The following is a 56085-nucleotide window of genomic DNA, read 5'->3' on the forward strand; positions in this document are numbered from 1 at the left end:
CGCACGGATGTGATCGGGATGCCCGTAGCCGCCGTTCGGGTCATAGCTGACGACGACGTGCGGGCGCAGGTCCCGGATGATCGCCACCAGGGCGGCGACGGGCCCGTCGATATCGGCGTCGACGAACCGCTCCCGATGCCGGGGCGGGGTGCCGGGCATCCCGGAGTCCCGCCAGCGCCCGGCCCCGCCCAGGAAGATGGGCTCACCGGCGCCCAGCGCCGCCAGCGCGGACCTCAGTTCGGCGATCCGGTAGCCGCCCAGTTGATCGGCGGCGTCGACGGCGAGGTGTTGCCATCGGTCGCCGATGATCTCGCCCTCCTCACCGAGCGTGCAGGTGACCACGCGGACCGTGGCGCCCTGCGCCGCGTAGTGCGCGATGGTCGCGCCGGTGCCGAGTGATTCATCGTCGGGGTGGGCATGCACGAAGAGCAGCCGAGGTGTTTCCACTCCCCTAGATTTACCCTGTGCCGGCTGCCCACGCGAAGAGCCCCGATGAACGGCACCTTCTCGAGTTCGGTTGCGCGGTCCTCGCGGTGGGCCTGCTCGCCGGAGTGGCGGGCGCGGCCACCACCCTGCTGCTGCACTGGGTGGAGCATCTGACGTACCACTACCACCTGGGCACGCTGCTCACCGGCGTCGGCGCCGCGGGCCACATCCGCAGGGCGACCGGCCCGATGCTGGGCGGTGCGCTCGCGGGCCTCGGCTGGTGGCTGCTGCGCCGGCACGCTCCAGTGCCGTCGCTCACCGGGTCCATTGCCGAGCACCGCCCGCTGGCCCGGCTGCCGCTGGCCATCGACGCCGTCCTGCAGGTGCTCGTCGTCGGGTCCGGCGCCTCCCTCGGTCGCGAAGGGGCCCCCCGCCAACTCGCGGCGGTCTTCGGCGACGCCGCCACCCGCCGCTGGCACCTCACCCCACGGGACCGCGAGATCCTCCTCGCGTCGGCGGCCGGCGCCGGACTCGGGGCGGTGTACTCGGTGCCGCTGGGTGGGGCCGTCTTCACCGTCACCATCCTGATGCGCAGCTGGCATCCGCGCGTCGTCGGCACGGCGCTGATCACGTCCAGCCTGGCGGTGGCCGTCGCGTCGCCGGTGACCCACTTCGAGCATTCGCTGACCTGGCCGTCGGCCGACGTGTCGTACCGGTTCGTGCTGCTGGCGCTGGCCGTCACGCCGGTCGCCGTCGCGATCGGCATCGGGTTCGACCGGCTGATGCGGGCGGCGAAGCCGAAGGTGGCATCGGCGTCATGGGTGCTGATCCCCGGCATCGCGGCGGCCGGCCTGCTGACCGGTGTCTGCTCGATCTGGTATCCCGAACTGCCCGGCAACGGCCGCAGCATCCTCAGCGTCAGCGTCGACAGTTCACTGACGGTGTCGGCGGCCGCGGTGATCCTGTTGCTCAAACCGGTACTGACCGCGCTGTTCCTGCGCGCCGGCGCCGTCGGCGGCCTGATCACCCCCGCGCTGGCCACCGGCGCGGCCGCGGGATCCCTTGTCGCACTTGTCCTCAACGAATTCGCGGGTACCGATCTGAACGTCCCGGCGGTGGCGCTGACGTGCGCCGCGGGCGTGCTGGCGATCACCCAGCGGGCGCCGTTGTTCGCGGCCCTGTTCGTGTGGGAGTTGGCCCGTCCACCGGAATGGCTGTTCCTGGTGTTCGTGCTGTCCGCCTTTGCGGCGCACGCGATGTGGAAGCGCGTCCACCCCGAGCGTTAAGGCTGCTTGACCCATTTCCCGGCGTCGCCGACGATCCCGACCGGGACCGCGCCGGACAAGCTGACGCCGCGCACGCGCGGGCCTGCGGCCACGATGGTGGTGTCCTGCAGGATCGGGAGCACGGTCGCCAGATTCCACAGTCTCGGCTCGACGGCGTCGATCACCTTGGCGATCTCCTCGGTGCCGGCCAGCGCGGCTTCGATGCGCGGCTGAACACTGCGGTCGCAGACTCCGGTCAGGTTGCTGGGCACCGTCACCAGTTCACCGGTGCTGCTGGGCGCCGGGGCGGTGGCCGTCGGTGTCGGGGTCGGGGTGGGCGGGGCCAGACTGGCCGACGTCGTGGGCTGCGACGGCGACGTGCTGGCGGTGACGCTCGGCGACGGCGTCGCGGTGGACACGGGCGTCGCCTGCAGAGCGGGGCAGCCATACCGGGACGCGAGCGCGGTGGCCAGGTCGCCACCGGCCTGATGCCACCCGACGAGAGCGTCGACCTTGTTGTTGGCCAACGCATCTCCGTACAGGACGACGGGATCGAGCGCCGACACCGACGCCGCGATGCCCACGCTGCGCAACTGGTCGGCGGCGGTGTTCGCCACGGCCACCGAGGTCGGGTCATTGGCCGCCACACCGATGACGAACGTCAGCGGCTGACCGTCCTTGGTGATCTGGCCACGCGAATCGTCGGGCGGTGGGGTGCCCGGCGTCGGTGGGGGCGTCGAGGACACCGGCTCGACCTGATATCCGGCGTCGGCAAGCAGTTGCAGGGCCGCCTCGCGGGTGATCGCCGGCGGCGCGGTCGGGACGTAGCCGGGGTCCGACGGGGAGCGCACCTGGGCCTGGGCGAGGGTGACGGTGTTGTCCGAACCGGCGCCCACGGCGGCCAGCAGGTCGACGTCCAGCAGACCGAACAGGGCCTTGCGCACGTGGGGATCGGCGAGTGCGGGTTGTTGTGCACGCAGCGTCAACTGCATCACCCGGGGCGTCACGATGCGTGCCGTCCGTACGTCCGGGATGGCCGAAAGTTGCGCGAACGCCGCCTGACCGCCGTGCACCTGCGCCACCTGGGTGTCACCGTTGCGGATCGAATCGGCAAGGGCCGCAGGCGCTCCCCCGCGGCGGAACAGAATCTGGTCGGGTGCGGCGGGCGGACCCCAGTAGCGGTCGTTGCGGGCCAGCAGGATCTCGTCGCGCTGCGGGTCGATGCTGTCCACCCGGAACTGGCCGCCGGTGACCGGCATGGTGCGCACCAATCCTGCGCCGAATCCGCCGGGTACGTCCTTCACGATGTGGGCGGGCAGCAGGTCGTTGAACAACTCCCGCCACGCCGGGTACGGCTGGGAGAAGGTGACGACGGCGGTCTTGCCGCCTTCGACCGACTGCACCCCGGTGATCAGGTCATAGCCGGCGGGGTCGACCACACCGGGCTGACTGACCATCTGCCGCCACAGGTACCAGTAGTCGTCCGCGGCGATGGGCGCATTGTCGGTCCACGACGCCTCCGGCTTGATCCGGTACGTGACGGTGAACGGCGCCTCACTGGTCACCTGTGCCGACACCAGCAGGGTGGGGTCCAACTCCCAGCGAGAGCCGGTGGAGGCCGCCGGATCCGGGATGGGCCGGAACGAACTGGGCAGCACCAGCGCCGAGATGGCCGCGTTCACCGGCGACTGATCGGAGAGCAGATGCGGGTTGAATCCCGCGCCGATCGAATCGATGGCCATGATGATCTGCATCGACTTGGGCGGCGGCGGAGGCGTCGACTGACTGGTCTCGGTGCTCTGTGGGGCCGGCGGCGGACTCACCGTGCAGCCGGCCAACACCAGCGACGTTCCGACCAGGGCACCGGCGATGGCGCGGAATCGTCGGGGTGTCGGCACGGCACCCACAGTAACGGGCGTTGTCAGCCCTGCTGCTTCGCGCGCGACTTGGCCCGCGCCCGCAGGCTAGCGGTCAGCTCGAGCTTGCGCACCCGCACGATCTCGGGGGTGACCTCCACACACTCGTCCTCGGCGCAGAACTCCATGGCCTGCTCCAGGCCCAGTTCCAGCGGCCGGGCCAACGTCTCGAAGACGTCTGCCGTCGAGGACCGCATGTTGGTCAGCTTCTTCTCGCGGGTGGCGTTGATGTCGAGGTCCTCGGCGCGCGGGTTGATGCCCACGACCTGACCCTCGTAGGTGTCCTGACCGGGTTCGACGAAGAACTGGCCGCGGTCGGACAACTGGGTCATCGCGAACGGCGTGATCTTGCCGGTCCGATCCGACACCAGCGAGCCGGTGTGGCGGGCCCGGATTTCGCCGGCCCACGGCCGGTAACCGTCGAACACGGCATTGGCGATGCCGGTGCCGCGGGTCAGGGTCAGGAAGTCGGTGCGGAAACCGATCAGACCACGGCTGGGCACGATGAAGTCCATCCGCACCCATCCCGCGGCGTGGTTGGCCATCTCTTCCATGCGGCCCTTACGGGCGGCCATCAGCTGGGTGACGGCGCCGAGGAACTCGTCCGGACAGTCGATGGTCATCGCCTCGAACGGCTCGTGCACCTTGCCGTCGACCATCCGGGTGACCACCTGCGGCTTGCCGACGGTCATCTCGAAACCTTCGCGGCGCATCTGCTCGACGAGGATGGCCAACGCCAACTCGCCACGGCCCTGGACCTCCCAGGCGTCGGGCCGGTCGATGTCGACGACCTTGATGGACACGTTGCCGATCAGTTCGGAATCCAAGCGGCTCTTGACCATTCGTGCGGTCAGCTTGTGCCCGGACACCTTGCCGGCCAGCGGCGAGGTGTTGGTGCCGATGGTGACCGAGATGGCGGGTTCGTCGACGGTGATGCGCGGCAGCGCGTGCGCATGGTCGACGTCGGCCAGCGTGTCGCCGATCATGATCTCCGGCATGCCGGCCACGGCCACGATGTCGCCGGCGACGGCTTCGTCGGTACTGGTGCGTTCGACGCCCTCGGTGGCAAGCAGCTCGGTGATCTTGGCGTTGGTGATGACGGGGTGACCGTCCACTTCACGCATCCACGCGACCTGCTGGCCCTTCTTGATGCGGCCCTTGTAGATACGGATGAGGGCAAGACGACCGAGGAAGGCCGAGGCGTCCAGGTTGGTCACCAGCGCCTGCAGCGGGGCTTCCGGGTCGCCCTGCGGCGGCGGAATGTGCTCGAGGAGCACGTCGAACAACACGTCGAGGTTCTCGCCGTCCGGGTTCTCACCGTTGGCGGGTTCGGTGGTGCTGGCGATACCGGCGCGGCCCGACGCGTACAGAACGGGCAGCCCGAGCGCCTCTTCGGCGGCCTTCTGGGCTTCGTCGTCCAGATCAGAGGCGACGTCGAGCAGCAGGTCGTGGCTCTCGGAGACGACCTCGGCGATGCGGGCGTCGGGACGGTCGGTCTTGTTGACGCACAGGATCACCGGCAGATGCGCGGACAGCGCCTTGCGCAGCACGAAGCGGGTCTGCGGCAGCGGGCCCTCGGAGGCGTCGACGAGCAGCAGCACACCGTCGACCATGGACAGCCCGCGCTCCACCTCGCCACCGAAGTCGGCGTGGCCCGGGGTGTCGATCACGTTGATGACCGTCATCGACCCATCCGGGTTCGTGCGGTGCACCGCGGTGTTCTTGGCCAGGATGGTGATGCCCTTTTCCTTCTCCAGGTCACCGGAGTCCATCAGCCGCTCGACGGCGTCGTCGCCGCGATGGCTCAGAGCACCGGACTGCCGCAGCATGGCGTCGACCAGGGTTGTCTTACCGTGATCAACGTGCGCGACGATGGCAACGTTGCGAAAGTTCGGGCGAGAATCCACGACGTTGATTGTCGCAGTGTGAGTACCCGATCACGAAAACGGCCGCCAACGCGGTGGTAATGGGAAGGCGAGCGTGAAGAACCTGACTTCGGTCAAGGCCAAGAAGAAGTGCTGTCGCAGCAAACCGCGGTGCAAGAAGTGCCCGCTGGTACTGCACAAGGTACGCAGGGCCGCGGATGCCGGGGTCGCCGGCAAGGACCTGGAGAAAGTCTTCAAACATGCCAGAAAGTCGTATTGACCAGCGCTTTCCAGCGTCCACGGGCGTACCGTTGAAGTATCCGTCACCGATGGTAGGAGGTGTCGATCATGACGGTTTACGAGGCTCTCACCGTGGCGCTGATCGTGGTGCTGGGACTGGCTACGACGGCGGCCATCTACCTCGGTTTGATCAATTGGATCGGCGGCGCGTTCGTCGTCCGGTGTGCGGCATGTCACCATCTGACGTTCTCGTCGGCCAACGCTCCACAGGGGTCGTGCACGCAGTGCCGGCACCAGGCGCTGATCCATCCGATCTACTCCGCGCAGCATCGCGGGGGTGAGGTCCGCGTCGTCGGCGACCGGCTGAGGTACTAGGTCAGGAGCGACACAGGGCGGCCGCCAGGTCGGGCACCCAGGCCCGGTCGGCGGGCACCCACGCCACGTCGTCGAGGTCGGCGGCCGACACCCAGCGCAATGAGCGGTGGTCGTGCGGTTGCGGGTCGCCGTCGATCAGCACCACCCGGTAGGCCCGCAGCGTCATGCCGTTGGGCAGGTCCACGTCGGGCCCGATCCGCGCCCCGACGCGCACCCGGATCCCGAGCTCCTCCTGCAGTTCGCGCTCCAGCGCCTCGGCATCGGACTCGCCGGGAGCCACCTTGCCGCCGGGCAGTTCCCACAGGCCGGCCAGTTCGGCGGGTCGGGCACGTTGCGCGACCAAGAGGCCAACTTCTGAAATCAGTGCCCCCGCAACGACAATCTGCTCATGCATCGCCGATGACGGTATACCGTCGGTGCCATGGCTGTGTTGACGAACGAGCAAGTTGACGCTGCGCTGGCCGACCTGCCCGGCTGGGAACGGGCATCAGGCGCGCTGCACCGGTCGGTCAAGTTCCCGGCGTTTCTGGAGGGGGTCGACGCGGTGCGCCGCGTCGCCGAGTTCGCCGAGCAGGAGGACCATCACCCCGATATCGATATCCGTTGGCGGACAGTCACTTTCGCCCTGGTGACACATTCCGCCGGCGGCATCACCGAGAAGGATCTGGCGATGGCGGCCGATATCGACCGGATTCTCGGCCAGTAGCCGCCGTCCACGCGAGCGTGGCCACGGTGGCCACGGTATAGATCAGGCCCGCCCAGGCCAGGTACCACGGCCTGCTGATCGTCCAGATGGTCGGCTGCGCGAAGCTCAGCAGCCAGGGCAGCCCGACCAGTGTCAGCGCCAGCCACCCCCMCCCCAGTACCCGCGCCCCCAGCCGCTCCCGCAGCGGACCGTGCAACAGCCAGATCATCAGCGGGATCAGCCACACCCAATGGTGGGTCCACGAAATCGGTGACAGCAACAGTCCGAACAGCTGCACGATCACGATGCCCGCAAGCCGATCGGTACCGCCGTCGACCGCTCGCCACGCCAGCACCGCGAGCACCGCGGCCACCAGCAGGATGGCGACCACCACCGGTCCGTACCCGGCGTCGTGGCCGAGGATCCGCGAGATCGCGCCCCGCACCGACTGGTTGAACGAGGTGCCGATCGGACCGACGCGGTCGGCGTCGCCGATCAGGTCGGTGAAGTAGTAGCGGCCTTGCTGGCCGACCACCAGAATCGAGCCCCCGACGGTCGCGGCGAACACCACCGCCGAGAAGATGACGACACGCCAGCGCCGCACCCCCAGGAAGTACAGCCCGGACACCGCAGGGGTCAGTTTCACCCCGGCGGCCAGACCGACCAGCAGCCCCGACAGCCACCAGCGGGTGCTGTACACCGCGTACAGAACGGCCAGCACCAACAGGACATTCACCTGTCCGTAGTCGAACGTGCTGCGCAGGGGCTCGGTCCAGATCCCGACCGCGGTCCACAACATCGCCGTCCTGGCATCGGCGCGCCCCAACAACCGCAGGCTCAGCGACACCACGCCGTAGAGCGCACCGACGATGCCGACCTGCCAAAAGAAGGCCACCAGACCGAACGGCAGCAGATGCAGGGGGTAGAACACCACCGCGGCGAACGGCGGATATGTGAAGGGCAGCGGGAAGTCCGGGGTCTGGTCGGCGTAGACGTAGTCATAGAGGGTGCCGGGCTGGTCGAGTGCGCCCGCGCCGCCCACATAGACGTGCAAGTCGACGAAGTTCGCGCCATTGGGCACCAGGTAGGTCCACGCGAGTCGCGCCGCGATGCTGAGCACGAACAGGACCGGCGCCAGGCGGGTCAGCGCGCCCGGAGCGCGCGAAGCGGTGGTGTCTACCGGCATGACTGTAGCCGCGAGGGTTGCGGTCACCATCGGCGCACATACCCGTAACGGTTGAATAAACGCCACACGTGTCACTTGAGTCCCACCAGTAACTGGCTACCTTCGGTCTCAGGCCTGCCGTCAACGAAATGGGGAGAACCATGTCAGCTACCAGAAAAACGTTTGTTACCACCATGATTGCGGGCGCAGGAGCGGTTGCCGCCCTCGCGCTCAGCCCGGCGGCCAGCGCCGACCCGGTGCCGGCCCCGGCGCCGCCGGCCCTGCCGTTCGCCAATCAGATCGCCATGGCCCCGCAGCTGCTCCAGGGTCTGGCGTCGGCGTTGACCGGCGGCGGAGCTGCCTCCGCCGTCCCCGCCGCAGCAGCCGCGCCCGTGGCACCGGCCCCCGCGGCCAGCGCCAACCTGACACTGCCGCAGCTGCCCGCGGTCAGCCCGGCGTCGGCAGCCACCGCCGCCGCGGCGCCCCTGGCGGGGGCACCCGCGCCGACCGGGAACGTGCTGTTGCCCCAGGCCGACGTGAACCTGCCGCAGGTCGGCGGGCTGGAACTGCCCAAGCAGCTGGCCTTCCCCGGCGACCTGTCGTCGCTGATGCCCGCCGGCTCGCCGCTGGCCGGCCTGCTGCCCAAGGCCGCAACGGCCGCCACCGCGGCACCCGCCGCACTCGGTGCGCCGGCTGCCGCTGCGGCACCGGCCGCAGCGTCCGCCCTGCCGGGTGCCGCCAGCCTCGTGCCGATGCTGCTGCCGACGAACGCGCTGTCCGCACTGCCGTGACCCGGCACTGATCAGCCCGTCACCACACATATCCAGGGGGAGTCATGACATCGATCCGGACGCTGCTGACCAGTACCGCCGCAACCATGCTGGTGGTGCTGGGCAGCGGGGTCGCCAGCGCTGAGCCCGCGGTTCCCGCGCCCTTGCCGATCAACAATCTGCAAGCGCCGGGGCTGCCCGCGATGGAGACGCTCGGACCGGCGATCCAGCAGGCGGCGGCCGATCCGCAAGGCGCCGCATCGATGCTCATGGCCGCGGCCGCCGCGTTCGCGGGAAACGCGGCGGCACCTGACGATTCGAAGAACATGGCGAGCGCGGTGAACCAGTTCGCCGCCGACCCGCTGGTGCATGTGCCCGCGGCCGGCGCCGGACCCGAGGCGCATCTGCCTGCCGGGGTGGACCCGGCACATGCCGTGGGCCCGTTGCCCGAAGGCGCGGCACCCGCCGCACCCGTGCCCGCCCCCGACGCCGCTGCGCTGGCGGCGCCCGCACCGGCTCCCGACGCGGCGCCGGTTCCTGCGCCCGCGCCGATCCCGGCTCCGGGTGGTGTGCTCAGCCCGGACGCCGCCACCAAGCAGGACTTCATGTATCCGTCGATCAGCAACGGCTGCCTCTCAGACGGCGGCAACGTGCTCGCGACCGCGATCTCGGTGGCGGGGCCCGCCGCGATCCCGACCCCCGGTCCCGGCCCCGGTCAGACCGCCTACGTGTTCACCGCGGTCGGCACCCCGGCGCCCGGAGCCGAGCAGAAGCTGCCGCTCAATGTCACGTGGGTGAACCTGTCCACCGGGAAGTCCGGCACCGCGACGCTCAAGCCGCGCCCGGACATGAACCCGCAGGGACCGACCACGCTGACCGTCGTCGCCGATACGGGTTCAGGCAGCATCATGTCGACGATCTTCGGTCAGGTCACGACGACCGAGAAGCAGTGCCAGTTCATGCCCACCATCGGTTCGACGGTGGTGCCGTAAGCCCCAGACCGCGACGGTGCATCTAGATCGCAAATCCGGCCCGATAAGCGATCTGGGTGCACCGTCGTCGTATAAGCGGCGTGCTCAGTAAGCCATGAACAGGATCATGTCCCGGTCGTATTCGCGACCGGGGTGTGCCTGAGCCAGGTGCTCCTGCGCCTTATCCACGAGATCGTTCTCGTCGGTGCCGGTGATCGCCTCGCCGCAGGGGCAATTCAGATGCGTCTTCGCCATGTGATCACCATCTCACACCCCCACATGCAGGATGGTGGTGTGGACATCTATGACGTGATGCGCACGACCGGGGCGGCGCGACAATTCACCGGCGAGCCGCTGCCCGACGACGTGCTGACCCGCATCCTGGACAACGCCCGCTTCTCCCCCAGCGGCGGCAACCGGCAGGGCAACCGGGTCATCGTGATCCGTGATGCGCAGACCAAAGAGGCGCTGGCCGACCTCACCGAGACCGGCTCGCGCCGCTACATCGCCCAGCAACGCAACGGCGAGAGTCCATGGAATCCGTTGCACCCCATGGGGGTGTCGGCCGACGACCTGGCCGCCGTCAAGGTGCCGCGGGCCACCCAGTTGATCGACGCCGACGTCGTGCTCGTGGTCTGCGTGGACCTGGGGGTGGTGGCGGCGTTCGATCAGGACCTGGACCGCATCGGACTGGTCGCCGGCGCGTCGGTGTATCCGTTCGTCTGGAACATCCTGCTGGCCGCCCGCAACGAGGGGTTCGGAGGTGTGCTCACCACCATGGTCGTGCCCGAGGAACCGCGGGTGAAGGAACTGCTGGGGATCCCCGACGACTACGCGGTCGCCGCGGTGCTGCCGTTGGGCAAGCCCGTCAAGCAGTTCACCAAGCTGACCCGTAAACCGGTCAGCGAGATCGCGTCGCGGGAACGGTTCGACGGAACGGCACTTTGATCCTCGCCGGCCCTGCAACCGGAGCGTCGGCGCTGCGCTGAGAGCGCCGTCCAGCGCGATTCAAGGTTCTGAACGCAGTGTCGACGTCGCGGGGCTTATGCCTTCGCAGCCTTCGCGGCCGCTTTCATCTTCTTCTTGTAGCTCCGGACCTCTTGCAGGGAACCGGGATCCACCACGTCGGCCACCGACATATGCGTGCCCGCCTTGCCGTAGTCGCCCGCCGCGGCACGCCAGCCGGCCGGCGTCACGCCGTACTGCTTGCCCAGCAGCGCGAGGAAGATCTTGGCCTTCTGCTCACCGAAGCCGGGCAGCCGCTTGAGCCGGCGCAGCACCTCGGCACCGTCGGGATCGCCGGCGGTCCACAGCGCCGTGACGTCACCGTCGTAGTCCTCGACGATCGCCTGGGCCAGCGCCTGCACCCGCTTGGACATCGAACCCGGAAAGCGGTGGATGGCCGGGGTTTCGGAGCACAGCGCGACGAACTCGTCGGGGTCGTACTCGGCGATCTGATGCGCGTCCACGCCCCCGATCCGGTCCGCGATCTTCTTCGGCCCGGCGAACGCCGTTTCCATCGGGATCTGCTGGTCCAGCAACATGCCGACCAGCAGGGCGAACGGGTTGGACTCCAGGAGAGCGTCTGCCTCGGGATCTTGGACCAGTTGAAGGGTGGGCATCTGGTCAGTTTAGGGCGAGCTCGGTGCACATTTCCGAAGTCTGTGGCGGTGCTGTGTGCGAACGTGTACTACGACAAACCGGCGATGCCCCCGTGGGAGATGGAAATGAAGCGTGTGGTTGCACCTCTTCTTGCCGCACTGGGCGCCGCGCTCGCCTTGGCCGCCCCCGCCAACGCGATCCCAGACCAGGGCACGCCGGCGTTCGACGACTACCTGCAAGGCCTGCAACGCAACGGCTACAACCTCAATCCCGACACCGCGTGGCGCGTCGCTCACCAGGCGTGCGAGGGCGGCCTGCCCGGATACATCGGTTTGGAGATGGCCGCCCAGGGGGTCATCGGCCCCGGGGCCCAGGAGCGTGTGATGGACGTGGCCAGGAAGTACGCCTGCCCGGTGCAGTAGCTTCGCTGCACATGTCCGGCCAGGTCGCTCTCGCGCTGGCCGCCGCCGTGGCGCTGGCGGCGGTGGCTGCCGTGCTGATCGTGCGGACCCGCCGCGTCGTGGCCACCCCCACCGAACGGGCCGTGCACACCGCGCTGCACACCGCGTCGCTGGCCGCGCATGCCCTGCGTCGGGGCCTGGACACCGAATCGGCGCAGACCGCAGCCCCGTTCCTGCGCGATCTCACCGGCACCGCCGGGGTGGCCCTGTTCGACAGTGCCGGCGGACTGCTCGGCCGCGATCCCGACGACGGCGCTGTCTTCGCACCCGAGATCGTCGACGCGTGCGCCTCGACGGCCCGGGACTCCGTCGCTGCCGCCCGCCGGGTCCTGACCAACAACGGGACCACCGCCGTGGTGGCCCAGCCGTTGGCGGCCGAGGGCGGTGACGTGCTCGGCGCGCTCGTGGTGGTCGCGGCCGGAAACCCCGGGCCGGGCATGCTGGGCGCCATCGGCGAGGTGGCCCGCTACGCGGCCAGTCAGCTCGAGCTGGCCGAGCTCGATGCCTCCCGAGCCCGGTTGGACCGAGCCGAGGTGTTGGCGTTACGCGCCCAGATCAGTCCGCATTTCATCTACAACGCGCTCAACACCATCGCGTCGTTCGTGCGCACCGATCCCGACCGGGCCCGCGAACTGATTCTGGAATTCGCCGATTTCACCCGCTACTCGTTCCGCGCGGCCGGCCAGTACACCACGCTGTCCGACGAACTACGCAACATCGATCGCTACCTCACCTTGGAGCGGGCCCGGTTCGGCGCGACGCTTACGGTGCGGTTGCAGGTGGCCCCCGAGGTGCTCAACGTCGTGGTGCCGTTCCTGGCGCTGCAACCGTTGGTGGAGAACGCCGTCCGGCACGGACTGGCCGGCCGGGGCGGTGGCTCGGTGGAGATCATCGCGCGCGACGCCGGAACCGACTGCGTCATCACCGTGGAGGACGACGGGGCCGGGATGGACCCCGACACGTTGCGTGCCGGGCACGGTGACGCGCTGCCCGACCAGTCCGCCCACGTCGGCCTGACCAATGTCGACCATCGGCTGCGCGCGGCATTCGGCAACGATTACGGTCTGGTGGTCGAAACCGCTCTCGGGGCGGGCACCAAGGTCATCATGCGGGTGCCGAAATTCCGCTCTGGGGTGCGGGCCAGCGGAGGTGGGTTCAGGTGACCGAGAAGCTGACGGTACTCGCCGTCGACGACGAGGCCCCCGCACTCGACGAGCTGGCCTACCTGCTGGGCCGCCACCCGTGCGTCGAGCAGGTGTTCACCGCACGTGACGCCACCTCAGCGCTACGGGAACTCAACCGGCACACCATCGATACCGTCTTCCTGGACATCAACATGCCCGGGCTGTCCGGCATCGAACTTGCCGGTGTCCTCACCAATTTCGCGCACCGGCCCGCCGTGGTGTTCGTGACCGCGCACGACGACAAGGCCGTGGCTGCCTTTGACGTCGGCGCCACCGACTATCTGCTCAAACCGATCCGGCAGGACCGGCTCGACGAGGCCGTCCGCCGTGCGGCGACGGTGCAGACCAGTTCGGCACCCGGCGAACAGGACTCCGACGTGGTGCCCGCCGAACTCGGCGGGGTCACCCAACTGATCCCCCGCGACAGCATCGGCTGGGTGGAGGCCGAGGGCGATTATGCCCGCCTGCATTCGGCCACCGGAGCGCATCTGGTCCGAATCCCGTTGAGCGTGTTGGAAACCCGCTGGGCCGATCACGGATTCCAGCGTATCCACCGGTCCTATCTAGTGTCGCTGCGGCTGGTGACCGGGCTGCGCACGCATGACGGCGCGGTGCTGGTGCGGCTGCGCGCCAACGGCACCTCCCCCGCCGTCGAGTTGCCGGTGAGCCGGCGCCAGGCCCGCGAACTGCGCGACCGGTTGGTCCGCGACCCGATGCGCAACCTGAAACCCGCCGATGAGTGAGCCACCGCAGGGGTCCAATCCGCGGCCCGCCGCGGGGCGGCAACGAGTTGTCCTCGCGCACCGGCGCGGCGCCCGGATGGTGCGCACCCGGGTGGAGGTGCAGGAGCAGACCCAGGTGGGCGACGCGCTGGTACGTGGCTTGGTGCGAGCACAACTCGGCCTGGCCCTGCGACTGAGCCTGGTGGTCATCGCCGCGGTGGCCGCGACGGTGCTGCTGGCCCCGCATCTGAGCACGCTGACCGTCCTGGGAATGCGGCTGAACTGGCTGATCCTCGCGGTCCTGTTCTATCCGCTGCTCTACGGCGTCGGCCGGCTCTACGTCCGGCTGGCCGAACAGGCCGAGCGGGATTTCGTCCGCGTCGTCGACAGCGAACCATGACCGGTTCCCCGCTCACCGCGGCCGCGCTCCTGGTGGCGGCGGTGGCCACCGTGGCGATCGGCGCCTACGGAGTCCGGTTGTCGCGCACCACCTCCGACTTCCTGGTCGCCTCCCGCAGTGTCGGACCACGGTGGAACGCCGCCGCGATCTCGGGTGAATATCTCTCGGCGGCTTCATTTCTCGGCGTCGCCGGGCTGATCGCGAAGTACGGTGCCGACGCGCTGTGGTATCCGGTGGGCTTCACCGCGGGCTACCTCGGGCTGCTGTTGTTCGTCGCTGCCCCGCTACGCCGCTCCGGCGCCTACACCGTTCCCGACTTCGCCGAATTCCGGCTGGGTTCGGCGCGACTGCGCAAGGTCGCGATGCTCGTCGTCGTGGTGATCTGTGTGTTCTACCTGGCCCCGCAATATCAGGGCGCCGGCCTGACGCTGAAGACCCTTCTGGGCCTTCCGGTGTGGACCGGTCCACTGATCGTGGGCGCCATCGTCATCAGCAATGTGGTCGGCGGCGGAATGCGGTCGATCACCTTTGTGCAGGCGTTCCAATACTGGCTGAAACTGACCGCCATCGCCATTCCCGCCCTGGCGCTGCTCGGGTTGTTCCTCAGCGACCGTACCGAATTGGGCGGACCGCTGCCGCCGAGCGTGCAGCACCAGACCACCGTCGCCATCGACACCGACGTGGTGGTGCAGGTGGTCGACCCGGCAGGTATTACCATCACCGGCACCCTCGACGGCCGCCACGTCGCAGCCACCACCCTCGGCGCTCCCGGCGACCACACACTGGGCGCGGGCAGCACGCTGACGCTGGCCGCCGGTGCGGCCACGCCGGTGGTGGCCGGCACCCCGAGCACCGGAAGCGTGTGGATCGCCTCCGGCGGTGGCCTGGGTGGCGGGCACCCGCTGTATCAGGTGCTGTCCATCATCGTGGCGACCTTCCTGGGCACCATGGGCCTGCCGCACGTGCTAGTGCGCTTCTACACCAACCCAGACGGTCGTGCCGCCCGGCGCACCGCACTGGCCGTCATCGCCATGGTGTCGGTGTTCTACCTGTTCCCTGTGTTGCTCGGGGTCTTCTCCCGGCTGTATGTGCCGCAGCTGTTGATCACCGGAACCGCCGACGCCGCAGTGCTTCTGGCGCCGGGATCCACCATCGGCGGGGTGGCCGGGCAACTGTTGGCCGCACTGGTCGCGGCCGGCGCCATCGCGGCGTTCCTGGCCACCTCGTCGGGACTGTTGGTCAGCATCGCCGGGGCCCTGGCCACCGACGTGCTGCGCGGCCGGGTCCGGGATTTCCGGGTGGCCGCCGTGATCGGCGGGCTGATCCCGATTCCACTGTCCCTGGTGGTGTCCGGTCTGGAGTTGTCCCGCAGCGTCGGACTGGCTTTCGCGGTGGCGGCATCGACGCTGTGTCCGCTTCTGGTGCTTGGCATCTGGTGGCGCGGCCTCACCGCGGCCGGTGCGGCGTGCGGGCTGATCATCGGCGGCGGCGTCTGCGGCAGCGCGGTCGCGGTGGCCATCGCCGGCGGTATCGACGACGACGTGCTCGGCGGCTGGCCGGCGGTGATGGTGGGCTATCCCGCCGCGATCAGCGTGCCGCTGGCCTTCGCGACGATGATCGTCGTCAGCCGGTTCACCCGCACCACCACCGACGTCGCACAGATCTTCGCGCGCATGCATGTACCGGAGCGGCTCGGGATGGGCGTGGAGCGGGTGCCCGGGGATTGACGACCCTCGGCGGGCCTCAATGGCCTGGACACATTCGGCGAAGGCAACCTGCAGCAGCCCCCTGCCGAAAAGGGCCAGCCCCCAAGACAGGAGGTTGCCTAGGAGAGTCTTGCCCTCGCGCACAATGTCGACGCAAACCTCGGTCGTTCCATCGACGCACCGGGTCCACGTGTACATATATCCCGAGTTTCCGCCGTAGACATTGGAGTCGACGGTGGTCACCAGAACCCGATCCGGATGGAACCAGTCGTAATGCAGACATTCCCATACCAGCCTCGATCCCTCGGTGACGTCGGCTGATGTTGCGCCTATCGCGCCGTGCCCGAACGCCGTCAATCCGGCGACGATCTGGTCCGGGGTCAGTGTCGTTCGCCGGCGGAGACGAACAGTCGGCACCTCAAATATCCTCTCCAGAAATGGATCTCGACCAATCTGCGCATGCTGCACGCCCACCGCCACACCCAGCCGTTCAGGCCAGAGTGAGCACGGTCTTTCCGATGGCAGTGCGCAACGAATGGGCCTCGCTTGCCTGCTCGAGGGGAAAGGTGGCAGCGATGGTGGGTGCCAGCACCCCGCGGATGGCCAGTTCGGCGAGCGCGGTGAGTCCGAGTCGGTCGGCTTCCACGAACAGACCGGCCAACCGGATTCCCCGCGTCGTTGCGGCTCCGGCGACCGCGGGCAACGATTGCGGCAGTGTCGAGACCAGCACTCCGCCTGCTTTGAGAATCCGCATGGCCTTCTCCGGATAGTCGTGACCGATCATATCGAAAACGACGTCCACATCGGAGACGGCTTGACTGAAATCGGTTGTGGTGTAGTCGATCAGTTCGTCAGTACCCAGCGACGCCACATATTCCGTGGCGTCGGGGTCGGCCAGGCCGATGACGTACGCGCCGCGGGCCTTGGCTATCTGCACCGCCAGGTGCCCGACGCCGCCGGCGGGGGCGGTGATCAGCACTCGGGTGCCGTGGCCGATCTGGGCGGTGTCGACCAGGGCTTGCCAAGCGGTGAGGCCGGCCAGCGGCAGCGCGGCGGCGTGCACATGATCCAGGCTGGCGGGCTTGGGTACGAGTATCCGAGTCGGCGCGACGACATATTCGGCATAGGCGCCGTGACCTTTCGGGAACGGAAGCAGTCCGAACACCTCGTCACCGGGCTTGTAGAGGGTGACGCCGACGCCGACGGCCTCGACAGTTCCAGAGACATCCCAGCCGAGCACGAATGGAGGCTGGCCGACGAACACACCGGTCTGCCTGTTCATCGCGTCCACCGGGTTCACCCCGGCAGCGAGCACGCGGACCAGGATCTCCCCCATTCCGGGCTCCGGGCGGTCGATCTCGACGATGTGCAGCACCTCAGGGCCACCGAGCTCGGTCTGACTGACGGCCTTCATCGAGTGGCTCCCAGGAATCGGTTGACATCCTGGGCGAAGTCGTCGACGTGCTGGAAGAGGAAACCATGGCCCGCATCGCTGTAGAGCACCACCTTGGCGTCCGGCAGCTTCTGAGACATCACGTAGCTGGCGTAGGAGTTGATCATCACGTCGTGGGCGCCGTTGGCCACCAGCACAGGTAGTTTGAGCTCTCCGAGGCGGTCGTAATAGCCGCCGAAGGTGGCGATGGCACCCAGCTGGGCGTGATACGCCGAGTCCTGCACCGCAGCACGGGATTGCCCGAGGCGCACATCGAGCCGGCGCAGCGATTCCAGCCCGGCGGTGCGCCCTTGATCGGACTCGGGGAAGAACAGGTACAGGTAGTCCTCGTCATCGTTGACGGCATGCCCGAGAATACTGCCGACCCGCGCGGGTGGCGGTGGCTGGTCGGGCACCCCGGCCGGCGTACTGCCGGCAATCACGAGGCGACGCACCAGTTCTGGTGCGTGTAGGGCGATTCCCTGTGCCACGATGCCGCCGAGGGACCAGCCGAGCACATCCACTTGCTGCATGCCGAGGGCCCGGATGAACGCGATACCGCCGTCGGCCAGGCCGTCGATGGTGGTCGGCGCGGCTCCGCTCGAGGCAGCGGTGCCGCGGTTGTCGAAGACGATGACTTCCCGTTCAGCGGCGAGGGCGTCGAGCAGCTTGGGGTCCCAATGATCGATGGTGCCGCGAAGACGCATGCACGACACCAACGGCGGTGCGCCCGGTTTCCCGAATCGCCGGTAATGGAACCGTTCTCCGTCAGGACCGTCGACGAAACGATCCTCTGCCTGATCGGACAGGTAGGTCATGTTCGGGCTTCTTTCAGTCGAGGTTGATGTCGGTCAGCGAAGTGGACACCACCAGCTGCTCATGAATCGGTCGGTTGTCGGCGCCGCGCACATAGATCAACCGAGTGCGAGGGACCACCAGGCCGTCGATCTCGTCGAAGTCCGATACGTAATGGGCGGCAGGTGACCCGCCGGCGATGTCGACCTGGTAGTCACGACGCCGAATGAGGCCGTCGTCGTCGATATAGAGGACTTGGTGCCGGCTGTGGGTGGCGACGTTGTCGGGGTAGTCGACGTGCAGGCGGCGCAAGCGCCGCCCGTCTTCGTTCCAAGGCTCGCCTTCTTCGGTACGCACACCGGGCAAGGTCAGGTTGAACGGCTCGGCTGTGTAGGTCCACATGGCATAGCCGGTGAAGTACGCCAATTGCAATGTGGTCCAAGGTGTCTCGAGCGTGTGACCAGAGAAGGAGGATCGGGGGTCTTCCAACACCTCCACGTTGTCGCCATCGAGGGTCTCGATGCCGACGCACTGCGGCGTGTAGGCACTGCGCAGATTCGGTGCGGTGAACGGCCACAGCGACGTCCGCTGGTCCTTGATCCAGACAGTGATGTTGCCGTCATCGACGATGCCGGGCACCTGCTTGATGTCCCAGATCGCACCGCCGAAGTGCTTGCGAGCGGTCACCGACGTGAGTTGCCGCCAGCGATCAACACCGCCGTAGGCCTGCAGCGTCTTGTTGAGAAGGTCTGTCATCTGGGTCCTGTTCACTAGCCGAGGACGGGCTGGGGGTCTCGGGCGTCGTATCCAGGTTCACACCGGGCGGAAATTGCGGGTATCGGTCAAATGACCATCGTTGCGTCGCGCCCATCCATGGTCATCTGACTGATGGTTACCCTGCCGACCGCGGCTCGACAATGTCATTCATGCCATTCATCGACGGTTCCGACGGAACTCAGCTCTATTACAAGGACTGGGGAACCGGGCCGACCGTGGTGTTCAGCCACGGGTGGCCGCTGAGCGCGGATGCCTGGGACACCGAGATGAAAATACTTGTAGACAACGGTTATCGCGCAATAGCCCATGACCGTCGCGGGCACGGCCGATCTGAACACACATGGTCGGGCAACGACATCGACACCTACGCTGCCGACCTCGCCGCTTTGGTGCACCGCTTGGGCTTGACCGACCTCGTACTGGTGGGACATTCCACTGGTGGCGGCGAAGTGGTGCGCTACGCAGCACGACACGCCGCTGGGCGGGTGCGCAAGATCGTGACGATCGGGGCTGTGCCGCCGGTGATGGTGCAGTCCGCGAGCAATCCGTCAGGTACGCCCCTGGCGGCTTTCGACAACATTCGGGCGCGGCTGCTAGCCGACCGTTCGCAGTACTGGAAAGAGCTGGCTCTGGCGTTCTTCGGGTTCAACCGGGACGGCGCAGCCGTTTCGCAGGGGCTGGTGGACCACTTCTGGTTGCAGGGAATGCAGGCGGGTCTGGCTTCGGTGTACGACTGCGTGAAGGCGTTCTCCGAAACGGATTTCACGAGTGATCTCAGAGCGCTGGACATTCCGATTCTCATCGCCCATGGTGACGATGATCAGATCGTGCCGATCCACGCTTCGGCGACCAAGGCCATCGAGTTGGTTCGCTACGGCACATTGCGCCTGTATCCCCATGCCCCCCATGGCATTCATGGCGACTACCGCATGCACCTCATGGGTGATCTGCTGGAGTTCATCGTCGGCTAGGTCCGGCCAAGCTCGATCAGGGCGACTTTCGCCGCGGACACTTTTCCGCCATCGCGTCGGCGAAAACCCAGTCCCACCATTTCTCCGGTGTCGGCCTCGATGAATCGGTAACCACTGCTGATCTCACGCGCCATGTGCCGATGCCCCCATTGCCCGACTGCGGCCAGCACCGGGATGAGGTCGTGCCCGGCGGCGGTGAGCAGGTACCGGCTACGTGTGCGATCCCCGGGGTCCCGGTATTCGACCACCTCGAGGATTCCGGCGGCGACCAGCTCAGAAAGCCGGGAGCTGAGGACATCGGGGGCGACGCCGAGCTGCTCGCGGAACTCCGAGAACCGCGACCGTCCCAGCATCGCCTCGCGGATGATCAGGATCGCCCAGCGCTGTCCCAACACGGACATGGTGCGTGCGATGGGGCAGACATCGTCGGACCATGGGTCGGTGCGCATCGTCACACTATAGCTGAGTAGGCCATCCATACTCAGCTGTGCTAGCTTTGCGCGGGTGATCATCGGGCGCTCCGCCGACTTGGCAGTCATCACCGATGCCCTCGCCGCCGTCTCCGGCAGCGGGTCAGCACTGGTGGTCGACGGTGAAGCAGGCATCGGAAAGTCGACGCTGCTGACTGCTGCCGCCGACTGGGCCGCCGCGGACGGATACGGCCGGCTGGGATGTTCCGGGCTGCAGAGCCAGGCCGAGTTGGGGTTCGCCGGCGTGCACGAGCTCATTCACCCGCTGATGGCGCACACCCGCGACCTCCCGACACGCCAGCGCAGTGCCCTCATGACGGCGTTCGGCCTGGAGGACGGCCCCGCCCCGGACCGGCTGCTCGTGAGCCTCGCAGTCCTGGGCCTGCTGGAGGAAGCAGCCACCCGGCGGCGTCTCATCCTGGTCATCGATGATGTGCAGTGGCTGGATCAGTCTTCGCTCGACGTGCTCGCATTCGTGAGCCGTCGACTTGTCAACGCCCCGCTGCTCCTCCTCTGCGCGGAACGCACCACTGTCGACGGCCCGGTTCCTCAACTGGCGGGTCTACCACGACTGTCCCTGGGCCCACTGGCCGCATCGGATGCCGAACAACTGCTGGAACACACCTTGCGTGCCTCGACCCGGCCCGTCAATGCACATCTGCGGCAGCGAGTTCTCGAACAATCGAACGGCAACCCGCTCGCTCTCATCGAGTTGATCTCCGCGATCAGGGAACGGGGCGGCAGTACCGCCGTTTTCGCCGGCGAGCCGCTGCCCACCAGTAGGCGGGTCGAGCGTGCCTTCCTGGACCAACTCGACATCCTTCCGGATCCGGCCCGGCAGCTTCTCCTGTTGATTTCGGCCAGCGACGGATCACTTACCGAAATCGACTGCGCGGCAATGATCCTCGGACTCACAATGACGCAATTGCTCGATCCGCTGGAACGGTCGAGTCTCATCAACGTGTGCGGTGGGCGCGTTCAGGTGCGCCACCCGCTGATACGGTCCACCGTCTACGGAGCGGCTCCGTTGTCGGCCCGCGCCACGGTTCACCGCGCCCTCGCTACGGCTGCCACCGATCCGACCCGAGCAGCCTGGCACCGTGCTGAAGCGTCGTTCGGGCCGGACGAGGCGGTGGCAGCCGACCTGGAACGGGCCGCCGACCACGCCCGCTCCCGCGGCGCGGGAGCCGAATCCGCGGCCGCGCTACGCCGCGCGGCAATCCTGTCCTCTGACACCGACGCCAGGGTGCGCCGATTGAGCGCTGCCGCCGAGGTGGCCCGCAGCGCCGGCCTCACGTCGGAATCGATCAGCATCCTGGCCGAAGCCGAGCCGCTTGCCGATGGTCACGATGGCGCCGAACCCCTTGCCATCACTAGGTTCATCTTGAACGTCACCGCTGCATTGCCGGGGCAGAGCGCCACCGAGCTGGTCGCCCTCGCCGGCAAGTTCGCCGACGGCGAACCCCGGCAGCGGGAACTGCTGTGGGCCGCGGCCATCGAATGCCGCATGCACGGCCTGCCAGAAATCGCACGCCTCGATGTCGCGGCGGCCGTCGCCGCTCAGCACGACGCCGGTGACCCGCTGCTCGGCATCGCCGCCGCACTCGTCGACGACATCGGCGCCGGCCGACTACTGCGCCCGCACCTACCGCGTCTGATCAACGAGTTCGGGGACCAGCCACTCGTTCTGATGGCCATGGGCTTCGCTGCCGAAGCCGTCGCCGAGCGCGGCCACGCGCTGGCGTGCTGGCTCCGCGTCGGGAATCGATCTCGGCACAGCGGTTCGTCGGCCGATGAGTGCGAAAGCTTGCGTGGCAGCGCGCAACTACTGCTGGTTCAGGGCCGCCTGCAGGCCGCGGCCATCGCGGCACAAAATGCGATGCGCATGGCCACCGACATGAACCTGCCGATGACCGAGGCATCCGCGGCGGCCATCCTGGCCCGGGCACTGGCGTGGCAAGGTCACCCCGAACGTGCCCGGCACGCCCTTGATCACGCCCGCATCGCACTGGCTCCCGACCCCTCCATCCTGTGGAACGACGACGCGCACTGGGCTGCCGGCCTGGCGGCGTTGTGCGTCGCGAATCACGCTGAAGCGCTGCGACATCTACTGAAGATGTCTTTGCACCGAACCAGCCGGCGCTGGGCGGTCGCCGATCTTGCCGAGGCCGCGGCCGGGTGCGAGCAGCACGACCTCGCGCGGTCGCTGGTGGCCGATATCGCCACCCAAGCCCACCGGCTGGGCGCCGGCCTGGAATTGATGCTGGTTCATCGTGCCCAGGCGTTGCTGGCCGAATCCGATGACGACGCCGACACGAACTTCCTGTCCGCTCTGGCAAACGGCGAGAACGCCGACGCCGGTTTGGAGCTGGCTCGCACGCACCTGCTCTACGGGGAGTGGCTACGCCGGCACCGCCGTATCGTCGAGGCGCGCACTCACCTGTCGCTGGCGTTGTCCGCTTTCGATACCGCCGGCGCCGCGCCGTTCATAGAACGCACCGCCGCAGAGCTGCGGGCCGCCGGCGTCTCCCATACAGCGATCGCGGTGAACAACGACGCCGCCGCCAATCTCACCTCCCAGGAGTTGCAGATCGCACAGCTGGCCGCGTCCGGGTTGACCAACAGGGAGATCGCCGATCGGATCTACCTGTCGCACAAGACCGTCGCGGCGCACCTGTACAAGGTGTTCCCGAAGTTGGGGATCACCAGCCGCAGCCAGCTCCATGCCGCCCTGGGCGGGTTGGTCATCTGACCGATACCGGTGAACGCGCCCGGCGCGCAGGCTGAGGTACGGAAAGCTACCCAGGAGGACCCAATGCCGGATTTGTTGGAACTGACCATGGCGGCCCATGGCGGGCTCGAGCACTTCAATCAATTCTCGTATCTCAGCGCTCACTTACATCAGGGCGGCGTGCTGTGGGGACTCAAGGGCAAGCCGACGGTGCTGGAAAATTCCGACGTGCGAGTCGATTTGAGGCGCCAGCGGGTTTCGCACGGACCGTTCGCTCCCACTGCCAACCATTCCCAGTACTCCCCGCTGCGCGTCACCATCGAGTCACCCGACGGTGCGGTGGTCGAGCAACTCGACGACCCCCGCTCCTCTTTTGCCGGATACGCGATGGAAACACCATGGAGCGACACCCAGGTGGCTTACTTCGCCGGCTACACCATGTGGACGTATCTCACGTCACCGTTCATGCTCGCCCGCGAGGGGGTCCACGCGGAGGAGATCGATCCCTGGACCGAGCAGGGACAGACATGGCGGCGGCTGCGGGTGACATTCCCACCGGATATCGCAACCCACAGCACCGTCCAGACCTTCTACATCGACGGCGACGGCCTGCTTCGCCGCCACGATTACGAGGTTGATATTCAGGGCAGCAATCCCGCCGCTCGTTACCTTCTCGACCCGGTCACCGTGTCCGGGATCGTGTTGCCGTCGAAGCTCCGGATCTATCCGCGTAACGAGGACAACACGGCGGCCGAGGCACCGCTGATCGTCTCGGTCGATCTGAGCAACTACGTCTTCGAGTAGCCGGCCGTCGCGGCCAGCAGCCGCCGTAGGATCCAGAACACGCGGCCGATGGCGCAGAACCCGGCCACGGCAAGGGACAGCAGCACCGTCTGCAGCCACGGATACCCCGAGGAGCGAGTCGCATCCGTGGTGACTGCCACGAGCGATCCGGCGAAAAGCACACCCTGCCAAGGCAGTACCGCAAGAAATGCCTGACCGATCCGGCGCTCGTCGACGGCGGGCAGATCCACAGGGCCGGCGGGCACCCGAATCAGATTCATCAGCAGCGAGATGCTGGTGAGTGTCACACCGCCCATGGTCGCGGAGATGGTTGCCAGCGATTGGTAGAGCGCACGCCGGGCGTCGGCCGCTACCTGTGTCAGTCCACGCGGCACCATTCCGTACCTCGCCGCCACCGTCCACAAGGCGATCACCGCCAAGGCCGGAACCAGGTCCAGCCAGCTGTGGTGGACCCAGTAGTAACGCCAGCGCCCAGTGTATCGGGAGCGTGCCACAATCGATGCCCCTTTGCTACAGGTCACCGGTGCGCAGGCCGTGGTAGGAGACGACCTGCGCACCGATTCAATTACTGCTGTTGATGTTTGGCGCGTGACGAGATCAGGTCGAGCAGCATGGCGTCGCGGTCGGCGCCCAGCTGTGCGATAGAACGGCCTGCTGCTTCCTCGAGCACACCGGTGACGATTCGCTGTTCCAGCTCCGGCGTGAAGGTCGGATTGCCCAGCGCCGGCCAACCCTCCGTCATCCTGGGCATCAGCGTCTCCATGAAATGCGCGATACCGCCTTCGCCACCGCCCAGGTGCCACAACAAATTCGGTCCCATGACACCCCAGCGCAACCCCGGCCCCCAGGACACCGCATCGTCGGCATCGGTCACGCCGAGCACACCGTCGGCGATCAGGTGGACCACCTCCCGGTACAGCGCCGACTGCAACCTGTTGGCCACATGGCCGGGCAGTTCCTTCTTCAGCAGCACCGGCTTCTTGCCGACCTCGGTATAGAACGCCATCGTTGCGGCGATCACCTCAGCGGAGGTCTTCGCACCGCCGACCACTTCGACCAGGGGGATGACGTGTGGCGGATTGAACGGGTGCCCGATCACGGTGCGTTCGGCGCGCACACACTCTGCCTGCATGACGCTCATGGTGATGCCCGACGAACTGGAAGCGATGATCGTCTCCGGCGCTGCGGCCGCGTCGATGTCGGCGAGCAGCTTGACCTTCAGGTCGGGCCGCTCGGGTGCGTTCTCCTGGATGAAATCGCTGTCGCCCACGGCCTTGGCCAGGTCGGTGGTGAAGCTCAGGCGGTCGCGCGAAGCACCTGCCGCTAGGCCCAGCCGTGCGGCGGTATCCCAGGCACCGTCGACGTAGTCACGCAAAGCGGATTCGGCGTCCGGGCCCGGATCGGTGGCGATCACGTCGAATCCGCGGGCCAGGAAGTGGGTGGCCCAGCTGGCTCCGATGGTGCCGGTTCCCACGATCGCGATGCGCTTGATGGATGAAATGCTCGGTATGGACATGATTTCGGTGCTCCTTGAGTTCGGTGGATCAGCGTCCGCGCCACACGGGGGCACGTTTTTCGGCGAATGCCAGCGCACCTTCGCGCGCGTCATCGCTTGTCAGCAGTCCGGCGGCGATACCGTCCTGGCGTGCAAAGGCATCGGCGTCGTTGAGTCCCTGGACTTCGCGTACGACTTGCTTGACCGCCGCCAAGGCCAGTGGCGCGTTGGCGGCGATGCGCTCGGCCAGGGCCTGCGCTGCGGTCAACGCCCGCCCTGTCGGGGTCAGTTGGGCGATCAGCCCGTGGATCTCTGCTTCGGCAGCCGGAATGGGATCGCCTGTGAGCAGCAGTCGCAACGCGACGTGGTGGGGCACCCGGTCCGGAAGCCGGACCACTCCCCCCTCCCCGGCGATGAGCCCGCGCTTGACTTCGGGGAATCCGAAAGTGGCGCCCTCGGCGGCCACGATGAGGTCGCATGCCAGCGCCAACTCGAAGCCACCCCCCAGTGCCCAACCCTCCACCGCGGCGATCAGCGGCTTACGTATGCTGGCGCGGGTTAGTCCGCCCAGCCCACGACCCGGGAGCACGGGGGTCTGCCCGCCGGCGAATGCCTTGAGATCCATACCGGCGCTGAAGGTTCCACCGGCCCCGGTGAGAACGCCCACGGCAAGGGCAGGGTCGGCGTCCAACCGATCCAGCGCTGCACCGAGCTCAACGGCAACGTCGTAGTTGATGGCGTTTCGCTGCGCGGCACGGTTGATCGTGATCGTCAGAACGCCGCCTTCGGCGTCCACCCGCACCAACTCCGAGCTCATCGTGCGATCTCCTTCTTCGACGGGACTGCCTGCGTGGCATACAGTTCGGCGATCTCGTCGGCCGTGAAGCCCAGCTGCCCGAGGATCTCGTCGTTGTGTTCGCCGTGATCGGGTGCCCGGGTGGCCGGAACCTTCCGCTGCCCGCGCACGGTGATGGGACTGTTGACCGTGTACTCCAGGTTCGGGGCCCCGGCGATCGGGATCACCACCTCACTGGCCCGAAGCTGCGGATCAGCGGCCGCCTCCTCCGGGGTCTGGATGAAGCTGTAAGTGATGCGCAGGTGATCCAGCGTCTGCTTCCAGTAATCGGCCGGCCGGGCGGCGAATTCGCCGTCCAGGATCGTGGACAACGCGTCGGCGTGGTTCCTCAGACCCGGCTCGTCGGCGAAGCGCGGGTCGGCCAGCAGATCCGGACGCCCCAGGGCCTCGACGAGTTTCGGCCAGTGCTGCGGCCGGGCGACCAGCATGAGCCAGCGGCCGTCGCTGGTCTGATACGGGTTGCTCAGCGGGTTCACCGGTGCGGTGCGGTCGTGCAGCTCGTACGGTGTGCCATGCGCCAGCGCCGCCGACACCAGGGTCCCGGTAGCCCAGACCCCGGTGGCAAGCAGCGAGGTGCCGACATTCGACCCCTGACCGGTGCGTTCCCGGTGATACAGCGCGGTGGTGATGGCGGCGTAGATCGCGGTGGCGGTGGTGTAGTCACCGCTGCCCCACACCGGGGAGGTCGGCGGGGCTCCGGCATCTCGGGTTGCCGCGAGCAGTCCGCTGCGAGACCAGAATGCCGTCAGATCGAATCCGGGCAAGTTCGCATCCGCGCCGGCGTCTCCGAAGCCGGTGATGTCGGCGTAGATGACGTGCGGATTCCATTCCGACACTTCCTCATACCCGAGGTGCAGCGCCTCACGGGTGCCGTGCGGAAAGTTGGTGATCACCACATCGGCCCACGCCACGAGGCGGCGCAGGATCGCGGTGCCGCCCTCGGACTTGAGGTCCACGGCGATGCCCCGCTTGTTTCGGTTGGCCAGATGCCAGCTGTAGTTGCCGGCGGCGACGGGGCTCGGCGGCAGGGAGCTGAGCAGTCGTTGGGGGTCACCGAGCCCGGGCGGCTCGACCTTGATGACATCGGCGCCGAAGTCGGCGAGCATCGTCGCCGCAGCGGGTGCGGCGATGAAGCTGGCGATCTCGACGACCTTGAGACCGGCAAAAATTCCCGCGGTGGTAGGTGTTGTCATTTTCCGGCTCCTTACACGAACGCGCTCAGGCCGCCGGTGATGGACCGGCCGACGATCAGGGTCTGCATCTCGCGCGTGCCCTCATAGGAGTAGAGAGCTTCGGAGTCGGCCACGAACCGGCCCACGTTGTAGTCCAGCACGATGCCGTTGCCACCCAGCAGTTCCCTTGCCCAGCCGACACTTTCGCGCATCCGCACCGTGCAGTACGCCTTCGCCAGAGCGGACTGCTCATCCCGGTAGACTCCGGCGTCCTGCAGTTGGGCGAGGCGCACCATCATGCCCGCGCACGCCGTTGCGTTGCCGAGCATCTTCACCAAGAGGTCCTGGACGAGCTGGAATTTGCCGATGGGGCGGCCGAATTGGGTGTGCTCCACGGCGTACGACAGAGCGATCTCGTAGGCGGCCCACATGACGCCGACGGACTGCCAGGCCACGCCACTGCGGGTCTGGCGCAGGATCTTGGCGGTGTCCTTGAACGAGTTCGCGTTCTGCAACCGGTTCGCCTCGGGGATCCGGCAGTTGCTCAGCACGATGTCGGCGTTCTGCACGATCCGCAGGGCGATCTTGTTCTCGATCTTGGTGGCGGTGAAGCCGGGTGTGCCCTTGTCCACCACGAAGCCCAGCGCGCGGTCGGTGTCGACATCACGGGCCCAGACGACGATGTGGTCGGCGAAGGTGGCGTTGCCGATCCAGCGCTTGGCGCCATCGAGCACCCACTCGTCACCGTCCCTGCGCGCGGTGGTCTGCATGCCGCCGGCCACATCCGACCCGCCGTGCGGTTCGGTCAGGGCGAAGGCGCCGATCTTCTCGAAGCGGCTCATCGCGGGCAACCACCGGCGCTTCTGCTCTTCGGAGCCACAGGTGATGATGCTCCCGATGGCCAGGCCGGTGTGCACGCCGAAGAAGGTCCCGATCGATGCGTCGGCGTGCGCGAGTTCCATCGCGGTGATGCCGTTCATCAAGTTGTTCGGTTCGGCGACGGAGGAGTCCGGGTCAGCCCAGTCCACCAAGCCGAGACCGGCGAACTCGGGGATCAGGTGATACGGGAATTCCGCACGGGCCCAGTGATCGTCGACGATCGGTACCACGCGGGCGGCGAAGAATGTCCGCAGCCGGTTGATCGTGTCACGCTGCTCATCGGACAAGATCTCCTCGTAGGCATAGAAATCGGCTTTCAGCAGTCCCTCGCTGAGGTCCTGCAGCGGGATCGGCGGCAATGCTCCCGCGGTGGTGGTGGTGGTCATGACATCCTCTCGGCATGGTGTTCGCTGTGCGCAGACTCATCCTGGCTGGCGCGGTCAACGCCGCGCATCTGTGAAAACCACAGTCCTACTGTGGATCTGACCAAGACTCACGACACGGGGCAGGCCGCCGCCACGATGCGTCCGTGGCGGCGGGAAGTGGTAGCAGGAGGGCTAGTGCGGTTGCGTTCCGTCCAGTCTGAGTTCCTGGGATGCGAGAACGGCTGCGTGGATGAGGATCTCGCCATAGGTGGGGAACGAAACGGCAAGTCTCGCGAGTTCATCGACACGGCGTAACCCCGATGACAGGGCCACGGACAAAACCTGCACGATCTCGATCGCTCGGTCGCCGACCACATGGCAACCGAGGATCTCGGCGGTACCGGCGTCGAGCACCAGTTTGCAGAAGCCGTAGGTCTGGCCGTCGATGATCGGTCGTGTGCACTGTGCATAATCCAGCCTGGTGCAGTGCACGTCGGCGCGGGTCTCGCGTGCCGCGTGTTCGGTGAGCCCCACTGAGGCGTACTCCGGATCGGTGAAACTGCCTTCTGCAGCGTAATGGTCGGCAACAGCGGAACGCGGACCGGCGACGGCGTTGTCGGCGGCGATGAAGCCGTCGCGGATCGCCTCTGAGGCCAGCATCGCCCGGCCGGTGACGTCACCCGCGGCGAAGACGTCCGAATTGGAGGTGCGCAGATATTCGTCCACCTCGATGAAGCCCCGCGCGGTGACATCCACACCGGCGCGCCCGAGGTGCAAGCCGGTCACATCCGCTGCCCAGCCGACGGCGCTGATGATCAGTTCGGCTTCGATACTCTGCCGGTTGGCGGCGGCGATGTACTCCATTCTGATTCCCGAGGCGGTCCGAGAGAACGATCGGATGGTGCCGAAGTCCTCCCAGACGTCGACTCCCTTTTGACGAAAGCCTTGTGCCACAGCGGCGGCGACCTCATGATCTGCGCTGGGCAGTATCTGCGGCCCTGCCTCGAACACCGTCACCCAGGCACCGAAGGCATTGAAGATCGACGCCACCTGCAGGCCCGTCGCGCCTCCGCCGATCACGATCATCGACTCGGGCACCTTGGTCAGGTTCCACGCGTCGCTGTGCGTGCCGGTCAGCTCGAATCCGGATATCGGCAGCGCCTTGCTGGTACCGCCGGTGCACACAATGAACTTGTCCGCCGCAATCGTCAGACCGGATTCGGTGCGCACGTGGTGGGCATCGACGAACTGTGCGGTACCCACGTTCTGGTACAGGCCAACTCCCTGGGCGGTAATTTGACGCAACAGGAATGACGACGAGCGCACCTCGTCGACCACATGATCGACCCGCGCGAGCACATGCTCGTAGTCCAGTTCGGGATAGAACCCCCTGATGCCGTAGCGGCCCAGTTGACGTGCGTCGCGCAGCAGCCGTGCGGTGTGCGCGAGCGAGCGCACGGGCACCGGCCCGTCGTTGGCGGCCATACCACCGAAACGGCCCGCCGTGACGAGCGCGGTGCGCGCCCCCAATTCGGATGCTCGCGTCGCCGCCGTCACGCCGGCCGGCCCCGACCCGAGTACCGCAACATCGAATGAGCTGCTCACCCGTCCTACCCCGGGATTCCGGCGATTCCGGTCAAGCCGCCCGGAACCGTGGCCAGCACTCGCTGACCGGTGCCATCCAGTGCAACCGCGCGTATCTCACCGGACAGATCACTGACGTAGGCCACGCCTGCAGCGGCGTCGACGGCCAACCCGATGGCTTCGTGGAAATCTGTGGACAACACGTCAATGGGGCCGCCGGGTTGTCCGACGGCGGGGATGTAGGCTCGGTTGAGCGTGTTTCCGCTTGGTGGAGTACCGCGATCGGTCCAGTAGATGACACCTGCATCCACGTCGAGTTCGAGGTCGATGGGTTCCGGCAGATCCGACCAAAGCACCTCCACCGCCCGGTTTTCCGGGATCTGCCCGGCCGGGATGTCGAGGAGTGTCCGGAAGATCCGGCCGTCGCCACCATAGGACGGACCCTTCTGGGTCCAATACAGGAATCCGTTACGCTCGTCGACGGCGACGCCGACGCACTGGTTGCGGATCACGTGTCGATCCTGTTCGGTCTGCGCCACCACAACCTCGGCACGCACTTGCGCTGTCTCCAGTGAAACGCTCAGTACCGCAGCGCCTTCCCGATCCGACCAGTAGAGGCGATTTCTCTTCCACGCACCGGCAAGCTGCTTGCCCGTCACAAAGCTGCCCGTAGCCAGCATCATGCGGCGATCGGAGCCATCCAGTGCCGCCGTTTCGAGGGATCCGTTGCGCCGATAGAAGTCCAGATCACTTTCCTGCCGGGGCGGGTGATCGACCGGCAGGCCGGGAGCGCCCATGTTCGTCCAATACAGCGCATTGTCGTCAGGGCTGATGACGATTCCGTCGGGAAAGTCGGACACTCCGTCGAGGAGCTCGGTGACCGTTCCGTCAGCGATGGCGACCTTCACGATCAATTGCCTGCTCGGATTCAGGGCAATCAGGTGGTTGTACATGGTGCCTGTGACTTTCTCTCTCAGTGAATGATGTTGAGCAGTAGTACTTATGAAGCAACTCGCGGTGACATTGTCGCGCCCGTGAAGTCGGCATTCACACTGTCGTCGATGACCAGGCGCGCCAGCTGAGTGCGCGACGTGACCGCCAGCTTGCGGAACACTTTGTGCAGGTGGTACTCGACCGTGCGGTGCGTGATGAACAGTCGGGTGGCGATCTCGGCGTTGGTAGCGCCTTCGGCCACCAGATGGCTGATCTGCTCTTCGCGCGCGGTCAACCGGGCACCGGGCCGCGCACTCGGGCGGCAGGTGAGGTCTCCTGCCGCCGCCAGTTCCAATCGTGCCCGCCGCGCGAAGCTCATCATGCCCATCTTGTCGAAAGCGCTCGCTGCGTGCCGCAAATGCTCGCGGGCGTCAACTGTCCGGCGCTCGCGGCGCAGCCAATCGCCGAAGAGGAGATGCGTGCGTGCCACCTCCGGTAAGAGTGGGGTCCGCTGCAGATGCGCTATCGCCTCCCGATAAGACGTCTCTGCTGCATCGCCGACGGCGAGCAGGGCCTGTGACCGAGCCCGCACACCGCGGGCCCAGTGAGTTCCACTCGGGAGGGTGACCTCGTCCAGCCGGTTCATCGCTGCGCCGGCCTCGGCGTAGCGACCGGTACGGACGGCCGATTCGATGTGTTCGGCCAAGGTCCAATTTCGGTAGCGTTGCGCCGGCTGGTCGTTGACGGTGTCCGCCGCCGCCGCGTAGGCATCCTCGTAGCGACCCAGTCCGTTGTATAGAACTGCGGCAGCCCAATTGATGAAGCAGACACCTGCGCCGTCGCCGCGGCGATGAGCGTCCTGGCTACCGGCGAGGATCAGGTACCGCGCCTCGGTGTCCCGGCCCGCGAAAGCCGCCAGACCCAGCTGGCTGTAGGGCACCATCCGGCCCCCGGCCACCTCGATGACCGCGGCTTCCTCCTCCGCCAGCGCCTCGACCCCACCCAGCGCGCCGGTCAACAGCAGCGTCCCGGCGCGATCCGTCAGTGCCGAGGGCAGCATCGCTGCGGGGCCCGCCCTGCGGGTCGACTCGAGGAGCGTGATCGAGCAGCGCTCCCATGCATCGAAATCCCAAGCCAGCCCGGCCGCTCGACCTGCCAGCCACAGCGAGCCGGGACCTGCCGTACTCGCCCATTCGGCACTGCGTGTGTACTCCAGCGCGTTGCGGAGCGCCGGCATGGCCGCCTGGGGACCGTCGGTGACGAAGCGGGCTACACCGTCGAGTACCTCGTCTCCGGGCCGTGGTGTCTTCGCGATGGCGTCCTTCGTCGCTTCGGCGACCAGAGTCAGGGCACTCCCCGCGAACCGGCCGGCCAGCAGTCCGGCCGGCAACGCCTCACGCGACACATCGTGCACGGTCAACGTCCCAGAAACTGGCAGATGTGCTGGCCGAACTCGACCGGGTACTGGTCGATGAACCCGTGCCCGGCATCAGGATAGATCCGGATCTGGGCACCCCGGATCTTCTCGGCAAGTAGATAGGTGTTCTTCGTCGCCATCATGGTGTCGTTGTCACCGTTTGCGACCAACGTCGGCTGGGTGATCGCTGAAAGCCGGTCCAATTTGCCGGATTCCGGAATTCCCCACGTCATCAACGCCTGGTACTGGGCATCCCGGCAAGCCAAGCTCGTCTCTTGATCGCGGTCCTCGGTGCGGGCGCTGGTACGCGCCAGGTATTCCCAACCCCGTTTCACGCTGGCCTCTGATCCCGAGAAAAACAACGAGAGGAAGCCTGCCGGCGTGATTTCATCGGCGCACGCCCACCGATACACGTCGTCAGACCAACGGTGCAGATCGGGTGCACCTTGCGGGGCCGTACCAGCCAGCACCAGGCGCCGCGGCAGCCGAGGGCGAATCAGCGCGATCTCTTGGGCAAGATGCCCTCCCAACGAAAAGCCCAGCAGGTCAATGGATGTCAGCCCCACGGCGTCGACGAACCGCACTGCATCCCTGGCCATTGCCGTGACGGCGTCCGGCACGGCCCCGGTGGAACCGCCGACGCCGCGCAAGTCGACGGTGAGCACCTCTCGATCAGCTGCCAGGACATCGAGCAGCGCTGGGTCCCAGAAGTCCAGATTGCCACGGAAATGCTGCAGCAGAACCAATGGGGGCAAGGTCTGGGATTCCGTCCCGAATCGGCGGTATGCAAACGTGTCCCCGTTCACTTCGATGTCCCGGTTCGGGACATGCGCCGCACCCGTACCTTCGATGTTTGTCATCTGTTCGTCTCCCTGAGGCTGCCGTCAATCCCGATCCTCAACAGGCTGACATCGCAAACCCGGCGCGGGTATCCGTCAATTGACCACCGGCAACAGCCCGGTGCGCGCGACCGTGACCGTTCCGGATTCGGTGGTCATCTGACCTATGGCGACGCGCATTGAAGGGGCTAGCGTCGCATCCATGACCACCATGACCGCCATCGGATCCTTCGCAGGCCTGCCCATCGACGACACCGACGCACTTCAGGATATCGAGGTCCCGATTCCCGAGCTGCGCCCACACGATGTACTGGTCCGGGTGCACGCGGTGTCGGTGAACCCCGTCGACATCAAACGCCGCGGCGGCCTCAGCCCGTCGGCGACGCCCGTCATCCTCGGGTTCGACGCGGCGGGGGTCGTCGAGGCAATCGGTCCCGAGGTGAGCACCCTCGCGGTGGGTGATGAGGTCTGGTACGCAGGTGATGTCACCAGGCCGGGCACCAACGCGCAGTTCCACGCCGTGGACGAGCGGATCGCGGCGCGTAAGCCGGAATCCCTGTCGTTCAAGGATTCCGCGGCGCTGCCGCTGACCACAATCACCGCATGGGAGGCCTTGTTCGAACGGTTCGGTCTCACCGCAGACTCCGCCGGCGACCTGCTGATCCTCGGCGCGGCGGGCGGCGTCGGCTCGGCGATGATCCAGCTCGCCAAACAACGCACCAAACTTCGGGTGATCGCTACCGCCAGCCGGGATGATTCGCGGGACTGGGCGCTGGAGCTGGGTGCCGATGTGGTGATCGATCACCACGATCTGGAGAACCAAACGCTGGCGGCCGCCCCCGCCGGTGTCGACTATGTGTTCTCCCCACACTCGGCGGGCAATATCGAGACGTACGCGGCGATCACCCGCCCCTTCGGCCACATCACCGCCATCGATGAACCCGAGGGTCTGGATCTGTTGCCGCTGAAGGCCAAGAGCATCGCCTGGCACTGGGAGCTGATGTTCACCCGGCCGATGTTCGGCTACGACATGATCGCTCAGCAGCGACTGCTCGGCGCCGCCGCAGCACTCGTGGATCGGGGCGTCATCCGCAGTACCATCACCACCGCGATCGATGATTTCAGTGCCGCGGGACTGCGCGAGGCACACCGGTTGGTGGAGTCGGGACGGATGATCGGGAAAGTGGTGGTGCACCGGTGAATGAACGGCAGGTCGACCTGGCGGTCATCGGATTCGGCAAGGGCGGCAAGACGCTGGCCGCCGCGCTGGGCCGGAAGGGCTGGCGTGTTGCCATGATCGAACAGTCCGCCCAGATGTACGGCGGCACGTGCATCAACATCGGCTGTGTCCCGACCAAATCGCTGGTCTTCCGTTCCGAGCAGCTGAGCGCCGGGACGGCTCATCCCGACGACTACCGCCGCGCTGTCACCGCGACTGCCGAGCTGACCGCCGGCATGCGCGCCGGCAACTTCACGATGATCGACAGCATCGACACGGCCGAGGTGCTCACCGGACAGGCCCACTTCCTCGACCCGCACACCCTCTCAGTGACCACCGACACCGGCGCGGTCACCGTGTCCGCCCGGTGGATAGTGATCGGAACCGGTTCGCGCCCAATACTTCCCGATATCCCCGGACTGGCTTCCTCGCCCCGGGTGCACACCAGTACCGATCTACTGACCGAGGAAAACCTGCCCCGCCGGCTGGTGGTGCTCGGTGGCGGTTACGTGGGGCTGGAGTTCGCGGCGATGTACGCCGCATACGGATCCGAGGTCACCGTGCTGGAACGGCACGCCCAGGTACTGGCCCGCGAGGATGACGATATCGCCGAGGCAGCGCGGAACATCCTGCAGGACAAAGGTGTCCGCATCATCACCGAAGCACAGGTCACCGAGGTGAACGACAGCACCGTCACCTACCTGGCCGATGGGATATCACACAACGTCGACGCTGACGCCATTCTGGTGGCCCTGGGCCGCGAACCTGTCACCGCCGACCTGAACCTGGCCGCGGCCGCTGTCCGGACCGCGCCGTCGGGTGCCCTGCTGGTCGACGAACACCTACGCACCAACCAGTCACACATCTTCGCCACGGGCGACGTGAACGGCGGACCGCAATTCACCTACGTCTCGCTCGATGATTACCGCATCGTGCTCGACCAACTCGTCGGAGACGGTGCCCGCAGCACCGCCGACCGAAAGGCCGTGCCCTACAACCTGTTCATCACGCCACCGCTGGGCCGGGTGGGGCTGACCGAGCAGGACGCCCTGACCGCCGGACTCGACATCAAGGTCGCCACGATGCGGGTCGCCGACATGGCCACCGTGCCCCGCGCCCGCATCGTCGGGGAGCCGGCGGGCCGAATGAAGGTCGTGGTGGACGCCGAGACCGACCTGATCCTGGGCGCGGCGCTGCTCTGCTACGACGCGCACGAAGTCATCAACACCGTCGCGCTGGCGATGCGCCACGGCATCACCGCCACCACCCTGCGCGATTCGATCTACACCCACCCGTCCATAACGGAGGCGTTCAACCAGCTACTCGGCGCCCTCGCGCCCTAGACCCGCTTGAGTCGGTCGTAATGTCGGCCTGAGAGCGCCGCCAAGGATATATATGCATGGCGGCGCTGTCAGCCTGACATTGTGGCGACCCCCGATCCACGGGCACACCGTTTACCGCCGTCGATCGACCGCTGAGCGCAACGCTGCCCGGCTTCGGCGTCAACTCCTCCCGTGTGACCCGCATCTCACCTAGGTTCGACTACCAGCTGGTTCACAGCAGACGTCAAGGAGTGACAGGTGCCCACAACAGATCGCCCGCCGGCGCCCACCGGCGCCGAATTCCTGGAAATCCAGGACAGCCCCGAATTCCAGGAGTTGCGCAGCAAGCTGCGCCGGTTCGTCTTCCCCATGACGGCGTTCTTCCTCCTCTGGTACGCCCTGTACGTCCTGCTGGGCGCATTCGCCCACGACTTCATGGCCACCAAGGTGTTCGGCAACGTCAACGCCGGGCTGCTGCTGGGCCTCGGGCAGTTCGTCACCACCTTCGTCATCACCGGCATCTACGTCCGGTTCGCCAACCGTGAACTCGATCCGCGGGCCGCCGCCATCCGGGCCGAACTGGAAGGTCCGCACCAGTGAACACCCTTCTCGCCGCATCGGATTCGGTCGGCAACCCGATCGCCAACATCGCCATCTTCGGCGTCTTCGTCGCCGTCACCATGTACGTGGTGATCCGCGCCAGCGGGAACAACAAGTCCGCCGACGAGTTCTTCACCGGCGGCCGCGCCTTCTCCGGACCGCAGAACGGCATCGCCATTGCCGGCGACTATCTGTCCGCGGCCAGCTTCCTCGGCATCGCCGGCGCCATCGCCGTATACGGCTACGACGGTTTCCTGTACTCCATCGGCTTCCTGGTCGCGTGGCTGGTGGCGCTGCTGCTGGTGGCCGAATTGCTGCGCAACACCGGCCGTTTCACCATGGCCGACGTGCTGAGCTTCCGGCTCAAGCAGCGCCCGGTTCGACTGGCCGCGGCGACCACGACGATGACGGTGTCGCTGTTCTATCTGCTGGCGCAGATGGCGGGTGCCGGTGGTCTGGTGGCCCTGTTGCTCAACGTGCACAGCAGAACCGGCCAGTCGCTGGTGATCGCCGTGGTCGGGATCCTGATGATCGTCTATGTCCTCGTCGGCGGCATGAAGGGCACCACCTGGGTGCAGATCATCAAGGCGGTCCTGCTGATCACCGGCGCCGCGCTGATGACGTTCATGGTGCTGGCCAAGTTCGGGCTGAACTTCTCCGAGATCCTCGGCGCGGCCCAGTCCGCCGTCTCCGATGCCACCACCAAGGGTGTCGCGAGCCGCGACGTGCTCGCCCCCGGCGCACAGTACGGCGGCTCGACCACCTCGAAGCTCAACTTCCTGTCGCTGGGGCTGGCCCTGGTACTGGGCACCGCCGGCCTGCCGCACGTGCTGATGCGCTTCTACACGGTCCCCACCGCCAAGGAAGCCCGCCGTTCGGTGGTCTGGGCCATCGCATTGATCGGCGCCTTCTACCTGTTCACCCTGGTGCTCGGCTACGGTGCCGCGGCCATCGTCGGGCCGGATCGCATCCTGTCCGCGGCGGGGGGGCAGAACTCGGCGGCACCGCTGCTGGCCCTGGAACTGGGTGGTGTCGTGCTGCTCGGCATCATCTCCGCGGTCGCGTTCGCGACCATCCTCGCGGTGGTCGCCGGGCTGACCATCACGGCGTCGGCGTCGTTCGCGCATGACGTGTACGCGTCGGTGTGGAAGAAGCATCAGGTGACCGAGGAGGAGCAGGTCAAGGTCTCCCGGATCACCGCGGTGGTGCTCGGCCTGGTGGCCATCGGGCTCGGCATCCTGGCCAACGGCCAGAACATCGCCTTCCTGGTCGCGCTGGCGTTCGCGGTGGCCGCCGCGGCCAACCTGCCCACCATCATCTACTCGCTGTACTGGCGCCGGTTCAACACCCGCGGCGCGTTGTGGAGCATGTACGGCGGGCTGATCTCGACCATCGTGCTGATCGTCTTCTCCCCCGCCGTGTCGGGTTCGAAGACGGCGATGGTCCCGGGTGCGGACTTCGCCTGGTTCCCGCTGGCCAACCCGGGCATCGTGTCCATCCCGCTGGCCTTCGCACTCGGCATCATCGGCACGTTGACCTCATCGGACAAGGGCAACCCGGAACTCAACGCGGAGATGGAGGTCCGGTCGCTGACCGGCATCGGCGCGGAGAAGGCCATCAACCACTGATGGATTACCCACGGCGGCGACGGCGTTGTTCACCCGAGTGAGCACCCGTCGCCGTCTGGCATTCCCGTTGCTGGCCTTCGCCTTCGCCGCCGTCATGCTTGGCACCACCCTGCCGACCCCGATGTACGCGCTGTACGCGGCGCAGATGCATTTCGCGGTGCTCACCACCACGATCGTGTTCGCGGCGTACGCCGTGGGCGTGCTCGGTGCCCTGTTGGTCTTCGGCCGCTGGTCCGACGCCATCGGCCGGCGCCCGGTACTGCTCGGCGGTCTGGTGTTCGCGTTGGCAAGTGCGGTGGTGTTCCTGTTCGCCGACAGCGTGGCCGTGCTGTTGGTGGGCCGGCTGCTGTCCGGCTTGTCGGCGGGCATCTTCACCGGGACGGCGACCGCCGCCGTCGTCGAGGCGTTGCCTGCCGCGCAACGTGAGCGCGGCGCCATGGTCGCGACCGTCGCCAACGTCGGCGGGCTGGGCAGCGGCCCGGTGCTGGCCGGGCTGTTGGTCCAGTACGCGCCGCATCCACTCGTGTTGCCGTTCGTGGTCCACATCGTGCTCGTGGTGCTCGCCGTCGCAGCAGTGCTGATCGCCCCCGAAACCTCCGACCGCACCGGCCGCATCGGGTTCCAACGCTTGTCGGTGCCGCCCGAGGCCCGCGCCGTTTTCCTTACCGCCGCCACCGCGGCCTTCGCGGGTTTCGCCGTGATGGGTTTGTTCACCTCGGTGGCGCCGGCGTTCGTCGCGAACGTGGTGGGCATCGACAACCACGCCGTCGGCGGTGCGGTGGCCGCGTCGATCTTCCTTGCCTCGGCCGTGGCACAGCTGGCGGGACGGCGCATCGCACCGGCGCGCGCGGTGGCCGCGGGTTGCGCCATCCTGGTGGTGGGCATGCTGATTCTGGCTGCGGCGCTGTCGTTCTCGTCGTTGACGGGCATCCTGGTCGCGGCGCTGGTGGCCGGCGCAGGGCAGGGCATCAGCTTCAGCCGCGGCTTGGCCGCCGTCGTCGAGCAGGTGCCTGCCGACCGGCGCGCTGAGGTCAGCTCGACGTACTTCGTGGTGGCCTACGTGGCCATCTCGCTGCCGGTGGTGGGCGCGGGCCTGGCCGCCCAGGCGTGGGGGCTGCGCACCGCGGGCGAGGTGTTCGCCTTGGCCGTGGCGGCGCTGGCGCTGGTCTGCCTGGCCGCGATCCTGGTGCAGGAGCGCCGCCGGACGCCCGCGAACGTGTGACTTGAGGAGCCGCAACCGTAATGAGTACGGCTGCGACTCCACACATCGCCGGGGTTTGAGTGGTTCTACTCAGGCGTGGGGGTGCCCGATTGACCTAGCGTCGAGCCATGCCCGTGACCGCGTTTCCCAGCGTCGCCGACGTAGCCCAGGCCACCCCGGCCGACCGTGACCGCGCCATCGACGTCATCCGAATCGGATCCCTGCTCGGCGTCATCACCGGCCATACCCTCATGGCCACCAGCATCATCACCGACGAGGTGTTCCATTGGGACAACCTGCTGACCACGTCGGTCGCCTTCCAGGCGCTCACGTGGATCTTCCAGATCATGCCGCTGTTCTTCTTCGCCGGAGTTGCCGCTTCGGTGGAGTCGTATCAGGGCAACTGGGGCAACTGGCTGCTCAAACGCTGCGCCCGGCTGTACCGCCCGGTGTTCTCCTACCTGGCGTTCTGGGCGGTGGCGCTGGCGGTGCTGCGCCGGATCGCCCCGGTGCACGTCTACGAACCGGTCGCCGGGATCTCGACCCAGCTGTTGTGGTTCCTCGGCGCGTATGTCCTTGTGCTGGCTGCGGTTCCGTTGCTGTCCCGGATCACCACCGCCGCACGGCTGGCCGGGGCGGTGGTCGTCGGGTACGGCACCATCGCCGTGGTCGACGTGGTCCGCATCAACGATGCGGACCTGTCGTGGCTGGGTTATGCGAATCTCACGGTCTGGCTGTTGCCGGGCATGTTAGGGGTGGCCTACCGCCGCGGCCTGCTGCGTCCACCCGCGGCCGCCGTCCTCGGCGTCGCCATGCTGGCCGTCAATATGTCCCTACTGCGTTTCGGCCCTTACGAATTGAGCCTCGTGGGGATCGAAGGGCAGCACCTGAAGAACATGACGCCACCGTCGTTGCTGATGGCCGGGCACGCAATCATGTTGTGCGCGTTCGCGATTACCGCCGCACCGGCCATCGCCCGCTGGGCCCGGCGGCCACGGGTGTGGTGGTTGACGGTGATCGGTAACAGCGGCGCGATGACGTTGTACCTGTGGCATATGCCCGCGCTGCTGGGCATGCATCTGGCATTCGATCAGCTGGGCCTGCCCCGCTACCCCGGTCACCCGCATCTGCTCGCGCTGAGCGTCGTGCAGCTGGTGCTGATGGCCGTGCTGGTCGCCGCACTGTTCCTGACGCTGCGGCCGTTGGAGAACAACCCACTGCCCTACTGGGACGGCGGTACCGTCACCGCCACCCGCAGTGCCGCGGTCGGGACGTTGCTGTGTGTCGCCGGCGCGGCCACCCTTGCATCGGTGGGCTGGGGCCTGAAAGGCCCCGGACTGCTGTGCGTCGCGGTGTTGCTCACCGCGCTGGTGACGGCCCGGAGCCTGGCACGCTAGCCGCTCTTGCGGCGGAACTCCCGGCGGGCGTTCTCGGCGGCACCGTGCGCCTTGGACTGCTTGCGGCCGCCGTCGGCATGGGACGTCCCCCCGGCTGCCTGCGCATTCTTACGCTCCAGCGCCTCCCGGAACTTGCGCTTGTTGTCGTCCTCTTCCGGTTTTTCGGCCATGCGGCCAGCCTAATCGACTCAGCGCCGCCCCGGCGGCATCCCGTACAGATGCGAGATCGGGATGGTGAGCAGCACCCGGCGTTCGTCGACCATCGCCCGGCGGTAGTCATCCCAGTCCGGGTGCTCACCGGCAATGTTGCGGTACAAGCCAATCAGCGCCTCGACGGTGTCGTCCTGCGGTCCGGCCGCCGGCGGCGTGAGGACGGCGTCACCCTCGGCGACCGCATAGGACCACCCGTCATCCGAACTGACATGCAGCGACGCCCGTTGGTCGCGCCGCAGGTTGCGCGTCTTGGCCCGCGGCTCGGTGATCGACACCTGCACCGCCACCTCGCGGGGGTCGAAGTGATACGACACGTTGGACAGCTGCGGGCGGCCGTCCGATTTGATGGTCGCCAGCACCCCCAGCGAGTTCCCGCTGATCAGTGCCAGCAACTTGTCATCGAAAACCAGACGCCCCATGTGCACGAGGGTACGTCGATAGGATCGGGACGATGACCACTTTGGACGCTGCCCCTGCGTTGACGCCGGAGTTCGGGTGACCCGCTACGCCGCCTTCTTGCGCGGCGTCAACGTCGGTGGGGTGAATCTGAAGATGGCCGAGGTCGCCAAGGCGCTCGGCGATGCGGGGTTCGAGAACGTCAAGACCATTCTGGCCAGTGGAAATGTGTTGCTGGACAGCAAGTTCGGAGTGCAGAAGGTGCGCACCACCGCGGAGGCGGCATTGCGGGAGACCTTCGGCTACGACGCCTGGGTACTGGCCTACCCGATCGAGGACATCCGCAAGGTCTCCGAGGCCTACCCGTTCGAGCGCGAGGTGCCCGAGCACCACTCGTATGTCACCTTCGCCAGCGACGACGATGTGCTCGCCGAGTTGGCCGCACTCGCCGAGGAGGCCGGTGAGACGGCCGCCCGGGGCGACGGCGTCCTGTACTGGCAGGTGGCCCGCTCCGCGACGCTGGATTCCTCGATCGGCAAGACGATGGGCAAGAAGCGCTACAAGTCCTCGACCACGACCCGCAATCTGCGCACCTTGGACAAGGTGCTGCGCTGACGCGTGCGGGTACATTCGGCGCAGTGAGCTCCCCCAAGATCGACGGCTCGGCCCTGACCGGCGTTTCCGAGACGGCGCTACTGACCCTGCAGGTCCGGGCCAATGAGGCCCGCCGCACGGACCGCATCCTCGACGATCCCGTCGCGGTCAGCCTGGCCGATTCCATCGACTTCGACTTCGCCAAGTTCGGGTCCGCGCAGCGCCAGGACATGGGGTTGCGTTCGCTGTCCTTCGACACCGCCACCATCGACTATCTGCGCGACCACCCGGCCGCGACCGTGGTCGCGCTCGCCGAGGGCCTGCAGACCAGCTACTACCGTGTGGACGCGTCCGGCGTGAGCGATACATTCCGTTGGCTGACAGTCGATCTGGCACCCATCATCGCGCTGCGCGAGAAGGCTCTGCCGCCCGCGGACCGGGTCACGACCTGCGCGCAGTCGGCCTTGGACTACAGCTGGATGGACAATGTCGATGTCGAGGACGGCGTCTTCATCACGGCCGAGGGTCTGCTGATGTACCTACAACCCGACGAGGCGCTGGCGCTGATCGCCGCATGTGCGCAACGGTTCCCCGGCGGCCGCATGATGTTCGACCTGCCGCCGCACTGGTTCGCCTGGTGGGCCCGCAACGGGCTGCTGCGCCCGTCGCTGCGTTACCGGGTACCGCCGATGCCCTTCAGCCTCTCGGTGTCCGGCGCCGCCGATCTGATCAACACCATTCCCAACGTGCGCGCCGTGCACGACGTACCGCTGCCGCGGGCGCGCGGCAGCGTGCTCAACACCCTGATCTGGGCCGCCTACCGGATTCCACTGCTGGATCCGCTGCGCGGCGTGACCACGCTGCTCGAGTTCGGCTGAGTCTCCGCTTCGCACGCGGCGCGGGCCGCGTTCTGGGCGATCACCGTCACCAGGCGGTCGATCACGCCCGGGGCGAGGTCGTGTCCCATCCCGGCGATGGTGAGATGCCGGGCGCCGGGAATGGCCGCTGCGGTGGCCGTGCCGCCACTGGGGTGCACGATCAGGTCCCGATCGCCGTGCACGACGTGCGTCGGCGCGGTGATGCGGGCCAGTTCCGCGGTGCGGTCCCCCGATTTGTAGATCGCGTTGATCTGTCGGGCCACCCCGGCGGCCGCGCAGGGTCCGGGGCCGCGGTCCCAGGCGCCGGCGGCATACGCCGCCGCACCGGCCACGTCCACCGGAAAGCTGCGTCCGGCAAGGTGTTCCATCGATTCGAGGTGCCGTTCGATGAAGGCCTGCTTGGTCCGCGACGGCCGTTTGGCCATCATCATCAGCGTCGACATCGTGGGCTGCCCGACGTTCGGTGCGCCCGTGGTGGAGAAGATCGACGTCAATGAGAGCGCCCGCTCCGGGTACCGCGCGGCCATCGTCTGGGCGATCATGCCGCCCATCGACATGCCCACCAGGTGCGCCCGCTCGATCTCCAGGTGATCGAGCAGATCGATGACGTCGGCTGCCATGTCGGCCAGGTCGTAGCCGTCCCGGCGGGGTCGGCGCATCACCTGGCGCAGGGTTCCGGGTGGCGCGGTGGTGGCCCAGGTGGAATGCCCGACATCGCGGTTGTCCAGCCTGATCACGCGGAACCCGTGCGCCACGAGACCGTCGACCATCTCGCATGGCCACGACGTGAGGTCCAGGGTGAGACCCGCGATCAGCACCAGGGGCCGCCCCGCGGGGTCACCATCGATGCGGTAGCAGACCCGTCGGCCGCCGGGCTGCAGGCAGTACCGGTCGGTCATCGGGCCGTGACCGGCTGCGGCGCAGCGACACTCGCGCCGAATCTCAGATGCGGATCGGCCACCGGACCCCGGCGTAGCGTTTCGACATCGGCGGTGTAGTTCATCGACATCCCCCACGGGCCGGCACCTTGGCGGGGCAGTTGGGCCGCGCTGCGCTGCACATACCCGGCGCCGAAATCGAGCAGCGGCTGGGTCTTCATCTGGGGGTCGAGAAGCTCGGGACGGACCGCGTCGTAGCCGTTGGCGTCCAGATGCGAGAGCAGGCGGCAGAAGTGCTCGCACAGCAGCCCGACCTTGAGCGTCCACGATGAGTTGGTGTAGCCGATCGCGAACGCGAAGTTGGGCACGCCGGACAACATGAAGCCCTTGTAGGCCACGGTCTGCGGCGGGTCGACCGGCACGCCGTCCACCGTCAGGTCCATGCCGCCGAACAGTTGCAGCTGCAAACCCGTTGCGGTGACGATGATGTCGGCCTCCAGCTCGCGGCCGGATTCCAGCAGGACACCGTTCTCGGTGAAGGTGTCGATCCGATCGGTGACCACCGAAGCGCTGCCGTTGCTCAGCGCTGTGAACAGGTCGCCGTCGGGTACCGCGCACAGCCGCTGGTCCCACGGGTTGTAGCTGGGGTTGAAGTGCTCATCGACCGGGTAGCCCGCGGGCAGCTGAGCGGCGGTGACGCGCCGGATCAGCTTGCGGGCCGCCTTCGGGTACTTCTGGCACAGCACGTACACCGAGCGTTGTTTGATGATGTTCTTCCGGCGCGCCAGCGCGTAGCCACGCTTGTCGCCGAGGAACCGCCTGGCGGCGTTGGCGAACGCGTCCTTGGCCGGGAGCGGGAGGATGTAGGTCGGCGAACGCTGCAGCATGGTGACGTGTCCGGCGGTGGCGGCCATCGCGGGGACCAAGGTCACCGCCGTCGCGCCGCTGCCGATCACGACGACCTTCTTGCCGGTGTGGTCGAGGTTCTCGGGCCAGAACTGCGGGTGCACGATCTGACCGGAGAAGCGTTCCCGCCCTGGGAATTCCGGGGTGTAGCCGGCGTCGTAACGGTAGTAACCGCCGGCACAGAACAGCCAGTTGGCGGACATCTGAATCAGTTCCCCGGCGCGCTCGATGTCGACCACCCAGCGCGACTCCGCGGTGCTCCAGGCCGCGCCCAGCACCTTGTGGTGGAACCGGATCGAGGCGTCGATCCCGTTCTCGGCAGCCGTCTCACGTAGATACGCCAGGATCTTGTCGGCCGAGGCGATCGCATGTTCGTCGCGCCACGGCTTGAACTCGTAGCCGAAGGTGTGCAGATCGGAATCTGACCGGATGCCGGGATAGCGGAACAGGTCCCATGTGCCGCCGGTGGCGCCGCGACCCTCCAGGATCGCGTAGCTGCGGCCGCGATGTTCCCGCTGCAGGTAGTAGGCGGCGCCGATGCCCGAGATTCCTGCGCCGATGATCAGTACGTCGACGTGCTCGGGGGTGTGCTCGGTCTGGGTCACGGCGGCGGCTCCTGTCAGGGGCGGATGCGATCTGTCCATGGTGACGCCGACGGCCGCCTACCACCATGGTCGAAGTGACCCAAAATGCCGGTACCGATGGTGCATAGTGCACCACCGCTCTACCCTGACACCGTGGAGTGGACGCCGCCGTCACCTCAGGTCGCAGATCTGATCAGGCAATGCGCGCAGATCATCGTCAATGCCCGTCCGGAATGGCTTACCGAACTCGACGAGGCGGTGCTGCAAGCCGGGCCGTCCATTGCCTCCGACCCCGAACTGGCCGCCGCAGTGAGTCGCAGCAACAGGGCGAACCTGTATTTCTGGGCCACCGCCAATGTCCGGGACCCGGGCGCGCCGGTCCCGCCGAACACGGGGCCCGAGCCCCTGGCCATCTCCCGCGAACTCGTCCGCCGTGGCATCAACGCGTTCCCGTCGGATGGCTACCGTGTCGGCGAGGCTGTCGCGTGGCGGCGCCTGATGGAGATCGCGTTCGAGCTGACCTCGGATCCGGCCGAGCTGCACGAGATGCTGCATATCTGCTCATTGTCGATCAGCACGTTCATCGAAGCGACCCTGCAGGGCATCGCCGCCCAGATCGAACTGGAACGCGACGAGCTCACCCGCGGCACCCAGGCCGAACGACGGGAAACGGTGGCGCTGCTCCTCGAGGGCGCCCCGATCCCCCGGGATCGCGCCGAAACCCGCCTCGGCTACGCGCTCACCGGCGCACACACCGCCGCGGTGATCTGGAGTGCGCGTTCGGACGCCGATCTGTCGCTGCTGGACCGTGTCGCCGAGGCCTTCGGGCACGCCTGCGGCAGCCCACGCGTGTTGAGCGTCCCGGCCAGCACCGCGACGCGATGGGTGTGGGCTCCCGGCAGCGGCGAGGTGGACACCGCGGGACTCCTGTCCGCGGTGTCCCCCGATGTTCGGGTGGCCATTGGTTCGACGGCCGACGGGATCGACGGCTTCCGGCGCAGCCACTTCGACGCGCTCACCACCCAGCAGATGATGGCGCGCCTGAACTCACCGCAGCAGCTCGCGTTGTTCACCGACATCCAGTTGGTCGCGCTGATCACCTCCGACGCCGGCCGGGCGGCCGAATTCGTGCACCGGGCGCTCGGCGACCTCGAGTCCGCGAGCCCCGAATTGCAGGACACGGTGCGGATATTCGTCGCCGAACAGTGCAACGCCTCGCGCACCGCGGCGCGGTTGTACACGCACCGCAACACGCTGCTGCGCAGGCTGACACGCGCCGACGAGCTGCTACCCCGGCCGCTGGCCCAGTGCAGTGTCGAGGTCGCCGTCGCGCTCGACGTCCTGCGCTGGAGCGGTCAGTCCAGGACCGTGTCCAGGTAGCGCAGCGCCTCGGCTTTCGCGATACCGAGTTGGCGCGCCGTCTCGGCGAACGCGTGCGCCGCGGCGGCCATCGCGGCATCGGCGGGATCCACCCGCGCCACGAATGTGCCGAATCTGCCCCGGGTTTCGAGGATCCCCGCGGCTTCCAGCTCACGATATGCACGGGCGACGGTGTTCACCGCCAACCCCACTTGTCCGGCCAGATCGCGCACCGTCGGCAACCGTGTGCCCGGTTCCAGTCGTCCGTCCCGCACCACATCGATGATCTGGGTCCGCAACTGGTCGAACAACGGGCTTGCAGCGTGCGCGTCCAGCCGGACCCAATCCCCCAGCCCGGCCATGTGCCCAGTATCGCCCACACCCGCTACTTTGGTGGGGTGCAGGTGACGGTGCTCAGCGGAGCGGGCATGTCCGCCGAAAGCGGTGTGCCGACGTTTCGCGACGTCGAGACGGGTTTATGGGCCAACGTCGACCCCTACGAGATCTCCAGCAGCGACGGCTGGCAGCGGCACCCCGAGAAGGTGTGGGCCTGGTACCTGTGGCGCCACTACATGATGGACGCGGTCGAGCCGAACAACGGGCACCGCGCCGTCGCCGCGTGGGAGGACTACGCGGACGTGCACATCGCCACCCAGAACGTCGACAACCTGCACGAGCGCGCCGGCAGCAGCCGGGTCCACCACCTGCACGGCAGCCTGTTCGAATTCCGTTGCGATCGTTGCCAGTTGCCGTTCACCGGCGCACTCCCCGCGATGCCCGAACCCGTCGAGGTCGTCGAGCCGCCGCGCTGCACCTGCGGCGGGCTGATCCGGCCGAACGTGGTGTGGTTCGGCGAAGGCCTGCCCGACGACGCCTGGGACGGCGCCGTGGCGGCCGTGGCCGGCGCCGATGTGGTGATCGTGGTGGGTACGTCGTCGATCGTCTATCCGGCCGCGGGCCTACCGGAAGCCGCGCTGGCCAACGGCATCCCCGTCATCGAGGTGAACCCCCAGACCACGCCGTTGTCCGAGGCGGCGACGGCGGTGGTGCGGGAAACCTCGGCGACCGCCCTGCCGGGCCTGTTACAGCGCCTGCCCGACCTGCTCGGCTAGCTGGGTCGTACCGCCTGGCCGATCGCGAACTCGGTGACCGGCACCGGCACCCAGGCCGGGAACGTCAACTGGCGGCGGGACCGGAGCACCTCGAACCCGGCGCCGACGATGGCGGCTTCGGTGTCCCGATGGGTGTGGCAGTTGCCGAGCAACCGGGGCCAGACCGTCGCATCCGCCAACCGTTGCAGCGAGGCCCGCGGGCCCGTACTGGCGACGTGTTCCAGATAGCGCAGCTGGCCACCCGGTTTCAGGATCGAAAAAATTTGCCGCAGAACGCTGTTCGGTTCATCGACGGAGCAGAGCACCAGCGAGCAGACCACGGCGCCGAAGGGGTCTTGCGACGTGTACGTCTCCACGGTGTCGGCGCTGACGGTCACCGGTATCGACGCCTGGGCGGCGGCCCGCCTCGCCAACTCGGCCAGCCGCGGCTCAGGTTCGACCGCCACCACCTCGGTGACCTCGGCCGGGTAGTGCGCGAAATTGGTTCCGGTGCCTGCCCCGACCTCCAGTACGCGGCCGGTCAACCCGGCGAGGTTCTCCACCCGCAGGCGCCGCAGCGACTCGGGCTCGTGGCCGGACATCACGGTCCACAGCCGGGCGAAGAAGGGATTCTCGACGGTCGTCATGGCTTCAGCTCCTGCAGTTTCGCGATGGTCTGCTCGGGGGTGGCGTCGGGCCCCATGATGCCCGACACGATCCGGCCGCAACAGACCGCGCTCAACACCCGGTCGGCGAACTCCTCGACATCCCCCCAGGGCAGGTACGGCTTGGCGATCAGCAGCGCCGCCACCCCGTGCACCGCCGTCCACAACTCCAACGCTGCGGACATCGAATCCCCTTGGGCATAAATGCCTTCGGCCATCAGCTTCTCGACCGAAGCGCGCATGTGCACGAACGCCGAGCTGGCCAGGGTCTGGTCGACCGAGCTGGCCGAGTCCCCTTCGGCCATGGTCGCGATCCGGTACAGCTCGGGGGTCTGGCGAGCGAACTGCACGTAGGCCAGCCCCTGGGCGCGCAGTACCTCGATGGTGGAGGACTTGCCCACCGCGACCCGCTGCATCTCCTGATCGAGCTTCTCGAAGTAGCGGGCGCACACCGCGTCCAGCAGCCCGTCCTTATCGGCGAAATGTAGGTAGATCGACGGGGAGGTGACGCCGACCCGCTGGGCCACCGCACGGATCGACACCGATTTGGCGTGACCGGTTTCCAGTAGCAGGTCGGTGGTCGCGTCGAGGATCTCTTCGCGCAGTTGGTCACCCGAACCACGGGCGGCCCTCCGCCGTTTCAGTACGTCAACCACGCTGACCAGTGTCCGCCACACCGGCGGTGACCGGCTTGCGCCCCTCCGGTTCGTCGGCTTCCGGTCCAGTGCCGCCGTCCTCGCTGATGCCGATGCGACCGTGCAGCCACGCCAGCGGCTTCGGTGCCCACCAGTTCCAGCCGCCCGCCACGTGCATGAACGCCGGCACCAGAACCATCCGCACCAGCGTCGCGTCGACCAGGACGGCCAGTGTCAGCCCGACGCCGAACATCCGCATGAACGACACCTGCGCGGCGATCAGCGCGGCGAAGGTGATCGACATGACCAGCGCGGCGGCCGTGATGACGCGGCCGGTGCGCGCCAGGCCCAGGGCGACCGCCTCATCGTTGCGTTGCCGCGCCGGCCCGTGCAGCTTCAGCCAGTACTCCCGGATCCGCGCAGCCAGGAACACCTCGTAGTCCATCGACAACCCGAACGCGATGCAGAACAGCAGCACGGGCATGTTGGCCACCAGCGTCCCGGTCGGCGTGGTCCCCAGCGCCGAGAGATGTCCGTCCTGGAAGATCCAGACCAGCGACCCGAACGCGGCAGTCAGCGAAAGCACATTCAGCACAAGGGCTTTCAGCGGCAGCACCACGCTGCCGGTGAGCAGGAACAGCAGCCCGAAGGTGATCAGCGCGATCACCCCTAGCACCCAGGGCAACCGGGTGGTGATGGCGGTGACGCTGTCCCGGTTGATCTGCGCGATCCCGGCCAGTTCCACGGTGCGCCCGTCCGGTCCGCTGACGGCGTGCAGGGCATCGAGCTGGCGTTCGGAGGCATCGGAGAACAGCGGCGCGGTGCTCCCGACGGTGAGGAAGGCACTGCCCTCGGCGATACCGGCCTGCCCGGGCGGGCCGACCTTCTTCCCGGCGACGAAGGTGCCGGTCGGGCCGGCGACCGTGGTGACGGACTCGACGTTCGACAGCTCGGTCGCGTAGCGGTCGAATTCGGCCGGCGTGAGGCCGTCGGCGTCGGGGATGACGGCCGTCACCGCGGTGGCCGAGTTGTCGGTGAAGTCGTTGCGCAGCTGATCACCGACCTCGTGCGCCGACGCCGAGGCGGGTAGCACCCGGTCATCGGGGAAGCCCCATTTGACGCCGAGGAACGGCGCCCCCAGCAGCAACAGCAGCGCCGTCACGGCGAGACCGATCGGGATGGCGCGGCGCATCACCGCGCCCGTCCACCGGTACCAGAACAGCTGCTCGACCGGCTTCGCCGCGGGAGCAGGCGCGCGCCGGAACAACCGGCGCACATTGAGGGCGTCGAGCCGCTCGCCGAGGAACCAGATCGCGGCCGGGGTAACGATGATGGCCGCCACGGCCGCGAAGCCCACCGTCGCGATGCCGGCGTAGGCGAAGGACTTCAGGAAGTACATCGGGAACAGCAGCATGGCCGCCATCGACAGCGCGACCGTCGTCGCCGAGAACAGCACGGTGCGGCCGGCGGTCGCCATGGTGCGGATCAGCGCCCGGTCCCGGGGCTGCCCGTCGGCGAGCTCGTCGCGGTAGCGGCTGATGATCAGCAGGGTGTAGTCGATGGCCAGGGCCAGGCCCATGGCCGTGGACAGGTTGAGCGCGAAGATCGACACGTCGGTGGAGAAGGTGATGAGGCGCAGGACCGACATGGTGCCCAGGATCGCCATGCCGCCGACCAGCATCGGCAGGGCTGCGGCGACCAGGCCACCGAACACCCACACCAGCACCAGGAAGCTCAGCGGGATGGCGATGGACTCCATGAGGAGAAGGTCACGCTCGGTCTGTGCGTTGATCTGGGCGTAGACCATCGATACGCCACCGCTCTTGACGGTCACCCCGGGCTGCCCGTCGGCGACGTGGGTCAGCGAGTCGGACAGTTCCTTGGCGTACTTCTGGGCGTTGTTCTCCCCGCCCGTGATGCCGGCGACGATGAGACCCGACGTCTTGTCCTTGCTGACCAGATCCCCGGCACCGCCGACAGGCGCCGTCCACGCCGAGGTCACCTGAGCGACGTGTGGCGACTTGCCGAGGGCGGTGGCGATCTCGGTCCCGACGGTGGTCGCGGCGGGGCTGGTGACGCCGTCCGGGGAGCTGACGCTGATGATCAGCTGCATATCGCCCTGATGGAACTTGTCGGTGAGCACCTGCGTCGCGCGGGCCGACTCCGACGTCGGGTCCTGAAACCCGCCGGCGGACAGACTCTTGGCGACGGGAATGCCGAAGATCGCGGCCGCGACCATGATGAGCGCCGACAGTGCCAGGACGCGGCGGGGCGCGGCGATCGCCAGCAGCGCAATTCGATTCAGCATGCAGGTTCCCTTCCCAGGGGGATGCGGAGATATCGTCGTTAAGTTAACAACGGTAAGTGAGGCCGTCAACCCGTCCACTCCGATCACGACGCAGCGGCCCGGACGGTTCAGCGGCGGCCTTCGCCCTACTCAGGAGTAGAACTCGCAGGTAACGTTTGCTGGGATCACAGCGCCGTCCCGATGTGTCGGCACACACACCGACCCGCCCCGGAAAGCTCGACAGTACGGCTCGATGGCAGGTCAGAGGCATACTGACTTTTGAGTAAGTCCGCGATACCCGGCGTCCGCAAACATCGCCAACCTACCCGGCGGTAAGAATTGCCAGGGTTTTCAGAATCGTGACTCAAAGATTCCTTAAATGTGACTCATACAGTCAGTGTCATGTGGATCGACGACACCAGTGCCGATGTCATCAAAGTCGACTTTGACGCCCTGTATCACGGGGACGTCCTCGTCGAGGGTGACACCTCGGAGCAGTTCCCTGACCTCGCTGCAGCGGTCTGACCGCAGCAGTTTCCTCCTAGCACCACAACGCCGCTGAGCACTGTCTCGGCGGCGTTTTGGCGTCTCGGATGCCTCTGAGAGAAAAACCGCGCGACCGAACGTCATTGTTCCGGCGCCGTCGACGATGCGGCTGATCAGCTCATCGACGGTCGGGATGTCGTGGATCAGGCCCATCACGGTGCCCGCGGTCCAGATACCGGCATCGATGTCGCCGTCGTCGAACACCTTGCGGCCGCGCACCCCGGCGACCAGGTCCTTGACGTCCTCGAACTGGCCGCCGTCCTTGAGGATCTGCACGACCTCGCGTGAGACGGTGTTGCTTGCCACCCGGGCGGTGTTGTGCAGGCTGCGGAAGATCAGCTCCGTGCCGCGCTCGTCACCGGCGACGATGGCTTCCTTGACGTTCTGGTGGATACAGGACTCCACGGTGCACATGAACCGGGTGCCCATGTTGATGCCGTCGGCGCCCAGCGCCAGCGCAGCTGCCAGGCCACGGGCGTCACCGAAGCCACCCGAGGCCAGCATCGGGATCTCGATCTCCTTGGCCGCGGCCGGGATCAGCACCAGGCCCGGCACGTCGTCCTCACCGGGGTGTCCGGCGCACTCGAAGCCGTCGATGCTGATGCCGTCCACACCCAAGGTCTGCGCTTTGACCGCATGGCGCACCGAGGTGCACTTGTGCAGCACCTTGATGCCGTTGTCGTGGAACATCGGCAGATGCGGCGCCGGGTTGGAGCCCGCCGTCTCGACGATCTTGATGCCCGCATCGACGATCACCTTGCGGTACTCGTCATAGGGCGGCGGGTTGATCGCCGGCAGGATCGTCAGGTTCACCCCGAACGGCTTGTCGGTCAGGTCGCGGGTCTTGGCGATCTCATTGGCCAGATCCGCCGGAGTCGGCTGGGTCAGCGCCGTGATGAAACCGAGCCCACCCGCATTGGCCACGGCCGCAACCAGTTCCGCGCGACCGACCCACTGCATGCCGCCTTGGGCGACCGGGTGCTCGACACCGAAAGCCTCGGTGAATTTCGTTACCAGAGTCATATGTTCAATTCCTACCTGGGAGCCATACGGATAGCGCCGTCGAGGCGGATGACCTCGCCGTTGAGCATCGGGTTTTCCACGATATGCAGGGCCAGCGCGCCGTATTCGTCCGGGTCACCCAGCCGTGCCGGGTGCGGCACCTGTTGCCCCAGGGACTTCTGCGCCTCCTCGGGCAGCGACGCCAGCAGCGGAGTCTTGAACAGGCCGGGCGCGATGGTGCAGACCCGGATCAGGCTGCGCGACAGGTCGCGCGCCACCGGCAGGGTCAGCCCGACCACGCCGCCCTTGGAGGCCGAGTACGCGGCCTGCCCGATCTGGCCGTCGTAGGCGGCGACCGACGCGGTGTTGATGATGACGCCGCGCTCCTCACCGATTGGTTCGGTCTTGGCGATCCGCTCGGCGGCCAGCCTCAGCACGTTGAATGTGCCGATCAGGTTGACCTCGACGACCTTGCGGAAACCGTCGAGCGGGAACGGACCGTCCTTGCCGAGGGTCTTGACCGCGTTGCCGATACCGGCGCAGTTGACGTTGATGCGCACCGGGCCCAGCGACTCCGCGATGTCGAGGGCCTTGGTGACCGCGTCCTCGTCGGTGACGTTGGCAGCGACGAACTTCGCGCGCGCACCGAGTTCGGCCACCACTTCCTCGCCCTTGAGGTCGATGACGACCACTGAGGCGCCGGCGTCGAGCAGCCGCTTCGTGGTCGCCAGGCCGAGGCCCGACGCCCCACCGGTGACAACCGCTACGGAATCCTTGATTTCCACGTGTCGTGCTTCCTTCCTATTGGGGTCGTGCCAGGTTCCTAGATCCAGTCGTTGAGAATGGTGTCGTTGTCGGCGCCGATCACCGGCGGCGGCGTGGGCTGCCCGGGCGCGCTGCGCGAGAAGCGCGGCGCCGGAGCCGGCTGCAGGCCGCTGCCTGTCTCATAGAAGGTGTCCCGGTCCGCGATGTGCGGCTCGCTGAGCACCTCGCCGAACGCCAGCACCGGAGTCGCGCAGGCATCCGAGCCGGCGAAGATCTGCGCCCACTCGTCACGATCCTTGGTCTTGAACACCTCGGTGAACGCCACCCGCAGCTCTTCCCAGCGGGCCATGTCGTTCTGCTCGGGCAGGCCCGCAGCGTCCAGGCCCAGCTTGGCCACCAACTCCGCGTAGAACTGCGGCTCGATCGCGCCGATCGCGAAGTATTTGCCGTCGGCGGTCTCATACGTGTCGTAGTACGGGGCACCGGTGTCGAGCATGTTGGCGCCGCGCACGTCGTTCCACAGCCCCTGCGCGCGGAATGACCACATCATCTGGATCAGCACGCTGGAGCCGTCGATCATCGCGGCGTCCACCACCTGGCCTTTGCCGGACGTCTGGCGCTCCCACAGTGCCGACAGGATGCCCAACAGCAGGAACATCGACCCGCCGCCGAAATCACCGGCCAGGTTCAGCGGCGGAACCGGCTTCTCGCCTTTGCGCCCGATCGCGTGCAGCACACCGTTGAGCGAGATGTAGTTGATGTCGTGACCGGCCTGCAGCGCACGCGGACCGTCCTGGCCCCACCCGGTCATCCGGGCGTAGACCAGCTTCTCGTTGACCTTCGCGCAGTCCTCGGGCCCCAGGCCCAGCCGCTCGGTGACCCCCGGCCGGAAACCTTCGATCAGCACATCGGCCTTGGCCACCAGGTCGAGGACGAACTTCTTGCCCTCGGCGGATTTCAGATCGGCGGTGACGCTGCGCCGGTTGCGCAGCATGGCGTCCTTCGCCGGACTGTTCGACGCGGACGGGCGGTCCACCCGCACCACGTCAGCGCCCAGATCTCCCAGAATCATCGCCGCGTGCGGGCCGGGGCCGATGCCGGCCAATTCGACAACCCGCAAGCCGTGCAGTGGTCCCGTCATACCGACCGTCCTTCGTCGTTGAATACTTCGTCGAGTACCGAGTTAGTTGACCGCCGACATAGCTTACTTGTATAACCAAGTCGACCGGCCGCGGGCCACCCGCCCGCCGAACGTGAGGGCGTACCCATGACGTATCGCAGCATCGAGCAGTTGACCGTGGAGCTCGCCGACGGCGTGCTCTCGGTGACCCTGAACCGCCCCGACACCCTGAACTCGCTGTCGGAGGCCATGCTGACCGGGATCGCCGACGCCCTCGAGCAGGCCGCCACCGACGCCGAGGTCCGCGTCGTGAAGTTGGCGGGCGCGGGCCGCGGTTTCAGCTCCGGGGCCGGGATCAGCGCCGAGGACGTATCGGCCAAATCCGTCAACGGACCGGAGGTGGTGCTCGACGCCGCCAACCGCGCGGTGCGCTCCATCGTCGCGCTGCCCAAGCCCGTCGTCGCGGTGGTGCAGGGCCCGGCCGCCGGTGTCGGTGTGTCGCTGGCGTTGTCCTCGGACATCGTGTTGGCCTCGGAGAAGGCATTTTTCATGCTGGCGTTCACCAAGATCGGGCTGATGCCGGACGGCGGTGCGTCGGCGCTCATCGCGGCGGCCGTCGGCCGCATCCGCGCGCAGCGGATGGCACTGCTGGCCGAACGCATCACCGCGGCCGAAGCCTATGACTGGGGCCTGGTCACCTCCGTGCATGCCACCGACGAATTGGACGCCGCAGTGGCCAAGGTGATCGCCACGCTGTCCACCGGACCCGCCGTCTCACTGCGCAAGACCAAGCAGGCCATCAACGACGCCACCCTCACCGAACTGGAAGCGGCGATCGAACGCGAGCGCGAGGGCCAGCTGATCCTGCTCACCTCCAAGGACTTCCGCGAGGGCACCGCGGCCTTCCAGGAGCACCGGCAGGCCACCTTCACCGACAGCTAGACCTCGGGGGCGCCGGTTGTGCGGATTGATCCGCGAAACGCCGAACCAGACGAACACACCGCACAAATGGACGCCCGATAAATCAGTGGCTTCGGCCACCCCTGATCGGTCACCATCAGTTGTGTGAGTACGCAACTCGGGCAACCCCGCTGGCGGGTACTCGCGCCCTTTGCACACCGCGAGTACCGCCTGCTGATCGCGGCGCTGACGCTGTCCATCTTCGCCACCGGCATGTGGACGGTGGTGATGGCGCTGCAGGTGATCGCGCTGGACAACGATCCCACCGCGCTGTCGCTGGTGGCCACCTGCCTGAGCGCCGGGTTGATCGCGTTCGTCCTCGTCGGCGGCATCGCCGCCGACCGGCTGCCGCAGCGCACCATCATCATCGCCGTGGAGTCGGTGAACACGGTCGTCGTGACGGCGATCGCCACACTCGGCCTCACCGGGCAATTGCGCTTGTGGCACATGGCCGTCGGCGCCGCTGCGCTCGGCGTGGGCGCCGCCTTCTTCTTTCCCGCCTTCAGCGCCTACCTGCCGAGGCTGTTGCCGCCCGAACAGTTGTTGGCGGCCAATGGAATCGAGGG

At 67.3% G+C, this 56085-nt stretch carries 57 protein-coding genes and 1 pseudogene (2 of these 58 running past the window's edge); 27 read left to right on the plus strand and 31 right to left on the minus strand.

The window, feature by feature from the left end; translation table 11 throughout:
- Positions 1-447: the 5' portion of an N-acetyl-1-D-myo-inositol-2-amino-2-deoxy-alpha-D-glucopyranoside deacetylase gene (mshB, locus tag AC1DY7_RS24310; RefSeq protein WP_477496294.1), read on the minus strand. It extends 429 nt beyond the left edge of the window; only the first 447 of its 876 coding nucleotides appear in the window; its start codon is at positions 445-447; the stop codon falls past the left edge of the window.
- Positions 448-464: 17 nt separating this feature from the next.
- On the opposite strand from mshB, the gene AC1DY7_RS24315 reads away from it, so the two are divergent.
- A complete protein-coding gene (locus tag AC1DY7_RS24315) occupies positions 465-1712 on the plus strand; it encodes a chloride channel protein (protein WP_477496295.1) in 1248 nt (415 codons plus the stop codon).
- On the opposite strand, the gene AC1DY7_RS24320 is transcribed toward AC1DY7_RS24315, so the two are convergent.
- A complete protein-coding gene (locus AC1DY7_RS24320) occupies positions 1709-3589 on the minus strand; it encodes an ABC transporter family substrate-binding protein (RefSeq protein ID WP_477496296.1) in 1881 nt (626 codons plus the stop codon). The two genes, AC1DY7_RS24315 and AC1DY7_RS24320, sit on opposite strands and share 4 nt — an antisense overlap.
- 23 nt (positions 3590-3612) lie before the next feature.
- A complete protein-coding gene (gene typA, locus AC1DY7_RS24325) occupies positions 3613-5514 on the minus strand; it encodes a translational GTPase TypA (protein ID WP_477496297.1) in 1902 nt (633 codons plus the stop codon).
- 73 nt (positions 5515-5587) lie between these two features.
- Between typA and AC1DY7_RS24330 the strand changes: the two genes are divergently transcribed.
- Positions 5588-5752 carry a hypothetical protein gene (locus AC1DY7_RS24330; RefSeq protein ID WP_477496298.1) on the plus strand — a complete coding sequence of 55 codons (165 nt, stop codon included), beginning with the start codon at positions 5588-5590 and terminating at the stop codon, positions 5750-5752.
- Between the two features lie 68 nt (positions 5753-5820).
- Complete coding sequence (locus AC1DY7_RS24335; protein WP_477496299.1) at positions 5821-6087, plus strand: hypothetical protein; 267 nt, start codon at positions 5821-5823, stop codon at positions 6085-6087.
- Position 6088: 1 nt separating this feature from the next.
- Here AC1DY7_RS24335 and AC1DY7_RS24340 read toward each other — a convergent pair whose 3' ends face one another.
- Complete coding sequence (locus tag AC1DY7_RS24340) at positions 6089-6481, minus strand: (deoxy)nucleoside triphosphate pyrophosphohydrolase (protein ID WP_477496300.1); 393 nt, start codon at positions 6479-6481, stop codon at positions 6089-6091.
- A gap of 27 nt (positions 6482-6508) precedes the next feature.
- Here AC1DY7_RS24340 and AC1DY7_RS24345 point away from each other — a divergent pair, with 27 nt between their 5' ends.
- Positions 6509-6793 carry a 4a-hydroxytetrahydrobiopterin dehydratase gene (locus AC1DY7_RS24345; protein ID WP_477496301.1) on the plus strand — a complete coding sequence of 95 codons (285 nt, stop codon included), beginning with the start codon at positions 6509-6511 and terminating at the stop codon, positions 6791-6793.
- Here the strand turns inward: AC1DY7_RS24345 and AC1DY7_RS24350 are convergent.
- On the minus strand, positions 6738-7958 hold the full coding sequence (locus AC1DY7_RS24350) for a mannosyltransferase (RefSeq protein WP_477496302.1): 1221 nt from the start codon (positions 7956-7958) through the stop codon (positions 6738-6740). The genes AC1DY7_RS24345 and AC1DY7_RS24350 overlap by 56 nt on opposite strands.
- Before the next feature lie 140 nt (positions 7959-8098).
- On the opposite strand from AC1DY7_RS24350, the gene AC1DY7_RS24355 reads away from it, so the two are divergent.
- The gene (locus AC1DY7_RS24355; RefSeq protein ID WP_477496303.1) at positions 8099-8728 is read left to right on the plus strand and encodes a hypothetical protein; all 630 of its coding nucleotides are present in this window, start codon (positions 8099-8101) and stop codon (positions 8726-8728) included.
- A gap of 44 nt (positions 8729-8772) precedes the next feature.
- On the plus strand, positions 8773-9699 hold the full coding sequence (locus AC1DY7_RS24360; protein WP_477496304.1) for an Rv1157c family protein: 927 nt from the start codon (positions 8773-8775) through the stop codon (positions 9697-9699).
- Between the two features lie 84 nt (positions 9700-9783).
- Here AC1DY7_RS24360 and AC1DY7_RS24365 read toward each other — a convergent pair whose 3' ends face one another.
- Positions 9784-9933, minus strand: coding sequence for a DUF1059 domain-containing protein (locus tag AC1DY7_RS24365; RefSeq protein WP_477496305.1), 150 nt, complete (start codon positions 9931-9933; stop codon positions 9784-9786).
- 24 nt (positions 9934-9957) lie between these two features.
- Between AC1DY7_RS24365 and AC1DY7_RS24370 the strand changes: the two genes are divergently transcribed.
- The gene (locus AC1DY7_RS24370; RefSeq protein ID WP_477496306.1) at positions 9958-10626 is read left to right on the plus strand and encodes a nitroreductase family protein; all 669 of its coding nucleotides are present in this window, start codon (positions 9958-9960) and stop codon (positions 10624-10626) included.
- A gap of 95 nt (positions 10627-10721) precedes the next feature.
- Here AC1DY7_RS24370 and AC1DY7_RS24375 read toward each other — a convergent pair whose 3' ends face one another.
- On the minus strand, positions 10722-11300 hold the full coding sequence (locus AC1DY7_RS24375) for an HhH-GPD-type base excision DNA repair protein (RefSeq protein ID WP_477496307.1): 579 nt from the start codon (positions 11298-11300) through the stop codon (positions 10722-10724).
- Positions 11301-11399: 99 nt separating this feature from the next.
- Between AC1DY7_RS24375 and AC1DY7_RS24380 the strand changes: the two genes are divergently transcribed.
- The 5 genes from AC1DY7_RS24380 to AC1DY7_RS24400 are packed head-to-tail and all read left to right on the plus strand — an operon-like array spanning position 11400 to position 15774.
- Complete coding sequence (locus AC1DY7_RS24380) at positions 11400-11702, plus strand: DUF732 domain-containing protein (RefSeq protein WP_477496404.1); 303 nt, start codon at positions 11400-11402, stop codon at positions 11700-11702.
- Positions 11703-11713: 11 nt separating this feature from the next.
- On the plus strand, positions 11714-12904 hold the full coding sequence (locus tag AC1DY7_RS24385) for a sensor histidine kinase (RefSeq protein WP_477496308.1): 1191 nt from the start codon (positions 11714-11716) through the stop codon (positions 12902-12904).
- A complete protein-coding gene (locus tag AC1DY7_RS24390; protein ID WP_477496309.1) occupies positions 12901-13668 on the plus strand; it encodes a LytR/AlgR family response regulator transcription factor in 768 nt (255 codons plus the stop codon). Before AC1DY7_RS24385 ends, AC1DY7_RS24390 begins: the two co-directional genes overlap by 4 nt.
- The gene (locus AC1DY7_RS24395) at positions 13661-14047 is read left to right on the plus strand and encodes a hypothetical protein (protein ID WP_477496310.1); all 387 of its coding nucleotides are present in this window, start codon (positions 13661-13663) and stop codon (positions 14045-14047) included. The genes AC1DY7_RS24390 and AC1DY7_RS24395 overlap by 8 nt, the downstream gene beginning before the upstream one ends.
- Positions 14044-15774: a sodium/solute symporter gene (locus AC1DY7_RS24400; RefSeq protein WP_477496311.1), complete on the plus strand. Its 1731-nt coding sequence runs from the start codon at positions 14044-14046 to the stop codon at positions 15772-15774. The genes AC1DY7_RS24395 and AC1DY7_RS24400 overlap by 4 nt, the downstream gene beginning before the upstream one ends.
- Positions 15775-16243: 469 nt before the next feature.
- Here AC1DY7_RS24400 and AC1DY7_RS24405 read toward each other — a convergent pair whose 3' ends face one another.
- The 3 genes from AC1DY7_RS24405 to AC1DY7_RS24415 are packed head-to-tail and all read right to left on the minus strand — an operon-like array spanning position 16244 to position 18736.
- Positions 16244-17167, minus strand: coding sequence for an NADP-dependent oxidoreductase (locus AC1DY7_RS24405; RefSeq protein WP_477496312.1), 924 nt, complete (start codon positions 17165-17167; stop codon positions 16244-16246).
- Positions 17164-18003 (minus strand): alpha/beta fold hydrolase, encoded by an 840-nt coding sequence (locus tag AC1DY7_RS24410; protein WP_477496313.1) that lies wholly within the window; start codon positions 18001-18003, stop codon positions 17164-17166. The genes AC1DY7_RS24405 and AC1DY7_RS24410 overlap by 4 nt, the downstream gene beginning before the upstream one ends.
- A gap of 13 nt (positions 18004-18016) precedes the next feature.
- Positions 18017-18736: a hypothetical protein gene (locus tag AC1DY7_RS24415; RefSeq protein ID WP_477496314.1), complete on the minus strand. Its 720-nt coding sequence runs from the start codon at positions 18734-18736 to the stop codon at positions 18017-18019.
- Between the two features lie 170 nt (positions 18737-18906).
- Here AC1DY7_RS24415 and AC1DY7_RS24420 point away from each other — a divergent pair, with 170 nt between their 5' ends.
- Complete coding sequence (locus tag AC1DY7_RS24420; protein WP_477496315.1) at positions 18907-19728, plus strand: alpha/beta fold hydrolase; 822 nt, start codon at positions 18907-18909, stop codon at positions 19726-19728.
- On the opposite strand, the gene AC1DY7_RS24425 is transcribed toward AC1DY7_RS24420, so the two are convergent.
- Entirely contained in the window at positions 19725-20177 is a 453-nt protein-coding gene (locus tag AC1DY7_RS24425; RefSeq protein ID WP_477496316.1) for a winged helix-turn-helix transcriptional regulator, read from the minus strand. The two genes, AC1DY7_RS24420 and AC1DY7_RS24425, sit on opposite strands and share 4 nt — an antisense overlap.
- Before the next feature lie 55 nt (positions 20178-20232).
- Here AC1DY7_RS24425 and AC1DY7_RS24430 point away from each other — a divergent pair, with 55 nt between their 5' ends.
- Together AC1DY7_RS24430 and AC1DY7_RS24435 are read left to right on the plus strand one after the other, a co-directional pair.
- Positions 20233-22950, plus strand: a complete 2718-nt coding sequence (locus AC1DY7_RS24430) for a helix-turn-helix transcriptional regulator (RefSeq protein ID WP_477496317.1) — start codon at positions 20233-20235, stop codon at positions 22948-22950.
- A gap of 9 nt (positions 22951-22959) precedes the next feature.
- Positions 22960-23733 (plus strand): hypothetical protein, encoded by a 774-nt coding sequence (locus AC1DY7_RS24435; protein ID WP_477496318.1) that lies wholly within the window; start codon positions 22960-22962, stop codon positions 23731-23733.
- Here AC1DY7_RS24435 and AC1DY7_RS24440 read toward each other — a convergent pair.
- The 9 genes from AC1DY7_RS24440 to AC1DY7_RS24480 form a co-directional block, all read right to left on the minus strand.
- Complete coding sequence (locus AC1DY7_RS24440) at positions 23718-24227, minus strand: hypothetical protein (protein ID WP_477496319.1); 510 nt, start codon at positions 24225-24227, stop codon at positions 23718-23720. The genes AC1DY7_RS24435 and AC1DY7_RS24440 overlap by 16 nt on opposite strands.
- A gap of 71 nt (positions 24228-24298) precedes the next feature.
- Positions 24299-25249 (minus strand): 3-hydroxyacyl-CoA dehydrogenase NAD-binding domain-containing protein, encoded by a 951-nt coding sequence (locus tag AC1DY7_RS24445; protein WP_477496320.1) that lies wholly within the window; start codon positions 25247-25249, stop codon positions 24299-24301.
- Positions 25250-25277: 28 nt separating this feature from the next.
- Positions 25278-26045, minus strand: a complete 768-nt coding sequence (locus AC1DY7_RS24450) for a crotonase/enoyl-CoA hydratase family protein (protein WP_477496321.1) — start codon at positions 26043-26045, stop codon at positions 25278-25280.
- Positions 26042-27277, minus strand: a complete 1236-nt coding sequence (locus tag AC1DY7_RS24455) for a CaiB/BaiF CoA transferase family protein (RefSeq protein WP_477496322.1) — start codon at positions 27275-27277, stop codon at positions 26042-26044. Before AC1DY7_RS24455 ends, AC1DY7_RS24450 begins: the two co-directional genes overlap by 4 nt.
- A gap of 11 nt (positions 27278-27288) precedes the next feature.
- On the minus strand, positions 27289-28521 hold the full coding sequence (locus AC1DY7_RS24460; RefSeq protein ID WP_477496323.1) for an acyl-CoA dehydrogenase family protein: 1233 nt from the start codon (positions 28519-28521) through the stop codon (positions 27289-27291).
- A 171-nt stretch (positions 28522-28692) separates the two neighbouring features.
- Positions 28693-30105 carry a dihydrolipoyl dehydrogenase family protein gene (locus AC1DY7_RS24465; protein WP_477496324.1) on the minus strand — a complete coding sequence of 471 codons (1413 nt, stop codon included), beginning with the start codon at positions 30103-30105 and terminating at the stop codon, positions 28693-28695.
- A 5-nt stretch (positions 30106-30110) separates the two neighbouring features.
- Positions 30111-31037, minus strand: a complete 927-nt coding sequence (locus AC1DY7_RS24470; RefSeq protein WP_477496325.1) for an SMP-30/gluconolactonase/LRE family protein — start codon at positions 31035-31037, stop codon at positions 30111-30113.
- A gap of 47 nt (positions 31038-31084) precedes the next feature.
- Positions 31085-32431, minus strand: a complete 1347-nt coding sequence (locus tag AC1DY7_RS24475) for a LuxR C-terminal-related transcriptional regulator (protein WP_477496405.1) — start codon at positions 32429-32431, stop codon at positions 31085-31087.
- A 2-nt stretch (positions 32432-32433) separates the two neighbouring features.
- Positions 32434-33180 (minus strand): alpha/beta fold hydrolase, encoded by a 747-nt coding sequence (locus tag AC1DY7_RS24480; protein WP_477496326.1) that lies wholly within the window; start codon positions 33178-33180, stop codon positions 32434-32436.
- Between the two features lie 295 nt (positions 33181-33475).
- Here AC1DY7_RS24480 and AC1DY7_RS24485 point away from each other — a divergent pair, with 295 nt between their 5' ends.
- The 6 genes from AC1DY7_RS24485 (at position 33476) to AC1DY7_RS24510 (ending at position 40640) form a co-directional block, all read left to right on the plus strand.
- Positions 33476-34474 (plus strand): zinc-binding alcohol dehydrogenase family protein, encoded by a 999-nt coding sequence (locus AC1DY7_RS24485; protein WP_477496327.1) that lies wholly within the window; start codon positions 33476-33478, stop codon positions 34472-34474.
- Positions 34471-35835, plus strand: a complete 1365-nt coding sequence (locus AC1DY7_RS24490) for an FAD-dependent oxidoreductase (RefSeq protein ID WP_477496328.1) — start codon at positions 34471-34473, stop codon at positions 35833-35835. The genes AC1DY7_RS24485 and AC1DY7_RS24490 overlap by 4 nt, the downstream gene beginning before the upstream one ends.
- A gap of 237 nt (positions 35836-36072) precedes the next feature.
- Positions 36073-36414, plus strand: a complete 342-nt coding sequence (locus tag AC1DY7_RS24495; RefSeq protein WP_477496329.1) for a DUF485 domain-containing protein — start codon at positions 36073-36075, stop codon at positions 36412-36414.
- Entirely contained in the window at positions 36411-38042 is a 1632-nt protein-coding gene (locus tag AC1DY7_RS24500; RefSeq protein WP_477496330.1) for a solute symporter family protein, read from the plus strand. The genes AC1DY7_RS24495 and AC1DY7_RS24500 overlap by 4 nt, the downstream gene beginning before the upstream one ends.
- 37 nt (positions 38043-38079) lie before the next feature.
- The gene (locus AC1DY7_RS24505; RefSeq protein ID WP_477496331.1) at positions 38080-39264 is read left to right on the plus strand and encodes an MFS transporter; all 1185 of its coding nucleotides are present in this window, start codon (positions 38080-38082) and stop codon (positions 39262-39264) included.
- A 107-nt stretch (positions 39265-39371) separates the two neighbouring features.
- Complete coding sequence (locus AC1DY7_RS24510) at positions 39372-40640, plus strand: acyltransferase family protein (RefSeq protein WP_477496332.1); 1269 nt, start codon at positions 39372-39374, stop codon at positions 40638-40640.
- On the opposite strand, the gene AC1DY7_RS24515 is transcribed toward AC1DY7_RS24510, so the two are convergent.
- A complete protein-coding gene (locus tag AC1DY7_RS24515) occupies positions 40637-40810 on the minus strand; it encodes a DUF5302 domain-containing protein (RefSeq protein WP_477496333.1) in 174 nt (57 codons plus the stop codon). The genes AC1DY7_RS24510 and AC1DY7_RS24515 overlap by 4 nt on opposite strands.
- Positions 40811-40828: 18 nt before the next feature.
- Entirely contained in the window at positions 40829-41272 is a 444-nt protein-coding gene (locus tag AC1DY7_RS24520; protein WP_477496334.1) for a PPOX class F420-dependent oxidoreductase, read from the minus strand.
- Positions 41273-41348: 76 nt separating this feature from the next.
- On the opposite strand from AC1DY7_RS24520, the gene AC1DY7_RS24525 reads away from it, so the two are divergent.
- A complete protein-coding gene (locus AC1DY7_RS24525) occupies positions 41349-41864 on the plus strand; it encodes a DUF1697 domain-containing protein (RefSeq protein WP_477496335.1) in 516 nt (171 codons plus the stop codon).
- A gap of 23 nt (positions 41865-41887) precedes the next feature.
- On the plus strand, positions 41888-42721 hold the full coding sequence (locus AC1DY7_RS24530; RefSeq protein ID WP_477496336.1) for a class I SAM-dependent methyltransferase: 834 nt from the start codon (positions 41888-41890) through the stop codon (positions 42719-42721).
- Here the strand turns inward: AC1DY7_RS24530 and AC1DY7_RS24535 are convergent.
- Positions 42661-43620: an alpha/beta fold hydrolase gene (locus AC1DY7_RS24535; RefSeq protein ID WP_477496337.1), complete on the minus strand. Its 960-nt coding sequence runs from the start codon at positions 43618-43620 to the stop codon at positions 42661-42663. The two genes, AC1DY7_RS24530 and AC1DY7_RS24535, sit on opposite strands and share 61 nt — an antisense overlap.
- Entirely contained in the window at positions 43617-45149 is a 1533-nt protein-coding gene (locus tag AC1DY7_RS24540) for a flavin-containing monooxygenase (protein ID WP_477496338.1), read from the minus strand. Before AC1DY7_RS24540 ends, AC1DY7_RS24535 begins: the two co-directional genes overlap by 4 nt.
- Positions 45150-45242: 93 nt before the next feature.
- On the opposite strand from AC1DY7_RS24540, the gene AC1DY7_RS24545 reads away from it, so the two are divergent.
- Positions 45243-46469 (plus strand): Rv1453 family transcriptional regulator, encoded by a 1227-nt coding sequence (locus tag AC1DY7_RS24545; RefSeq protein ID WP_477496339.1) that lies wholly within the window; start codon positions 45243-45245, stop codon positions 46467-46469.
- On the opposite strand, the gene AC1DY7_RS24550 is transcribed toward AC1DY7_RS24545, so the two are convergent.
- Positions 46445-46810: a GntR family transcriptional regulator gene (locus tag AC1DY7_RS24550; RefSeq protein ID WP_477496340.1), complete on the minus strand. Its 366-nt coding sequence runs from the start codon at positions 46808-46810 to the stop codon at positions 46445-46447. The two genes, AC1DY7_RS24545 and AC1DY7_RS24550, sit on opposite strands and share 25 nt — an antisense overlap.
- 36 nt (positions 46811-46846) lie before the next feature.
- On the opposite strand from AC1DY7_RS24550, the gene AC1DY7_RS24555 reads away from it, so the two are divergent.
- Positions 46847-47560 (plus strand): NAD-dependent deacylase, encoded by a 714-nt coding sequence (locus tag AC1DY7_RS24555; RefSeq protein WP_477496406.1) that lies wholly within the window; start codon positions 46847-46849, stop codon positions 47558-47560.
- Here the strand turns inward: AC1DY7_RS24555 and AC1DY7_RS24560 are convergent.
- The 6 genes and pseudogenes from AC1DY7_RS24560 to AC1DY7_RS24585 all read right to left on the minus strand — a co-directional run bounded on the left by AC1DY7_RS24560 (position 47557) and on the right by AC1DY7_RS24585 (position 54580).
- Entirely contained in the window at positions 47557-48186 is a 630-nt protein-coding gene (locus tag AC1DY7_RS24560) for a class I SAM-dependent methyltransferase (RefSeq protein ID WP_477496341.1), read from the minus strand. The genes AC1DY7_RS24555 and AC1DY7_RS24560 overlap by 4 nt on opposite strands.
- Entirely contained in the window at positions 48183-48860 is a 678-nt protein-coding gene (locus AC1DY7_RS24565; RefSeq protein WP_477496342.1) for a TetR/AcrR family transcriptional regulator, read from the minus strand. The genes AC1DY7_RS24560 and AC1DY7_RS24565 overlap by 4 nt, the downstream gene beginning before the upstream one ends.
- The gene (locus tag AC1DY7_RS24570) at positions 48853-51147 is read right to left on the minus strand and encodes an MMPL family transporter (RefSeq protein ID WP_477496343.1); all 2295 of its coding nucleotides are present in this window, start codon (positions 51145-51147) and stop codon (positions 48853-48855) included. The genes AC1DY7_RS24565 and AC1DY7_RS24570 overlap by 8 nt, the downstream gene beginning before the upstream one ends.
- A 576-nt stretch (positions 51148-51723) precedes the next feature.
- Positions 51724-52695, minus strand: a pseudogene (locus AC1DY7_RS24575) (NAD(P)H-dependent flavin oxidoreductase); the annotation flags it as partial.
- A gap of 11 nt (positions 52696-52706) precedes the next feature.
- Positions 52707-53459: a 3-hydroxyacyl-CoA dehydrogenase gene (locus AC1DY7_RS24580; RefSeq protein WP_477496344.1), complete on the minus strand. Its 753-nt coding sequence runs from the start codon at positions 53457-53459 to the stop codon at positions 52707-52709.
- A gap of 38 nt (positions 53460-53497) precedes the next feature.
- Complete coding sequence (locus AC1DY7_RS24585) at positions 53498-54580, minus strand: CaiB/BaiF CoA transferase family protein (protein ID WP_477496345.1); 1083 nt, start codon at positions 54578-54580, stop codon at positions 53498-53500.
- Positions 54581-54706: 126 nt separating this feature from the next.
- On the opposite strand from AC1DY7_RS24585, the gene AC1DY7_RS24590 reads away from it, so the two are divergent.
- Entirely contained in the window at positions 54707-55501 is a 795-nt protein-coding gene (locus AC1DY7_RS24590; RefSeq protein ID WP_477496346.1) for an enoyl-CoA hydratase, read from the plus strand.
- 123 nt (positions 55502-55624) lie between these two features.
- Positions 55625-56085: the start of a tetracycline efflux MFS transporter Tet(V) gene (tet(V), locus tag AC1DY7_RS24595; protein WP_477496347.1), read on the plus strand. The gene runs 802 nt beyond the window's last position; the window shows 461 of its 1263 coding nt (coding positions 1-461); the start codon lies at positions 55625-55627; the stop codon falls past the right edge of the window.

The organism is Mycobacterium sp. P2_H7, assembly GCF_056403275.1.

Excerpts from the sequence above, each read along its gene's own strand:
- AC1DY7_RS24345 (WP_477496301.1), top strand. The coding sequence starts at position 6,509 with ATGGCTGTGTTGACGAACGAGCAAGTTGACGCTGCGCTGGCCGACCTG.
- AC1DY7_RS24540 (WP_477496338.1), bottom strand. The coding sequence starts at position 45,149 with ATGGACAGATCGCATCCGCCCCTGACAGGAGCCGCCGCCGTGACCCAG.
- AC1DY7_RS24470 (WP_477496325.1), bottom strand. The coding sequence starts at position 31,037 with ATGTACAACCACCTGATTGCCCTGAATCCGAGCAGGCAATTGATCGTG.
- AC1DY7_RS24405 (WP_477496312.1), bottom strand. The coding sequence starts at position 17,167 with ATGAAGGCCGTCAGTCAGACCGAGCTCGGTGGCCCTGAGGTGCTGCAC.
- AC1DY7_RS24370 (WP_477496306.1), top strand. The coding sequence starts at position 9,958 with ATGCAGGATGGTGGTGTGGACATCTATGACGTGATGCGCACGACCGGG.
- AC1DY7_RS24420 (WP_477496315.1), top strand. The coding sequence starts at position 18,907 with ATGCCATTCATCGACGGTTCCGACGGAACTCAGCTCTATTACAAGGAC.
- AC1DY7_RS24425 (WP_477496316.1), bottom strand. The coding sequence starts at position 20,177 with ATGCGCACCGACCCATGGTCCGACGATGTCTGCCCCATCGCACGCACC.
- AC1DY7_RS24460 (WP_477496323.1), bottom strand. The coding sequence starts at position 28,521 with ATGACCACCACCACCACCGCGGGAGCATTGCCGCCGATCCCGCTGCAG.
- AC1DY7_RS24415 (WP_477496314.1), bottom strand. The coding sequence starts at position 18,736 with ATGACAGACCTTCTCAACAAGACGCTGCAGGCCTACGGCGGTGTTGAT.
- AC1DY7_RS24380 (WP_477496404.1), top strand. The coding sequence starts at position 11,400 with ATGGAAATGAAGCGTGTGGTTGCACCTCTTCTTGCCGCACTGGGCGCC.
- AC1DY7_RS24485 (WP_477496327.1), top strand. The coding sequence starts at position 33,476 with ATGACCACCATGACCGCCATCGGATCCTTCGCAGGCCTGCCCATCGAC.
- AC1DY7_RS24455 (WP_477496322.1), bottom strand. The coding sequence starts at position 27,277 with ATGACAACACCTACCACCGCGGGAATTTTTGCCGGTCTCAAGGTCGTC.
- AC1DY7_RS24590 (WP_477496346.1), top strand. The coding sequence starts at position 54,707 with ATGACGTATCGCAGCATCGAGCAGTTGACCGTGGAGCTCGCCGACGGC.
- AC1DY7_RS24535 (WP_477496337.1), bottom strand. The coding sequence starts at position 43,620 with ATGACCGACCGGTACTGCCTGCAGCCCGGCGGCCGACGGGTCTGCTAC.
- AC1DY7_RS24560 (WP_477496341.1), bottom strand. The coding sequence starts at position 48,186 with ATGACGACCGTCGAGAATCCCTTCTTCGCCCGGCTGTGGACCGTGATG.
- AC1DY7_RS24385 (WP_477496308.1), top strand. The coding sequence starts at position 11,714 with ATGTCCGGCCAGGTCGCTCTCGCGCTGGCCGCCGCCGTGGCGCTGGCG.
- AC1DY7_RS24375 (WP_477496307.1), bottom strand. The coding sequence starts at position 11,300 with ATGCCCACCCTTCAACTGGTCCAAGATCCCGAGGCAGACGCTCTCCTG.
- AC1DY7_RS24335 (WP_477496299.1), top strand. The coding sequence starts at position 5,821 with ATGACGGTTTACGAGGCTCTCACCGTGGCGCTGATCGTGGTGCTGGGA.
- AC1DY7_RS24400 (WP_477496311.1), top strand. The coding sequence starts at position 14,044 with ATGACCGGTTCCCCGCTCACCGCGGCCGCGCTCCTGGTGGCGGCGGTG.
- AC1DY7_RS24360 (WP_477496304.1), top strand. The coding sequence starts at position 8,773 with ATGACATCGATCCGGACGCTGCTGACCAGTACCGCCGCAACCATGCTG.
- AC1DY7_RS24515 (WP_477496333.1), bottom strand. The coding sequence starts at position 40,810 with ATGGCCGAAAAACCGGAAGAGGACGACAACAAGCGCAAGTTCCGGGAG.
- AC1DY7_RS24410 (WP_477496313.1), bottom strand. The coding sequence starts at position 18,003 with ATGACCTACCTGTCCGATCAGGCAGAGGATCGTTTCGTCGACGGTCCT.
- AC1DY7_RS24585 (WP_477496345.1), bottom strand. The coding sequence starts at position 54,580 with ATGACGGGACCACTGCACGGCTTGCGGGTTGTCGAATTGGCCGGCATC.
- AC1DY7_RS24340 (WP_477496300.1), bottom strand. The coding sequence starts at position 6,481 with ATGCATGAGCAGATTGTCGTTGCGGGGGCACTGATTTCAGAAGTTGGC.
- AC1DY7_RS24445 (WP_477496320.1), bottom strand. The coding sequence starts at position 25,249 with ATGTCCATACCGAGCATTTCATCCATCAAGCGCATCGCGATCGTGGGA.
- AC1DY7_RS24520 (WP_477496334.1), bottom strand. The coding sequence starts at position 41,272 with ATGGGGCGTCTGGTTTTCGATGACAAGTTGCTGGCACTGATCAGCGGG.
- AC1DY7_RS24355 (WP_477496303.1), top strand. The coding sequence starts at position 8,099 with ATGTCAGCTACCAGAAAAACGTTTGTTACCACCATGATTGCGGGCGCA.
- AC1DY7_RS24510 (WP_477496332.1), top strand. The coding sequence starts at position 39,372 with ATGCCCGTGACCGCGTTTCCCAGCGTCGCCGACGTAGCCCAGGCCACC.
- AC1DY7_RS24570 (WP_477496343.1), bottom strand. The coding sequence starts at position 51,147 with ATGCTGAATCGAATTGCGCTGCTGGCGATCGCCGCGCCCCGCCGCGTC.
- AC1DY7_RS24450 (WP_477496321.1), bottom strand. The coding sequence starts at position 26,045 with ATGAGCTCGGAGTTGGTGCGGGTGGACGCCGAAGGCGGCGTTCTGACG.
- AC1DY7_RS24395 (WP_477496310.1), top strand. The coding sequence starts at position 13,661 with ATGAGTGAGCCACCGCAGGGGTCCAATCCGCGGCCCGCCGCGGGGCGG.
- AC1DY7_RS24550 (WP_477496340.1), bottom strand. The coding sequence starts at position 46,810 with ATGGCCGGGCTGGGGGATTGGGTCCGGCTGGACGCGCACGCTGCAAGC.
- AC1DY7_RS24365 (WP_477496305.1), bottom strand. The coding sequence starts at position 9,933 with ATGGCGAAGACGCATCTGAATTGCCCCTGCGGCGAGGCGATCACCGGC.